At 67.2% G+C, this 54,164-nt stretch carries 56 protein-coding genes and 1 tRNA gene; 22 read left to right on the top strand and 35 right to left on the bottom strand.

The features are described 5' to 3' along the window. Positions 1–83: 83 nt before the first annotated feature. A complete protein-coding gene (locus CHU93_RS11760) occupies positions 84–1,835 on the bottom strand; it encodes a fatty acyl-AMP ligase (RefSeq protein WP_094474278.1) in 1,752 nt (583 codons plus the stop codon). Positions 1,836–1,957: 122 nt separating this feature from the next. Between CHU93_RS11760 and CHU93_RS11755 the strand changes: the two genes are divergently transcribed. After that, entirely contained in the window at positions 1,958–2,512 is a 555-nt protein-coding gene (locus CHU93_RS11755) for a regulatory protein RecX (RefSeq protein WP_094474276.1), read from the top strand. Here the strand turns inward: CHU93_RS11755 and CHU93_RS11750 are convergent. After that, positions 2,497–2,700 (bottom strand): hypothetical protein, encoded by a 204-nt coding sequence (locus CHU93_RS11750; protein ID WP_133064394.1) that lies wholly within the window; start codon positions 2,698–2,700, stop codon positions 2,497–2,499. The two genes, CHU93_RS11755 and CHU93_RS11750, sit on opposite strands and share 16 nt — an antisense overlap. Positions 2,701–2,772: 72 nt before the next feature. Continuing rightward, positions 2,773–5,127 (bottom strand): ATP-dependent Clp protease ATP-binding subunit ClpA, encoded by a 2,355-nt coding sequence (clpA, locus tag CHU93_RS11745; RefSeq protein WP_094474306.1) that lies wholly within the window; start codon positions 5,125–5,127, stop codon positions 2,773–2,775. Between the two features lie 245 nt (positions 5,128–5,372). Here clpA and CHU93_RS11740 point away from each other — a divergent pair, with 245 nt between their 5' ends. Continuing rightward, positions 5,373–6,137: a phosphatase PAP2 family protein gene (locus CHU93_RS11740; protein ID WP_165768717.1), complete on the top strand. Its 765-nt coding sequence runs from the start codon at positions 5,373–5,375 to the stop codon at positions 6,135–6,137. Between the two features lie 13 nt (positions 6,138–6,150). Continuing rightward, positions 6,151–6,921 carry an acid phosphatase gene (locus CHU93_RS11735; RefSeq protein WP_094474270.1) on the top strand — a complete coding sequence of 257 codons (771 nt, stop codon included), beginning with the start codon at positions 6,151–6,153 and terminating at the stop codon, positions 6,919–6,921. Positions 6,922–6,978: 57 nt separating this feature from the next. Here the strand turns inward: CHU93_RS11735 and CHU93_RS11730 are convergent, their stop codons facing one another. The 7 genes from CHU93_RS11730 to CHU93_RS11700 all read right to left on the bottom strand — a co-directional run bounded on the left by CHU93_RS11730 (position 6,979) and on the right by CHU93_RS11700 (position 12,488). After that, complete coding sequence (locus CHU93_RS11730) at positions 6,979–8,205, bottom strand: acyl-CoA dehydrogenase family protein (RefSeq protein WP_094474268.1); 1,227 nt, start codon at positions 8,203–8,205, stop codon at positions 6,979–6,981. Positions 8,206–8,226: 21 nt separating this feature from the next. Continuing rightward, positions 8,227–9,324 carry an acyl-CoA dehydrogenase family protein gene (locus CHU93_RS11725; protein ID WP_094474266.1) on the bottom strand — a complete coding sequence of 366 codons (1,098 nt, stop codon included), beginning with the start codon at positions 9,322–9,324 and terminating at the stop codon, positions 8,227–8,229. Positions 9,325–9,529: 205 nt separating this feature from the next. Beyond that, on the bottom strand, positions 9,530–10,264 hold the full coding sequence (locus CHU93_RS11720) for a sulfotransferase (protein ID WP_243375610.1): 735 nt from the start codon (positions 10,262–10,264) through the stop codon (positions 9,530–9,532). After that, positions 10,261–11,211: an aminotransferase class IV gene (locus CHU93_RS11715; protein WP_094474262.1), complete on the bottom strand. Its 951-nt coding sequence runs from the start codon at positions 11,209–11,211 to the stop codon at positions 10,261–10,263. The genes CHU93_RS11720 and CHU93_RS11715 overlap by 4 nt, the downstream gene beginning before the upstream one ends. Next, positions 11,208–11,438, bottom strand: coding sequence for a DUF1192 family protein (locus CHU93_RS11710; protein ID WP_423825906.1), 231 nt, complete (start codon positions 11,436–11,438; stop codon positions 11,208–11,210). Before CHU93_RS11710 ends, CHU93_RS11715 begins: the two co-directional genes overlap by 4 nt. Before the next feature lie 18 nt (positions 11,439–11,456). Beyond that, on the bottom strand, positions 11,457–11,903 hold the full coding sequence (locus tag CHU93_RS11705) for a DUF417 family protein (protein ID WP_094474258.1): 447 nt from the start codon (positions 11,901–11,903) through the stop codon (positions 11,457–11,459). Positions 11,904–11,981: 78 nt separating this feature from the next. Beyond that, positions 11,982–12,488, bottom strand: a complete 507-nt coding sequence (locus CHU93_RS11700; RefSeq protein WP_165768716.1) for a MarR family winged helix-turn-helix transcriptional regulator — start codon at positions 12,486–12,488, stop codon at positions 11,982–11,984. 72 nt (positions 12,489–12,560) lie between these two features. On the opposite strand from CHU93_RS11700, the gene CHU93_RS11695 reads away from it, so the two are divergent. Further along, complete coding sequence (locus tag CHU93_RS11695) at positions 12,561–13,556, top strand: NAD(P)H-quinone oxidoreductase (protein ID WP_094474254.1); 996 nt, start codon at positions 12,561–12,563, stop codon at positions 13,554–13,556. 60 nt (positions 13,557–13,616) lie between these two features. On the opposite strand, the gene CHU93_RS11690 is transcribed toward CHU93_RS11695, so the two are convergent. Next, positions 13,617–14,837, bottom strand: coding sequence for an aminotransferase class V-fold PLP-dependent enzyme (locus CHU93_RS11690; protein WP_094474252.1), 1,221 nt, complete (start codon positions 14,835–14,837; stop codon positions 13,617–13,619). Positions 14,838–14,955: 118 nt separating this feature from the next. Here CHU93_RS11690 and CHU93_RS11685 point away from each other — a divergent pair, with 118 nt between their 5' ends. Further along, positions 14,956–15,618: a cell cycle transcriptional regulator TrcR gene (locus tag CHU93_RS11685; protein ID WP_243375607.1), complete on the top strand. Its 663-nt coding sequence runs from the start codon at positions 14,956–14,958 to the stop codon at positions 15,616–15,618. A gap of 92 nt (positions 15,619–15,710) precedes the next feature. Here the strand turns inward: CHU93_RS11685 and scpB are convergent, their stop codons facing one another. From scpB to CHU93_RS11655, 6 genes are all read right to left on the bottom strand, one after another. Further along, on the bottom strand, positions 15,711–16,289 hold the full coding sequence (gene scpB, locus CHU93_RS11680) for an SMC-Scp complex subunit ScpB (RefSeq protein ID WP_094474251.1): 579 nt from the start codon (positions 16,287–16,289) through the stop codon (positions 15,711–15,713). After that, the gene (locus CHU93_RS11675) at positions 16,282–17,058 is read right to left on the bottom strand and encodes a segregation and condensation protein A (RefSeq protein WP_094474250.1); all 777 of its coding nucleotides are present in this window, start codon (positions 17,056–17,058) and stop codon (positions 16,282–16,284) included. The genes scpB and CHU93_RS11675 overlap by 8 nt, the downstream gene beginning before the upstream one ends. Then, positions 17,055–18,095: a glycoside hydrolase family 3 N-terminal domain-containing protein gene (locus CHU93_RS11670; protein WP_094474302.1), complete on the bottom strand. Its 1,041-nt coding sequence runs from the start codon at positions 18,093–18,095 to the stop codon at positions 17,055–17,057. Before CHU93_RS11670 ends, CHU93_RS11675 begins: the two co-directional genes overlap by 4 nt. Continuing rightward, positions 18,095–18,973 carry an SPOR domain-containing protein gene (locus CHU93_RS18135; protein ID WP_094474248.1) on the bottom strand — a complete coding sequence of 293 codons (879 nt, stop codon included), beginning with the start codon at positions 18,971–18,973 and terminating at the stop codon, positions 18,095–18,097. Before CHU93_RS18135 ends, CHU93_RS11670 begins: the two co-directional genes overlap by 1 nt. A 1-nt stretch (position 18,974) precedes the next feature. Then, positions 18,975–20,696 carry an arginine--tRNA ligase gene (gene argS / locus CHU93_RS11660; RefSeq protein WP_094474246.1) on the bottom strand — a complete coding sequence of 574 codons (1,722 nt, stop codon included), beginning with the start codon at positions 20,694–20,696 and terminating at the stop codon, positions 18,975–18,977. A 339-nt stretch (positions 20,697–21,035) separates the two neighbouring features. Then, a tRNA-Gly gene (locus tag CHU93_RS11655) sits at positions 21,036–21,110 on the bottom strand. Positions 21,111–21,226: 116 nt separating this feature from the next. On the opposite strand from CHU93_RS11655, the gene CHU93_RS11650 reads away from it, so the two are divergent. From CHU93_RS11650 to CHU93_RS11640, 3 genes are read left to right on the top strand one after another with little or no spacing between them, the layout of a single operon-like run. Next, positions 21,227–22,165: a tetratricopeptide repeat protein gene (locus tag CHU93_RS11650; RefSeq protein ID WP_094474244.1), complete on the top strand. Its 939-nt coding sequence runs from the start codon at positions 21,227–21,229 to the stop codon at positions 22,163–22,165. 7 nt (positions 22,166–22,172) lie between these two features. Beyond that, positions 22,173–22,832, top strand: a complete 660-nt coding sequence (locus CHU93_RS11645; RefSeq protein ID WP_094474242.1) for an LON peptidase substrate-binding domain-containing protein — start codon at positions 22,173–22,175, stop codon at positions 22,830–22,832. Then, positions 22,832–23,023, top strand: coding sequence for a Trm112 family protein (locus CHU93_RS11640; protein ID WP_094474240.1), 192 nt, complete (start codon positions 22,832–22,834; stop codon positions 23,021–23,023). The genes CHU93_RS11645 and CHU93_RS11640 overlap by 1 nt, the downstream gene beginning before the upstream one ends. Before the next feature lie 134 nt (positions 23,024–23,157). Here the strand turns inward: CHU93_RS11640 and CHU93_RS11635 are convergent, their stop codons facing one another. The 4 genes from CHU93_RS11635 to CHU93_RS11620 are packed head-to-tail and all read right to left on the bottom strand — an operon-like array spanning position 23,158 to position 26,776. Then, entirely contained in the window at positions 23,158–24,939 is a 1,782-nt protein-coding gene (locus tag CHU93_RS11635) for a flavin-containing monooxygenase (RefSeq protein ID WP_094474238.1), read from the bottom strand. Positions 24,940–24,996: 57 nt separating this feature from the next. Next, positions 24,997–25,287, bottom strand: a complete 291-nt coding sequence (locus tag CHU93_RS11630) for a type II toxin-antitoxin system RelE/ParE family toxin (protein ID WP_094474237.1) — start codon at positions 25,285–25,287, stop codon at positions 24,997–24,999. Beyond that, the gene (locus tag CHU93_RS11625) at positions 25,274–25,522 is read right to left on the bottom strand and encodes a hypothetical protein (protein WP_133064393.1); all 249 of its coding nucleotides are present in this window, start codon (positions 25,520–25,522) and stop codon (positions 25,274–25,276) included. The genes CHU93_RS11630 and CHU93_RS11625 overlap by 14 nt, the downstream gene beginning before the upstream one ends. Before the next feature lie 27 nt (positions 25,523–25,549). Then, positions 25,550–26,776 carry a UbiH/UbiF/VisC/COQ6 family ubiquinone biosynthesis hydroxylase gene (locus tag CHU93_RS11620; RefSeq protein WP_094474233.1) on the bottom strand — a complete coding sequence of 409 codons (1,227 nt, stop codon included), beginning with the start codon at positions 26,774–26,776 and terminating at the stop codon, positions 25,550–25,552. A 181-nt stretch (positions 26,777–26,957) separates the two neighbouring features. Here CHU93_RS11620 and CHU93_RS11615 point away from each other — a divergent pair, with 181 nt between their 5' ends. Together CHU93_RS11615 and CHU93_RS11610 are read left to right on the top strand one after the other, a co-directional pair. Continuing rightward, positions 26,958–29,360 (top strand): FtsK/SpoIIIE family DNA translocase, encoded by a 2,403-nt coding sequence (locus CHU93_RS11615; RefSeq protein ID WP_094474232.1) that lies wholly within the window; start codon positions 26,958–26,960, stop codon positions 29,358–29,360. 85 nt (positions 29,361–29,445) lie between these two features. Further along, the gene (locus tag CHU93_RS11610) at positions 29,446–30,786 is read left to right on the top strand and encodes an oxygenase MpaB family protein (protein ID WP_094474230.1); all 1,341 of its coding nucleotides are present in this window, start codon (positions 29,446–29,448) and stop codon (positions 30,784–30,786) included. On the opposite strand, the gene CHU93_RS11605 is transcribed toward CHU93_RS11610, so the two are convergent. After that, complete coding sequence (locus tag CHU93_RS11605; protein ID WP_207759271.1) at positions 30,783–31,538, bottom strand: sulfite exporter TauE/SafE family protein; 756 nt, start codon at positions 31,536–31,538, stop codon at positions 30,783–30,785. The two genes, CHU93_RS11610 and CHU93_RS11605, sit on opposite strands and share 4 nt — an antisense overlap. Positions 31,539–31,741: 203 nt before the next feature. On the opposite strand from CHU93_RS11605, the gene lptB reads away from it, so the two are divergent. The 6 genes from lptB to CHU93_RS11575 are packed head-to-tail and all read left to right on the top strand — an operon-like array spanning position 31,742 to position 38,792. Beyond that, positions 31,742–32,509, top strand: a complete 768-nt coding sequence (gene lptB / locus CHU93_RS11600) for an LPS export ABC transporter ATP-binding protein (protein ID WP_094474227.1) — start codon at positions 31,742–31,744, stop codon at positions 32,507–32,509. A 12-nt stretch (positions 32,510–32,521) separates the two neighbouring features. Further along, positions 32,522–34,024, top strand: coding sequence for an RNA polymerase factor sigma-54 (rpoN, locus tag CHU93_RS11595; protein WP_094474225.1), 1,503 nt, complete (start codon positions 32,522–32,524; stop codon positions 34,022–34,024). Between the two features lie 47 nt (positions 34,025–34,071). Further along, positions 34,072–35,427: a M48 family metalloprotease gene (locus CHU93_RS11590; protein WP_086115369.1), complete on the top strand. Its 1,356-nt coding sequence runs from the start codon at positions 34,072–34,074 to the stop codon at positions 35,425–35,427. Between the two features lie 2 nt (positions 35,428–35,429). Continuing rightward, entirely contained in the window at positions 35,430–36,188 is a 759-nt protein-coding gene (locus CHU93_RS11585; RefSeq protein ID WP_243375603.1) for a DsbA family protein, read from the top strand. Next, a complete protein-coding gene (locus CHU93_RS11580; RefSeq protein ID WP_094474224.1) occupies positions 36,188–36,955 on the top strand; it encodes an alpha/beta fold hydrolase in 768 nt (255 codons plus the stop codon). The genes CHU93_RS11585 and CHU93_RS11580 overlap by 1 nt, the downstream gene beginning before the upstream one ends. Before the next feature lie 22 nt (positions 36,956–36,977). Continuing rightward, positions 36,978–38,792, top strand: a complete 1,815-nt coding sequence (locus CHU93_RS11575) for a M2 family metallopeptidase (protein ID WP_094474223.1) — start codon at positions 36,978–36,980, stop codon at positions 38,790–38,792. Positions 38,793–39,075: 283 nt separating this feature from the next. On the opposite strand, the gene CHU93_RS11570 is transcribed toward CHU93_RS11575, so the two are convergent. From CHU93_RS11570 to CHU93_RS11560, 3 genes are all read right to left on the bottom strand, one after another. Further along, complete coding sequence (locus CHU93_RS11570; RefSeq protein WP_094474222.1) at positions 39,076–39,810, bottom strand: M48 family metallopeptidase; 735 nt, start codon at positions 39,808–39,810, stop codon at positions 39,076–39,078. Positions 39,811–39,975: 165 nt separating this feature from the next. After that, the gene (locus tag CHU93_RS11565; protein ID WP_086115372.1) at positions 39,976–40,413 is read right to left on the bottom strand and encodes a YcgN family cysteine cluster protein; all 438 of its coding nucleotides are present in this window, start codon (positions 40,411–40,413) and stop codon (positions 39,976–39,978) included. Next, on the bottom strand, positions 40,403–41,020 hold the full coding sequence (locus CHU93_RS11560; RefSeq protein WP_094474220.1) for an SCO family protein: 618 nt from the start codon (positions 41,018–41,020) through the stop codon (positions 40,403–40,405). Before CHU93_RS11560 ends, CHU93_RS11565 begins: the two co-directional genes overlap by 11 nt. A gap of 80 nt (positions 41,021–41,100) precedes the next feature. On the opposite strand from CHU93_RS11560, the gene CHU93_RS11555 reads away from it, so the two are divergent. The 3 genes from CHU93_RS11555 (at position 41,101) to CHU93_RS11545 (ending at position 43,585) form a co-directional block, all read left to right on the top strand. Then, the gene (locus CHU93_RS11555; RefSeq protein WP_243375600.1) at positions 41,101–41,673 is read left to right on the top strand and encodes an ankyrin repeat domain-containing protein; all 573 of its coding nucleotides are present in this window, start codon (positions 41,101–41,103) and stop codon (positions 41,671–41,673) included. Positions 41,674–41,738: 65 nt separating this feature from the next. Beyond that, complete coding sequence (locus CHU93_RS11550) at positions 41,739–43,037, top strand: ActS/PrrB/RegB family redox-sensitive histidine kinase (protein WP_243375596.1); 1,299 nt, start codon at positions 41,739–41,741, stop codon at positions 43,035–43,037. A 2-nt stretch (positions 43,038–43,039) separates the two neighbouring features. Continuing rightward, positions 43,040–43,585, top strand: coding sequence for an ActR/PrrA/RegA family redox response regulator transcription factor (locus tag CHU93_RS11545; protein WP_094474218.1), 546 nt, complete (start codon positions 43,040–43,042; stop codon positions 43,583–43,585). Positions 43,586–43,591: 6 nt separating this feature from the next. On the opposite strand, the gene CHU93_RS11540 is transcribed toward CHU93_RS11545, so the two are convergent. Genes CHU93_RS11540 through CHU93_RS11495 form a run of 10 tightly spaced genes read right to left on the bottom strand, consistent with a single transcriptional unit; the run spans position 43,592 to position 49,745 of the window. Beyond that, positions 43,592–44,056: an MmcB family DNA repair protein gene (locus CHU93_RS11540; protein WP_094474216.1), complete on the bottom strand. Its 465-nt coding sequence runs from the start codon at positions 44,054–44,056 to the stop codon at positions 43,592–43,594. Between the two features lie 54 nt (positions 44,057–44,110). Next, the gene (locus CHU93_RS11535) at positions 44,111–44,683 is read right to left on the bottom strand and encodes a cell wall hydrolase (protein ID WP_094474214.1); all 573 of its coding nucleotides are present in this window, start codon (positions 44,681–44,683) and stop codon (positions 44,111–44,113) included. A 33-nt stretch (positions 44,684–44,716) separates the two neighbouring features. After that, a complete protein-coding gene (locus tag CHU93_RS11530; protein WP_094474212.1) occupies positions 44,717–45,049 on the bottom strand; it encodes a DUF1491 family protein in 333 nt (110 codons plus the stop codon). Next, positions 45,046–45,540 carry a PTS sugar transporter subunit IIA gene (locus CHU93_RS11525; RefSeq protein WP_094474210.1) on the bottom strand — a complete coding sequence of 165 codons (495 nt, stop codon included), beginning with the start codon at positions 45,538–45,540 and terminating at the stop codon, positions 45,046–45,048. Before CHU93_RS11525 ends, CHU93_RS11530 begins: the two co-directional genes overlap by 4 nt. Before the next feature lie 11 nt (positions 45,541–45,551). Continuing rightward, positions 45,552–46,181: a ribosome hibernation-promoting factor, HPF/YfiA family gene (gene hpf, locus CHU93_RS11520; RefSeq protein WP_094474209.1), complete on the bottom strand. Its 630-nt coding sequence runs from the start codon at positions 46,179–46,181 to the stop codon at positions 45,552–45,554. Between the two features lie 44 nt (positions 46,182–46,225). Next, positions 46,226–46,891: a DNA polymerase III subunit epsilon gene (gene dnaQ, locus CHU93_RS11515; RefSeq protein WP_086115380.1), complete on the bottom strand. Its 666-nt coding sequence runs from the start codon at positions 46,889–46,891 to the stop codon at positions 46,226–46,228. Positions 46,892–46,928: 37 nt separating this feature from the next. Then, the gene (gene coaE / locus CHU93_RS11510) at positions 46,929–47,513 is read right to left on the bottom strand and encodes a dephospho-CoA kinase (RefSeq protein WP_094474207.1); all 585 of its coding nucleotides are present in this window, start codon (positions 47,511–47,513) and stop codon (positions 46,929–46,931) included. After that, the gene (locus tag CHU93_RS11505) at positions 47,510–48,322 is read right to left on the bottom strand and encodes a shikimate dehydrogenase family protein (protein WP_094474205.1); all 813 of its coding nucleotides are present in this window, start codon (positions 48,320–48,322) and stop codon (positions 47,510–47,512) included. Before CHU93_RS11505 ends, coaE begins: the two co-directional genes overlap by 4 nt. Next, positions 48,319–48,915, bottom strand: coding sequence for a Maf family protein (locus CHU93_RS11500; protein WP_207759270.1), 597 nt, complete (start codon positions 48,913–48,915; stop codon positions 48,319–48,321). Before CHU93_RS11500 ends, CHU93_RS11505 begins: the two co-directional genes overlap by 4 nt. Beyond that, a complete protein-coding gene (locus CHU93_RS11495) occupies positions 48,912–49,745 on the bottom strand; it encodes a pyruvate, water dikinase regulatory protein (RefSeq protein WP_094474203.1) in 834 nt (277 codons plus the stop codon). Before CHU93_RS11495 ends, CHU93_RS11500 begins: the two co-directional genes overlap by 4 nt. Before the next feature lie 376 nt (positions 49,746–50,121). Between CHU93_RS11495 and hemE the strand changes: the two genes are divergently transcribed. From hemE to hrpB, 3 genes are read left to right on the top strand one after another with little or no spacing between them, the layout of a single operon-like run. Further along, entirely contained in the window at positions 50,122–51,162 is a 1,041-nt protein-coding gene (gene hemE, locus CHU93_RS11490) for a uroporphyrinogen decarboxylase (protein WP_094474202.1), read from the top strand. Continuing rightward, entirely contained in the window at positions 51,163–51,612 is a 450-nt protein-coding gene (locus CHU93_RS11485) for a CopD family protein (RefSeq protein WP_207759269.1), read from the top strand. Next, the gene (gene hrpB / locus CHU93_RS11480; protein ID WP_094474200.1) at positions 51,612–54,047 is read left to right on the top strand and encodes an ATP-dependent helicase HrpB; all 2,436 of its coding nucleotides are present in this window, start codon (positions 51,612–51,614) and stop codon (positions 54,045–54,047) included. The genes CHU93_RS11485 and hrpB overlap by 1 nt, the downstream gene beginning before the upstream one ends. The last annotated feature ends 117 nt before the right edge of the window (positions 54,048–54,164 follow it).

The following is a 54,164-nucleotide window of genomic DNA, read 5'->3' as shown; positions in this document are numbered from 1 at the left end:
TTGTCGAGGCACCACGCCGGCTGTGGTGCGTGCCTCGACAAGCTCGGCATGAGCGGGTCTGGTCTTGTCCGGGGCGCTGCGCGTCAGGCCGCCACTTCAAACGGCTGAATCTCGCCCGACAGATATTGCAGCCGCGCCTTGGAGCGCGACAGCTTGCCCGACGAGGTGCGCGGCAGGGTGCGCGGCGGCACCAGTTCGACCACGCTGCTCATGCCGGTGATCGCCTTCACCTTGGTGCGGATGGCGTCGCGCAGCTTGATGCGCTCGTCATTGTCGCTGGTGCGGCACTGCACCAGCACCGCCGGCGCTTCCTCGCCCGAGGGGGTGGTGATCGAGAAGGCGGCAATGTCGCCGGCCTTGAAGCCGGGCAGCTGCTCGATCGCCCATTCGATATCCTGCGGCCAGTGATTCTTGCCGTTGATGATGATCATGTCCTTGGCGCGGCCAACGATATAGATCGAACCATCCTTCATATAGGCCATGTCGCCGGTGTCGAGCCAGCCGTCGGGCGACAGCGCCGCCTCGGTGGCTTCAGGATCGCGGAAATATCCGGCCATCACGCCCAGCCCGCGCACGAACACACGGCCGATCTTGCGGTCGGGCAGGACGCGGCCCTTCTCGTCGCGCACCTCGATCGTCATGCCCGGCACGGCCTTGCCGCAATTGACGATGGCGCGATAGCGGGTGGGCAGCCGCTGATCGGCGCGGGCATCGCCCGCCGCGCCCGACAGGGTGCGCTCGTCGATCAGGTCGCAATGGATGCCGTCACCCGGCGGCATGATCGTCACCGCCAGCGTGGCTTCGGCGAGGCCATAGCTGGGCAGGAAGGCGCTGGCCTTGAACCCGGCCGGCGCGAAGGCATCGACAAAGGCCTGCATCACTTCGGGGCGGATCATGTCGGCGCCGTTGCCGGCCACGCGCCAGCGCGACAGGTCATAACGTTCGGCCACCGGGATCGAATGGGAAATGCGGCGGGCGCAAATGTCATAGCCAAAGGTCGGCGAATAGCTGAGCGTCGCATCCTTGTTGCGGCTGATCAGCGTGAGCCACGACAGCGGCCGGCGGGCAAAATCCTCGGTGGCGATATAATCGACCGACAGCTGGTTCGCCATCGGCGACAACATGCAGCCCACCAGGCCCATGTCGTGATACCAGGGCAGCCAGCTCACCACGCGGTCGCCTTCGCCCACCTTCATCATGAAGGCATGGCCGGCCAGATTGGCCAGCAGCGCCTCGTGGGTGACGGCAACGCCGTGCGGGAAACGGGTGGAGCCCGAGGAATATTGCAGATAGGCGATGTCGGTCGGCTTGGCCTGCGGCAGCGCCACCACCGGCGCGTCCGCTGCAAACCATTGCGACCAGTCGTGCGCGGCGCACTTGCCGGCGGCAGCTTCGGCCACCATCGGATAAAGGCCGGTGGGGGAGAGCACCATCACCGGATCACAGCTGTTCAGCTGCACGCGGATCTGATCGACATAGGCATCGCGGCCGCCAAAGCTGGTCGGCAGCGGCAGCGGCACCGGCAGCGCGCCGGCATAGATCGCGCCGAAGAAGGCGGCGGCGAAACCGGCACCGGTTTCGGCGATCAGGGCAATGCGGTCACCCGGCTGCACGCCTTCGGCGATGAAGTGCATGGCATAGCGGCGGGCATCGGCGGCCAGCTCGGCATAGGGATAGACACGGACGAGATCGGCGCGGGCATCGTGGAAGTTGAAGCCCTTTTGCCCCTGCGCGGCATAATCCAGCGCCTCCACCACGGTGCCGAAATCCGATTGGCGCATCGGGCGGCCATCATCGGTCGGGGTAGGGCGCAGCGTTGCAGCCGTGTCAGCCATGGTCTTCTCCCTTGCACCCCGCCCGAAATTCGACCCAAATGGCGGGGGAAATATTCTTGTCCACTCTCCCTCTGGCACGCTGGGGCGTTCAAAATCCGGCCCGATCATGGCAGGAAAGTGGCATGACCGATGAAAGGCGCCCGCAGCCCAAGGCCCCACGCCGGGCCCCACCGCCGCTGAACGAGGCGCAGTTGCGCGAACTGGCGCTGCATTATGCCGCCCGTTTTGCCACCACCAGGGCCCGGCTGCAGCGCTATCTGGCGCGCAAGCTGAAGGAACGCGGCTGGTCCGGCGAGGCCCCGCCCGATGTGCCGGCGCTGATCAACCGGCTGGCGGCGCTGCGCTATGTCGATGATGCCGCCTATGCCGGCATGAAATCGCGCGCCATGGCGGCGCGCGGCCTCGGCCCGCGCCGGGTGGCGGCGCAACTGGCCGCCGATGGGGTGGATGTGGATGATCGCGGCGACGGGCCCGACGAGGCTGAAGCGCTGGCAGTGGCCATCGCCTTTGCCCGGCGCAAGCGGCTGGGGCCGTTCGGGCCGGCGGATGCCGACCGCGCGACGCAGCAGAAGCAATTGGCGGCCATGCTGCGGGCCGGCCATGGCATGGCGGTGGCCCGCCGCGTGCTGGCGGCCGGGTCAACCGATGATCTGGAGGCGGATCAGTTCAGCAGCTGACGGGCGCCGCCGGACCAGCTGATCACCAGGCCCAGCGCCTTGCCCATGATTTCGCCGGTCAGCGCAAAGCGTTGCGGGCGCGGATCGCCGGCATCTTCGAAGGCCAGGGTCAGACGCGGCTCGGCGGCCACAACCGCCGCCACCACCAGCATCACCATGCCCAGCCGTTCGATCACCATGCGTCCCATGGCCCGAGTCCCGCCTTCAACCTTGTCCTGCTGCCGCTCATGCCGCGACGGGCCTGAGCGGCAGATGAACGGTCATGCCTCTTCGGTTGGCGCCGGCAGCGCCTTGGGCGCCCGCCTCGCCTTCAGCTTCTTGATCGCCGGCACTATCTCGAACGACAGATCATCGTCCTTCACGTGCACGCGCACCTCGCCGCCGTTGACCAGCTTGCCGAACAGCAACTCCTCGGCCAGCGGCTGCTTGATCTTCTCCTGGATCAGGCGGCCCATCGGCCGCGCACCATAAAGCCGGTCATAGCCGCGCTGGATCAGCCAGGCCTTGGCCTCTTCGGTGAGGCTGATGTGCACCTCGCGGTCGGCCAGCTGCAGTTCCAGGCCCAGCACGAACTTGTCGATCACCATGGCAACCACGGCCGGCGGCAGATAGCCGAACGGCACGGTGGCATCGAGGCGGTTGCGGAATTCCGGGCTGAACAGCTTCTTGATCGCTTCCTCGTCCTCGCCCACGCGGGTGGTGGCGCCAAAGCCGATGCCTTCGCGCGCCATGTCGGCGGCCCCGGCATTGGTGGTCATGATCAGGATGATGTTGCGGAAATCCACCGTCTTGCCGTGGTGATCGGTCAACTTGCCGTTGTCCATCACCTGCAGCAGGATGTTGAACAGATCGGGGTGGGCCTTCTCGATCTCGTCCAGCAGCAGCACCGAATGCGGCTGCTGATCGACCGCATCGGTCAAGAGGCCGCCCTGGTCAAAGCCGACATAACCGGGAGGCGCACCGATCAGCCGGCTGACCGAATGGCGCTCCATATATTCCGACATGTCGAAACGGGTGAGCGGAATGCCCAGGATGGTCGCCAGCTGCTTGGCCACCTCGGTCTTGCCGACCCCGGTCGGGCCGGAGAAGAGATAGCAGCCGATCGGCTTGTTGGGTTCGCGAAGCCCGGCGCGGGCCAGCTTGATGGCGCTGGCCAGCTTCTCGATGGCGGCATCCTGGCCGAACACCACGCGCTTCAGATCGGCTTCCAGCGTGGCGAGCTGGGCCTTGTCGTCGGTCGAAACGCTCTTCGGCGGGATGCGGGCCATGGTGGCGATCACCGCCTCCACCTCCTTCACGCCGATGGTCTTCTTGCGCTTGTGCTCGGGCAGCAGCATCTGGCTGGCACCGGTCTCGTCGATCACGTCGATGGCCTTGTCGGGCAGCTTGCGATCGTTGATGTAGCGCGCCGAAAGCTCCACCGCCGCCTTGATGGCATCGGGAGTGTATTTCAGCTTGTGATGCTCTTCGTACGACGGGCGCAGGCCCATCAGGATCTTCACCGTGTCCTCGATGCTCGGCTCGTTCACGTCGATCTTCTGGAACCGGCGCAGCAGGGCGCGGTCCTTCTCGAAATGATTGCGGAACTCCTTGTAGGTGGTCGAACCGATGCAGCGGATCGCGCCGGATGACAGCGCCGGCTTCAACAGGTTGGATGCGTCCATCGCGCCGCCGCTGGTGGCGCCGGCACCGATCACCGTGTGGATTTCATCGATGAACAGCACCGCATCGGGCAGCTTTTCCAGTTCGGACACGACATTCTTCAGCCGCTCTTCAAAATCGCCGCGATAGCGGGTGCCGGCCAAGAGCGCGCCCATGTCGAGGCTGTAGATCACCGCGGGCTTCAGCACATCGGGCACCTGGCCCTCGATGATCTTGCGGGCCAGGCCTTCGGCGATCGCCGTCTTGCCCACGCCCGGATCCCCCACATAGAGCGGGTTGTTCTTGGTGCGCCGGCACAGGATCTGGATGGTGCGGTCCACCTCGGCGCTGCGGCCAATCAGCGGATCGACCTTGCCGTTCTTCGCCTTATCGTTGAGGTTGACGGTGAACTGCTTGAGGGCGCTTTCGCTGCCCTTCTTCTCGGTCTTCTCCGCCTTGGCCGGCTTTTCCTCCGGCTCGTCCTTCTCGGCACCGCCGCCGGCCGCACCCTTGGGCGGCTTGGCTTCGGACTGGCCGGACTTGGCGATGCCATGGCTGATGAAGCTGACGGCATCGAGGCGCGTCATGTCCTGCTGCTGCAGGAAGAAGACGGCATGGCTTTCGCGTTCGGAAAACAGCGCGACCAGCACATTGGCGCCGGTCACTTCCTCGCGGCCCGATGATTGCACGTGCAGGATGGCACGCTGCACCACGCGCTGGAAGCCGGCGGTGGGCGACGGATCGATGCTGGCATCGGCCTTCAGCGCGGTCAGCTCGGTATCGAGATAGCGGATCAGCTGGCTCTGCAGCTCTTCCAGATCAACATTGCAGGCCTTCATCACCTGGGCGGCATGCGTGTCGGTGGTGAGCGCCAGCAACAGATGTTCCAGCGTGGCATATTCGTGCGTCCGGCGGGCAGCTTCGGCCAGAGCGTTGTGGAGGGTCTTCTCCAGTTCCCGTGTGAACGAGGGCATCAAATTCTCCGGGGCGCTGTTTCGGGGGGAAATCAGCACCATTGCCGGCCCGGCCAGATGTCGGGCCTTGTCCCCAATGTCTGCCCGGCATGGCCAAACATCAAGGGGCAAACGGCCCAGCTGGCCGCTTTTATAGCTGTGGCATGGTCGCACAGGGGTCGCACAGGGACCGAACAGCCCTTGGCGCTGGCGTGGCCTGCGGTTTTTTCTGGCCAGATGGCCGGCCGCGAAGGCAGAATGAAGCCATGGGGACAATCCGAACATCATCTGCCCGGCTGCTCACCGCCATCGCCGGCCTGGTGCTGGCGGTGCCGGCCAGCGGCCAGGGCCTGGCGCAGAAGGGCGCTGCGCCCTATCTGCCGCAGCCGGCGGTGACCGCCGTTGTCAGGCAGCTGCCGCCGCCACCGGCACCGGGCAGCGCGGCCGAGCGCGAGGATCGCGCCGCCTATGCCGCCGCCGCCAGCGGCATCGGCAGCCGCGACTGGCAGCGCGCCCGGGCCCAGCGCTCGCTGAATCTGCCAGCCTATCGCCAGCAATTGAGCTGCGCCTTTGGCCGCCAGCTCGACGCCAAGCTGACGCCGCATCTGGTCACCCTGCTCAGCCGCAGTGCCCAGGATGCCCGGCGCGCCGTCAACGCCGCCAAGGACAAATTTGCCCGCCCGCGCCCGTTCACCACCGATGGCGGTGAGGCGTGCGATCTGATGGGCAGGCCGGGCAAGCCGGCCGATCCGGATTTTTCCTACCCGTCGGGCCATGGCACCACGGCGGCGCTGTGGGCGCTGGTGCTCGCCGATGTGACACCGGCCCGGGCCAGCGATTTGGACGCGTTCGGCCGCGACACCGGCAATCTGCGGGTGGCCTGCCGGGTGCACTGGCCGTCGGATATCGCGGCCAGCCGCACCCTGGCCGGCCTGTTGCACCGCCAATTGTCGGCCAGCCCGGCCTATCGCGCCGATCTGGCCAAGGCCCGTGCCGAGGCGGCGAGTGCGCCGCCGGCATTTTTCTGCTGATGAAAGGGACGCCATGCGCCTGATCCTGCCCCTGTTGCTCACCGCCAACGCGGCCGCCGCCCAGCCGGCAGCCCCTGCGGCCCCGCCCGCAATGACGGGCAGCGCCGCCCCGGCCGGCTATGTCGAACGCATGCAGCCGCTCAGCATGCTGCGCCTGTTGCCGCCGCCGCCCGCGGCCGGCAGCAGCGAGGCCGAAGCGGATGAATTCGTCTATCGCCAGAGCCGCAAGGGCATCGGCGGCCCCGAATGGCAGCGCGCCATTGGCCAGTTGAGCGTGACCAGCCCGAGCTTCGTCAAGGCGATCAGCTGCGCGCTGGGGGCGCAATTGTCCGCGGAAACCACGCCAGCCACCATGGCCCTGCTGCGCCGCGCCGGCACCGATCTGGGCCGCGCCGTGTTTGCCGCCAAGGAACATTACAAGCGCCAACGCCCGTTCACCACCGATGGCGGCAAGGCCTGTGATCCCGATCATGCCAAGGATGGCGGCAAGCCCCTGGGCTTTGCCTATCCGTCCGGCCATGCCGCGGTGGGCTGGCTGTGGGGCCTGATCCTGTCGGATGCGCGGCCCGCGCGCAGCACCGAGATCCTGAAGTTCGGCAAGTCCACCGGCGATCTGCGCATCGCCTGCCGGGTGCACTGGGCGTCGGACGTGGTGGGCGGGCGGCTGATGGCCACCGCGCTTTACCAGCGCATCGAGGACACGCGCGATTACAAGGCCGATCTGGAAAAGGCCCGCGCCGAATTGAGCCTGGCCCCGGTGCCGGAAGGCTGCCCGGCGACCTGACAGCAAAAGGAGCGCCGGCCGGCTGGCCAGCGCCCCAATTTGTCCCGCCTGTGGCGGTTACGCAGTCACCGCCTGGTTGAACGGCGTGTCCTTGTCCGGCCGCATGTCGCCGGGCAGGCCGAGCACGCGTTCGGCGATGATGTTCCTCAGGATTTCGTCCGTCCCGCCGGCAATGCGCAGACCGGCCGAGCCGAGATAGCTGCCCTGCAGCTTGGCCAATTCGGGATCGGCGTCCGCCCCGGCGACAAAACCATCGCCGCCCGACAGATCCAGCGCGAAGCTGGCCAGATCCTGCATGGTCTTGGCCACCACCACCTTGGAGATGGACTGTTCCGGCCCCGGCACCTGGCCCTTTGACAATGCCGAGAGCGCGCGCATCTGGGTCAGCTTGATGCCCTGATCGTTGATATAGGTCTGGGCGATCTTCTGGCGCACGTCGCTGGCGGCAATCGCCGGGTTGCCATCGGGGGCATCCACGCCGCGCGCCAGCTTCATCAGCGTTTCATAGCCGGGCGCATAGCGCGGCTTTCCGCCGACGGCGAGACGCTCGTGCATCAGCGTGGTCAGCGCCACCTTCCAGCCATCGCCGACAGCGCCGAGCCGGTGCGAATCATGGACGCGCACGCCATCGAAGAACACCTCATTGAAATCGCTGCCGCCCGACATCTGCTTGATGCCCTTCACCGTCACTCCGCTAGCCTTCATGTTCACGATGAACATGGTCAGGCCCTTGTGCTTGGGCAGGCTGGGATCGGTGCGGGTGACCACGATGCCGTAATCGCTGGCGTGGGCAAAGCTGGTCCACACCTTCTGGCCATCGATCACCCATTCATCGCCATCGCGCACCGCCTTGGTGCGGATGCCGGCGAGGTCAGACCCGGCCGCCGGTTCGGAAAACAGCTGGCACCACACCTCCTCGCCCAGCAGCGCTTTCGGCACATAACGCTGGATCACATCGGGCTGGCCGTGGGTGAAGACGGTGGGAATGCACATGCCAAGGCCGATGGAATAGAGGCCCTGCGGCACGTGCCAGCGGCTTTCCTCCTGGCCATAGATGATGCTGTGCATCGGGGTCAGGCCCTGGCCGCCGAACATCTTGGGCCAGGTGATGCCGGTATATCCGGCGGCGTGCTTCTTGGCCTGCCAGGCCTTCGAACGCGCGATGAACTCGGGCAGTTTCCAGCTGTCGGCCGGCGGCTCCCGATATTCGGCGGCGTTCGCTTCCAGCCAGGCGCGCACCGTCGCGCGATATTCGGCTTCCTGCGGGGTGTCGTTGAAATTCATCTTGCCTCTCCCGTAACCCGATCACGCGGCCGCGCGGTTGCGCTGTTCCAGCGCGCGCACCAGCCGTTCCGCCCACCAGCCGCGCGGGCCCAGCGCGGCCACCAGCGCCCGGTTGCGGCGGTAATAAAACTGGCAATCGCTTTCCCAGGTGAACCCGATGCCGCCGTGCAGCTGCACATTCTCCTCGGCACAATAGGCCAGCGCATCGAGGCTGGCGACGCGCGCCGCTGCCGCAGCCTGGCGCAATTCGGCGCCGTTGGTGCCGATCATGGCCAGGCCATGCAGGGCATGGGCGCGGGCCAGTTCCAGCTTGATATACATGTCGGCGCACTTGTGCTTCACCGCCTGATAGCGGCCGATCTTCTGGCCAAAGGCAACGCGGGTCTTGGCATAATCCACCGTCATCGCCATCGCGGCACCGGCGGTGCCAATCGCCTCATAGGCCAGGATCACCGCCGCGCGGTCGAGCCAATCCTGATAATCGCCGACCGTGCCCAGCGCCTCAGCCGGGGTGGCGTTCAGCGTCAGCCGGCCATGGCGGCGGACGAGATCAAGCGTTTCCACCGCCGCCGTGTCGGCCCCGTTCAGATCGACGATGTGCAGCTGCGGGCCATCGGCACCGGCGGCCACCACGATGGCGACATGGGCAACAGCCAGATCGGCGACCGGCTGCTTCACGCCGGTCAGCTTGCCGCCCTTGGCCTCGGTCCGCACATTGGCCGGGTTCACCGCGCCGGACTCGCTCCACGCCACGCAGGCGATGGTCTCGCCGCTGGCGATGCCGGGCAGCCATTTGGCCTGCTGTGCCTCGGTGCCGGCCAGCACCAGCGCTTCGGTGGCGAGCAGGGTGGACACGAGCGGCACATGCGCCAGGCTGCCGCCGGCGGCTTCGGCCAGCTGGGCAACCTCCTCCACCGAAAGGCCGAGGCCGCCATGGGCTTCCGGCACGCGCGCCGCCGTCCAGCCCAGCTCGCTGATCTCCTTCCACAGCGCCGCGTCCATGGCCGGCGCATCGGCCGCCATCGCCTTGCGCGCCGGGCCGGTGCCGGCCTTTTCGGCGAGCAGCTTCTTCGCCTGTTCGCCCAGTTCCTTGGCTTCGTCGGAAAAATCGAAGTTCACGGGTCCACTCCCCAAGTCATGACGCGGCGCAGATTACGCGCGCGTCAGCCTTGGGCAACCTGTCGCTTTTGATTTGAGACACAAGGTCCTCCCCAAACTGGTTTGGGGAGGGGGACCGCCGGCACGGCGGTGGAGGGGCTTGTGCAGTCCCTGCCCCTCCGCCTCGCTCCGCTCGGCACCTCCCCAAACAAGTTTGGGGAGGACCTCAGATGCGATGCGCCGCCATCGCCTCATAATGCGGGCGGCATTCATCGCGCACCCGCGCCGCCTCGCCGTCCAGCACCGGCAGCGGCCCTTCGGCGGCATCAAAGCCGGTGGAGGCCAGCACCCGGCCATACCAGTGCGGCGCCCACACGCCGTCCGTCACCCGCGGCCCCGGCGCCCAGCGCAGCATGGCCGGGTCCCAATCAAGGCCCAGCGCCGCGCACAGCCGGGCCAGCGTGCCGGCCGGATCGCGCAGCACATCGGCCGAATCAACCACCGGCGGCGCCTGGCCCGCCTGGTCGGCCAGCCGTTCGAACCAGTCGCGCTGCCTGGCAAAGCCCAGCCCTTGTGCCGTCACCACCTCCCGCTTGGCGGCATAGCTGGCGATCACCCGTTCCGGCGCGCGGATCAGGAAGGCATGACGAAAGCCCGCAAGGCTGAACAGATCGACCGGCCCGACCATGTGGTGAACCATGTGCTTCTGATACCAGACCGGCCGGTCGCACGCGCCCGACAGCGCGGCGGTCACGCTGTGCCAATCACAGTCCATGGCAGCGATGACCTCGGCCGCCATCGGATGATCATCGCCGGTCTGCTTCAGATAGGCGCCATAATAAGGCTCGTCGCTGACATGGCAGTCGCTGCGGGCGCCAAAGCTGCGCATCATCGCGGTCGACAGGTTGCGCGGGCCCGACCACATGGCAATGCGAAGGGGTTGGGCAATGCGGATGGTCACGGCCGCCCCCGCGCCGCCACATCGGCTTCGATCAGGGCGCGATACAGGCCCTGCAGCCGTTCCACCATCGGCCCGCGCGCCGGGGTCAGCGGCCGGCCATCAATGCTGGTCACCGGCACCACGCCGGCAAAGGTGCCGGTCACAAAGGCCTCATCCGCCGAATAGACATCGGTCAGGCTGAAATTCTTCTCAAACACCGGGATGCCATGATCCTCGCACACGCGGATCACGTTGCCGCGCGTGATGCCGGCCAGGCAATAATCGCCGCTCGATGTCCACACCTCCTGCACGCCGCGCCGGTTGCGCTTCACGATGAAGAAATGCGTGGAATTGCATGTCGCCACAAAGCCGTGTGGATCCAGCATCAACGCCTCGTCCGCCCCGGCTTGCGTCGCCTGGATGCAGGCGGTGATGCAGTTGAGCTTCGAATGGCTGTTCAGCTTCGGGTCCTGCACGTCCGGATAACCGCGCCGCACATGCACGGTGGCAAGGCGGATGCCCTTCTCGATGGTGCTGGGCAGCGGGTCCTTGTGCTCGGCAATGATGACGATGGTGGCCGGTGACACCACCACGCGGGGATCCTGATAGGGGGTGGAGCGCAGGCCGCGCGTCACCATCAGCCTGATATGGCAGGCGGTCATCGCGTTCGCGTCGATGGTGGCGTAAATCCGCCGTTCCAGCTCGTCGCGGCTGATGCCGATGTCCATGAAAATGGCCTTGGCGCCTTCCCACAGCCGGTCGAGATGCTGGTCCAGAAAGGCCACGCGCCCGGCATGGACGCGCAGGCCCTCCCACACACCGTCGCCGAGCATGAAGCCCGAATCAAACACGCTCACCATCGCTTCGGCGCGCGGGCGCAGCACGCCGTTCACGTTGATCAGGATGGTTTCGTTGCGGGCATCGGGCGCATAATCATGCGTGCCCAATGAGGTCTGATGGCCGGTCATGACTTGAACAGACTGTCGGCCGCGGCGCGGAACTTGGCGGCCCCGTCGCGCTTCGCCCTGGCGCGCGCCAGTTCGGCCTCCAGCGCGGCGATGCGCTCATCCAGATCGGCGATGGACAGACGGTCCAGATCCTCCCGCGCCAGATCGGCAAGGAGGTCATGTTTCTTCCTGGGCAGATCATCATCGAACATGCCCGCCACGCTGGCGTGCGGCGGGCATGTCGTCAAGCCGGGGGGACGGCGTGATCAGGCCATGGCAAGCCTGGAACGGGCGGCCGGCAGCGCGGCGCGGCTTTCCAGCGCCGACCACAAGGCAATGGCCAGGAGGCCGATATCCTTCAGGATGAAGCCCTGCAGATCGCCGCCGGCATTGGGCGTGGTGAACAGGAAGCTGAGGGTGCCGAAGAGCGCCACGGCAATCATCAAGCTGCCGATCAGCCCGGCCCGCGCCGACCAGGGCCGCGCCAGCAGCAACAGGGCAGCGGCCACCTCATAGACGCCGATCAGATTGGAAGCGCCCTGCACGCTGAACAGCGCATAGAGCCAGCTGAAGAACGGGCTGTTGGCCATCAGCGGCTGGATGGCGGCGGCTTCGACCGCAGTGAACTTGTAGAGGCCAAAGCCCAGGAAAAACAGGATCAGGGCCCCGCGCAGCAGATGTTCACCGGCGGCAGCATTACGGGTGGTGTTCATGGCACATCTCCAAAAAAGATGCGCCAAGCATATATCTTCCCTGTCGGCTCACCAAATTAAATATGCGTCACGCATATACTATGCGGGCAGCGCCCGCTCCGCCGGGCAGTTGTCACAGCGATCATGGTCACACAGGCGGCACAGGCGCAGCGCGTCGGCCATGCTCTCCACCCGCGCTGCCAGCAGGCGGGCCACCGCCCCGGCCAGCACATCGGTTTCGCCGGGATCGAGCATCGCCACCAGCTGGCGCAGCGGCGCGGTGCGGGCCGCCTGCACCGCCATCGCCCGCGCGCGGCCCGCCGGGGTGAGCTGGAGCTGCACAGCGCGGCGATCCTGCGGCGATGGCTGCCGCTGCATCAGCCCATCGGCGACCAGCCGGTCCACCAGCCGCACCGCACCGGGGTGGGACAGGCCCACCGCCGGCGCTAGTGCCGCGATGCTGAGATCGGGCACATGGCCGGCAAGCACCAGCGCGGCAGCCGCCGGGCCAGGCTCTCCGGCCGCCGTTTCCGCCGCGGCCCGCATGTCGTCGGCAAGGGCAAGCGCCAGTGCGCCCAGCTGGTTGGCCAGATCATCGTTGCTCATGCCAGCGATATATGTGCGCCGCGCATATTCTGCAAGCATTGACCGTCGCTGCCGGGCTGGCATGGTGCAGCCATGACCATTCCCAGCCACATGACCGCCATCGATCCCGCAGCACCCGGAGGGCCGGAGGTGCTGGTGCCGGTTTCGCGCCCCGTGCCTCAGCCCGGCCCCGGCGATGTGCTGGTGAAGGTGGCAGCCGCCGGGGTGAACCGGCCCGATGTGCTGCAGCGGCTGGGCCTGTATCCGATGCAGCCCGGCACGCCGACGATCATGGGGCTGGAAATCGCCGGCACCGTGGTGGCGGTGGGGGAGAATGTCACGCGCTGGCGCCCCGGTGATGCGGTGTGCGCGCTGGTGGCAGGCGGCGGCTATGCCGAATATTGCGTGGCGCCGGCCGAGCAATGTCTGCCGGTGCCGGCCGGCATGGCGATGACCGATGCCGCCGGGCTGCCGGAAACCTGGTTCACCGTCTGGTCCAGCGTGATGGACCGTGGCCATGCAAGGCCGGGGGAAACCTTGCTTGTCCACGGTGGCACCAGCGGCATTGGCATCACTGCCCTGCAACTGGCGCAGGAAATCGGCCTGACCGCGATCGCCACCTGCGGCAGCGATGACAAATGCGCGGCCGCGCTTGCCCATGGGGCCGCGCATGCCATCAATTACCGCACCCAGGATTTCGCCGCCGAGGCGCTGGCGCTGACCGGCGGCAAGGGCGTGGATATCGTGCTGGACATGGTGGGCGGCGATTATCTGCCGAAGAACATCGCCTGCCTGGCCGACGATGGCCGCCACGTCAGCATCGCCTTCCAGCGCGGGCCAACGGCGGAGGTGAACCTGGCCCAAGTGATGCGCAAGCGGCTGGTGCTGACGGGTTCGATGCTGCGGCCACGCACGGTGGCCTTCAAGCAGGCGATTGCCGAAACGCTGGAAGGCGTGATCTGGCCAGCCTTCGCCGCCGGCCGCCTCACGCCGGTGACCGACAGGGTCTTTCCGCTGGCCGAAGCCGCCGACGCGCACCGCCGCATGGAGGCCGGCGCGCATGTGGGCAAGATCGTGCTCAGCCTCTGAACCCCTCTCCCCCAGGGGGAGAGGGAGGGGCCCACCGCCACGCGGTGGGAGGGTGAGGGTTCAGCTGACCATCCCGCGCGGCGCAAAGCGCTCGTCCTGCCATTCCCCGCTGGCCAGCACGGCCTGCAACGCCGCCAGCGCCAGGCCAACATCGGCATAACGGGTGGTGAGCGCCGGAAAGCCGAAGCGCATGGCATCGGGCGGCCGCATGTCACCAACCACGCCGCGGGCGATCAGGGCGGCCATCACGCGGCGGGCCTGGGGATGGCGGATGATGACATGGGCGGCGTGGCGGCCGGCTGGCGGCGCATCCACCGTCACGCCGGGCAGGCCGGCGGCGCCATCGGCAAACAGATGCACCAGCGCGCGCGACTTGGCCTCGGCTTGCGCAAGATCGATGCCGGCAAATGTGGCGACCCCGGCTTCCAGCGCGCGCATGGCCAGGATCGGCGGCGTGCCGGTGAGCAGGCGGCGGGCGCCGGCCGCCGGCGCATAATCCCCGGCAAAATCGAACGGTGCCGCGTGCCCCATCCAGCCGGTGAGCGCCGGCAGCGCCGCATCCCAATGCCGCCGCGCCAGATAGGCAAAGGCCGGGGCGCCGGGCCCACCGTTCAGATATTTGTAGCCACAGCCCACCGCGAAATCAGCACCATCCGCATCCAGCCGCACCACCAGCGCGCCGGCCGAATGCGACAAATCCCACAGGGTGAGCGCGCCGACGGCATGAGCCGCCGCGTTCATCGCCGCCATGTCATGGACATGGCCGGTCACATAATGGGCGTGGGTGAGCAGCAGCAGCGCCACATCATCGTTCAGCGCGGCCAGCAGATCGGCGCGCGGGACGCGTTTCAGGGTGACACCAGCCAGCCGGGCCAGGCCCTGCATCACATAGGCATCGGTGGGGAAATCATCCGCCTCCATCAGGATGGTGCGCCGGCCCGGCCGCAGGCCAAGCGCCGCGCTGGCCAGCTTGAACAGGTTGAGGCTGACCGAATCGCAGGCCACAACGCTGTCCGGCTCTGCGCCGACGATCGGCGCGATGGCCGCGCCCAGCTGCACCGGCAGATCGATCCAGCCGGCATCATTCCAGCTGCGGATCAGCCCATCGCCCCATTCCCCCGCCACGGTTGCCGCCAGCGCATCGGGCAGGGCGGCCGGCAATGGCCCCAGCGAATTGCCGTCCAGATAGACGAGGCCTTCGGGCAGCCGGAACCGGCCACGGGCGTGGGCTAGGGGATCGGCCGCATCAAGGGCGGCAAGCTGTGCGGGCGTGGGCTGCATATCGGCCGCCCTTGCGCCACAGCCCGCCCTCCATTACAAGTCCCCCTGTCCAGCCGTCCCCCCCGGGGCGGCTGTTTCCATTTCCGGGCCCGCGCCCGCCGAACCAGGAGCCACGATCATGGCCGCTGCCAACCTGCCGCTGATGCCCCACGCCACCGCCGCCTGGCTGGTCGACGAAACCGGCCTGACCTTCTCGCAGATCGCCGAATTCTGCGGTCTGCACATCCTGGAAATCCAGGCCATCGCCGATGACACCGCCGCCACCAAGCTGAAGGGCCGCGATCCCATTCGCGCCGGCGAGCTGACCAAGGAAGAGCTGGCCAAGGGCGAGGCGAATCCGGATCATGTGCTGCGCATCGCGCGCCTGCCGGAACAGGCCCGCCGCACTTCGGGCCCGCGCTACACCCCGGTGTCGAAGCGGCAGGACAAGCCGGACGGCATCCTGTGGATCATCAAGAATCACCCGGAAATCACCGATGCGCAGATTTCCAAGCTGATCGGCACCACCAAGACGACGATTGCCGCCATCCGCGACAAGAGCCACTGGAACTATGCCAATCTGCAGGCGCGCGATCCGGTGACGCTGGGCCTGGCCAGCCAGCGCGAGCTGGACGCCATGGTCGCCACCGCCGCCAAGAAGGCCGGCATCGATACCAGCGTGGACCCGGAAAAGGCCGAAGCCCAGCGCGCCGCCCTGATCAACCAGCTGCAGGCCGAACGCCACGCGGTTGGCACCATCCCGACCGAAGCGCTGACGGCGGAAACCCTCTTCAAGAAGTAAGCCCTTGATCCTCCCCCGCTGGGGGAGGTGGCACGCGAAGCGTGACGGAGGGGGCCGGCAAGCACGGCCCTCTCCGGCGGCGCATAAGCTTCCTATTCCTCGCGCCCACCCAGCGGCAGCGGCAGCTCGCGCGGCGGCTCACGATCCAGCAGGCCGGCGGCCTTCAGATCAGCCAGGCCGGGCAGATCGCGCCGTGTGGCGAGGTTGAAATGCGCCAGAAATTCCGGCGTGGTGGCATATTGCAGCGGCCGCCCCGGCGTTTCGCGGCGGCCGGCCGGGCGCACCCAGCCCGCCTCCATCAGCACATCGATGGTGCCGCCCGAGACCGCAACACCGCGAATCTCCTCGATTTCCGGGCGCGTCACCGGCTCGTGATAGGCAATCACCGCCAGCGTCTCGACCGCGGCGCGGGAAAGCTTTTTCACGGTTTCGCGGGACGTGCGCAGATAATGGCCCAGATCAGGCGCGGTCTGGAACTGCCAGCGCCCGCCGCGCTCCACCAGGTTGATCCCGCGCGGGGCATAGGATTCGGCCAGCGCCCGCAAGCTGGGCAGCAGATCGCCGCGCTCGCCGACATGCCGCGTCAGTTCGGCCAGCGTCATCGGCGCTTCGGCGGCAAACAGGATCGCCTCCAGCGCGCGGGTCAGCGCCAGATCGCCAGTTTCATCCATCAGTCCGGGCCTTCAGCAGGATGGGGGCAAAGGCAGCGCCCTGGCTCAGGGTCGCCTTGCCTTGCCGGGTCAGTTCCAGCGCGGCGACAAAGCTGGATGCCAGCACCGACCGGGCATAGGATTCGTCCACCAGATCGCTGGGCAGGAAGCGGGACAGCTCGGTCCAATCGAGGCTGCGGCCCAAGAGATGCTCCAGCCGCTCCATCGCCTCATCCAGCGCCATCACCGGCCGCCGCCGCACCACATGCACCGATTTCGTCCGCCGCGCGGTGATGGCGCCATAGGCGGTGATCAGCTCGTAATAGCTGCAGTCATACACCGCGCGCCGTTCCTCGGCCAAACCTTCCGGGTTGGGCCGGCGGAACATGTCCCAGCCCAGCTGCGGGCGGGCCAGCAGCTTTTGCCCGGCCTCGCGCATCGCCTCCAGCCGCTGCAGCTGGAACTGCAGCTTCAGCGCCATCTCGGCCGGATCGGGCTCGGCCTCCGGGTCCTTGGGCAGCAGCAGCAGGCTTTTGAGGTACGCCAGCCAGGCCGCCATGACGAGGTAATCGGCGGCCAACTCCAGGCTCAGCGCCTTGGCCTCCCGGATGAAGTCCAGATATTGATCGACCAGCGCCAGGATCGAAATCTGCGCCAGATCAACCTTTTGCGCCCGCGCCAGGGTGAGCAGCAGGTCAAGCGGGCCTTCCCAGCTGCCCAGCTGCAGGATCAGCGTGCCCGGCGCCACGGCGGCGCGCACGGGCTCGCTGAAATCCTCCGCCTCGCTCATGCAAGCGCCAGCAGCGCATCGCGCGCGGCGGCCCATTCGGCCACCGGCGTGTCATCCCCGCTGCCCATCCAGGCCATGGCGGCGGCCAACCGCGCGGCAGCCGCCGCCCCCATCACCGGCGCGGCTTCGACAATCGAGCGCATCTCGGCGAAATCGCCCGAACAATGCAGGGCGATATCACAACCGGCATCGATGCTGGCCAGCGCCCGGGCGCCGAAATCGGCCAGCGCGTTGCTGCCCAGCGGATAGCCGCCCGATTGCGGATTGCCCAGCGCGTGCATGCCCAGATCGTCCGACATCAACAGCCCGCCAAAGCCGATATCCTGCCGGATGAAATCGATCACCGCCGGTGACAGCGTTGCGCAGCGCTCCGCATCCAGCGCGGTGTAGGTGATGTGCGCCGTCATCGCCATCGGCGCGTTCGCCAGCCGGCGGAAGGGGATGAAATCCCGCTCCAGCTCTTCGCGGCTGGTCGTCACAACCGGCAGTTCCAGATGGCTGTCCGCCCGGGCGCGGCCATGGCCGGGGATATGCTTCACCACCCCGCAGATGCCGCCGGCCTGAAAGCCATCCAGCACCGCCTTGCCCAGCGCGGCGACCACCAGCGGCTCGGTGCCGAAGCTGCGGTCGCCGATGATGTCGTGGCCGCCGGGGTCGCGCACGTCGAGCAGCGGCAGGCAATCGACATTGATGCCCAGATCCCGGAGCAGCGCCGCCAGCGCCAGCGCGTTCAGCCGGCACGCCTCGATCGCAGTGATCGGCGCCTTGTCATACAGGCGGCCAAACACCTCACCGGGCGGAAATTCCGGCCAGTGCGGCGGCCGCAGCCGCGCCACCCGGCCGCCTTCCTGATCGATCAGGATCGGCACATCGCGCCCGGCCAGATCGCGCAGCGACGCGGTGAGCGCCCGCACCTGGTCGGGCGTGTCGATGTTGCGCTTGAACAATATGTAGCCGGCCGGGTCCGCCGCCTTGAACAGTGCCACCTCATCGGCCGACAGCGTCAGGCCAGTCAGGCCGAAAAACACCGGCTGCATCATTTCTTCACCACTTCACACGCGCCCTTGGCCGCGAGGATGGCCTTGCACGCCTTGTCGGCATCGGCCGCCTGGCCGCGCACGCGCCACAGCGTCTTGCCGGCGCTGTTGGTCAATTTCTGCACGCTCTTGCCGGTCAGCCCGGCCTTGCCGGCCACCCGCGCCCATTCCTCGTCGGCCTTGGCCTCGCTGGAAAAGGCCCCGATCTGCACGGTCACCGCACCCGTGGCCGGCTTGGCGGCGGCAGGCGGCGGCACGGCCGGCTTGGGCGGCGCGGCCGCCGGTTTGGTCGGCACCGGCACCACCGGCTTCACCACAACCGGCGCGGGCTTTGCCGCCGGCGGGGCAGCCGGTTTCGCCACCGGCGCGGCCGGCCGGGCCCCGGCGGGCGGCAGCATCTGCACCTGCACCGGCTGCCCGGCGGGCGCCGCAGCCGGCGAAGCGGCAGGCGGCTGGGCCAGCGGCGGGGCCGATGGCGGCGGGGCGGGGCCGGTTTCGGGCGGCAACAGGTCACGCGGGCGGCCGATCGGCTCTTCCGGCACGGCGCTCATGTCGATCACGCTGCCCAGATCCTGGCCGCGCACTGCCTCGTGAATCACCTCGCCGTCGCCTTCCACCTCCATGCCGGCACGGTCGGCCGGCGGCACCTTCCACGGACCGGGATCGGCTTCGATCAACGGGGCCTGGTCGGGCTCCATATAGCCTTCGCTGCTGCCATTGTCCTTGCGGCCGAGCAGCATCAGCAGCGCCACCGCCGCCACCGCGCCCAGCGCCAGCACGGCAATCGCGATGTTCAGCCAGCCGCGTTTCGGCGCCGGCCCGGCGTTCAGCGGGGCGGCCTCCGCCAGCCAGGGGGCATCCTCATCGCGATTCGCCATCTCAGTGCAGCTCCTCGGCAGCGGCAACACCAATCACGCCAAGGCCGGTGCGGATCACCTGGCCCACCGCCCGCGCCATCGCCAGCCGCGCCGCCGTCAGGTCCGGCCGCTCGGCCAGCACGAAGCGTTTGGCGGGATCATCATTGCCGGCATTCCACTGGCTGTGGAAGGCGGCGGCCAGATCGCCCAGCCAGAAGGCGATGCGGTGCGGTTCGCGCGCCTCGGCCGCCTGCTCGACCAGCCGCGGGAAGGTCGCCGCCAGCTTCACCACCGCCAGCTCATCGCCGTCCAGCAGCGCCAGGTCGGGTGCCGGCAGGGCGATGCCCGCTTCGGCCACCTTGCGGCCCAGGCTAGCGATGCGGGCATGGGCATATTGGACATAGAAGACCGGGTTGTCGCGGCTCTGCTCCACCACCTTGGCGAAATCGAAATCCATCAGCGATTCGGGCCGCTTGGTCAGCATGACAAAGCGCACCACATCCTTGCCAACTTCCTCCACCACCTCGCCCAGCGTCACGAAGGTGCCGGCCCGCTTTGACATTTTCACCGGCTCGCCGGCGCGCAGCAGCTTCACCAGATTGACGATCTTGATGTCGAGCGGAACCTTGCCGTCCGACAGCGCCTTCACCGCCGCCGTCATGCGCTTCACATAGCCGGCATGATCGGCGCCAAAGATGTTGACCAGCGCATCGAAACCCCGGGTAAGCTTGTCCCAGTGATAGGCGACATCGCCGGCAAAATAGGTCCAGCTGCCGTTCGATTTCATCATCGGCCGGTCCTGATCGTCGCCGAAATCGGTCGAGCGGAACAGGGTCTGCGGGCGCGGCTCCCAATCGTCGGCGGCCTCGCCCTTGGGCTTTTCCAGCACGCCTTCGTAAATCAGGCCCTTGCCCTTCAGCGTGTCGAGCGCCTCGCCCACCCTGGCGCCCAGCGACGCTTCCGAGAAGAACATATCCTGCTCGATGCCCAGCAGGGCAAGATCGGCGCGGATACGCTCCATCATCAGGGCAACGGTGCGGGTGCGGAACAGCGCCAGCCATTCGGATTCGGGCGCGTTCACATAGGCATCGCCGAATTCGGCGGCAAAGGCCTGGCCCACCGGCACCAGATAATCGCCCGGATAAAGACCTTCAGGAATTTCAATGGTTTCGCCCAGCGCCTCGCGATAGCGCAGATGGGCAGAGCGGGCGAGCGTATCGACCTGGCCGCCGGCATCGTTGATATAATATTCGCGTGTCACATCCCAGCCGGCAAAGGCCAGCAGCCCGGCCAGCGCATCGCCCACCACCGCGCCGCGGCAATGGCCCATGTGCATCGGCCCGGTGGGATTGGCCGAGACATATTCGACGTTGATGCGCTTGCCGGCACCCGCCGTGCTGCGGCCATAATCGGCCCCGGCGCCCAGCATCGCGTTGATCTGATCATGCCACACGCTGTCGGCCAGCTTCAGGTTGATGAAGCCTGGCCCCGCCACATCGGCCGCCAGGATCACCGGCGCACTGCGCAGCTCCGCCGCCAGCGCTTCGGCCAAGGCGCGCGGGTTGGTGCCCGCCGGCTTGGCCAGCACCATGGCGGCATTGGTGGCCAGATCGCCATGCGACGCATCACGCGGCGGCTCCACCGCGACATTGGCAAACGACAGGCCATCGGGCAGCGTTCCAGCCGCCACCAGACGGCCGAGCGCGGCGTGGACGGTGGTGGTGAAATGGGCAAACAGGTTCACGGGCAGGGGCGCAATCTTCGCTGGATACAGATTTGCCGTTCCCTAACGCGGGCAGGGGGCGGCGTCCATGGGGGTGACGATCTTCCCCCTCTGGGGGAGGTGGGGCGACAAGCGACGGAGGAGGCCGTGCGTGGGCTTCACAGCACGAGCCAAGCCGCCACGGCCGGCGGCAGAGCCGCCGAGTCCGTTTCAGGGGGACACGAAAAGGAAGGAAGGGCGCGGCAAAGCCGCGCCGTCAGACGACACAAAAAAGGCGGCTCGAAAGCCGCCTGTTTTGGTCGCTGGCCGGTCTTGCCGGAGTCGGCAAACAGCTTCGCTGTTTGCACGCCCGGCAGCGACTGGAGCGGGTGAAGAGATTCGAACTCTCGACTTCAACCTTGGCAAGGTTGCGCTCTACCCCTGAGCTACACCCGCTCACCCGTCGCCGGGAAGCGCGCCTCTAGCACCGGCCTTCGCGGACTTGCAAGCCCCTTTTTTCCAGATATCTGCGCCCAAGCGCCGTCTTGGCAAACCACCCCTGCCGCCCCCATATGGCAACCACGTCATCCAACCGGAGCATCCTCTTGGCCAGCATTCCCAATCCGGCCGCCGAAAAGGCCAGCATCGAAGCCTTCCGCCGCGACGTGATCGAGGCGTCGAAGGGCGCGCTGGTGCTGGTGGATTTCTGGGCGGAATGGTGCGGCCCGTGCAAGACGCTGGGCCCCCTCATTGAAAAGGTCGTCGCCGCCCGCGCCCCCAAGGTGAAGCTGGTCAAGATCGATGTCGACAAGAACCAGATGCTGGCCGCGCAGTTCCGCATCCAGTCCATCCCCACCGTCTATGCCTTTCTGGATGGCCGCCCGGTCGATGGCTTCCAGGGCGCGCTGGGCGAACGCGAGCTGACCGCCTTTGTCGACCGGTTACTGGCCGGCGTGCCCGCCAGCGAGGACGAGGCCGCGCTGGAGGAACAGATCGCCGCCCTGATCGGTGCCGCCGCCGAAGCCACCGCCGCCGGCGCGCATGATGATGCCGCCGCCATGCTGGGCGCGCTGGTGCAGGAACTGCCGGAGCGCGAGGATCTGGCCGGCCATTATGCCCTGGCGCTGATCGCCGCCGGCAAGCTGGAAGGTGCCGCCGCCGCGCTCGCCGCCGTGCCCGAAACCTCGAAGGACGAGGTGGTGGCCCGCGCCCGCGCCGCCCTCGCGCTCGCCGCCGATGCGCCGGCCGATGACGAACTCGCCCCGCTGATGCAGGCAGTGGAGGCTGATCCGGCCAATCACGAGGCCCGCTTCGAGCTGGCCAGCGCGCTGGCCGCCCGCGGTGACCGCGATGCCGCCGCCGATCATCTGCTCGCCATCATCAAGGCCGATCGCACCTGGAACGAGGGCGCGGCGCGCGAGAAGCTGCTGAAGATGTTCGAGGCGGTGGGCCTGGCCGATCCGTGGAGCGTCAAGACCCGCGCGCTCTTGCGCGCCATCTGGTTCGCTTGAGTCCGGGATGAGCGAGAGCGAAGCCTTTGAACCGCTGCCGGCCGCGGTGCCGGTCTTCCCCTTGACCGGCGCGGTGCTGTTCCCGCGCGGCGTGCTCCCGCTCAACATCTTCGAACCGCGCTATCTCGCCATGGTCAAGGACGCCATGGCCGCCACCGGCGCCGCGCACCGCATCATCGGCATTATCCAGCCGAAAGGCGGTGGCAAGAATGGTGCGCCGCTGGCGCTCTACAAGGTGGGGTGCCTGGGGCGCATCACCGAATATCGCGAAACCGATGATGGCCGTATCCTGATCGCGCTGGTCGGCGTCAGCCGCTTCCGGGTCGGGGCCGAGCTGGAGCGGGACACGCTCTACCGCCAAGTGATGACCGATTATCACGGCTTTGCCGATGATCGCCACGAACCTGCTGCGCTCGATCCCGCCACTCGCGCCGGCCTTGAAGAGGCGTTGCGCCCCTATCTCGACGCGCGCGGCCTGTCCGCCGATTGGGACGCGGTGCAAAGCGCCGATGACGAGGCGCTGGTGACGACGCTGGCCAGCGTGCTGCCGTTCGAACCGGCGGAAAAACAGGCGCTGCTGGAAACCATCACGCTCGCCGAACGCGCCCAGACGCTGGCCACGCTGATGAGCTTTGCTGCCTCCAGCGGACCCACAGGATTGCAATGATGAGCAGCAGCGCGCTTGATCCCCGGCTGCTGGCCATCCTGGTCTGCCCCGTCACCCGCCAGCCGCTGCGCTATGACGCCAAGGCCCAGGAACTGGTCAACGACACCGCCGGCCTCGCCTACCCCATCCGCGACGGGGTGCCGATTCTGCTGGCCGACGAAGCCCGCGAATTTCTGCCGCCCACCGGGTGATCATGCCTGATCCTCCCCCTCTGGGGGAGGTGCCGACCGCAGGGAGGCGGAGGGGGCGCGCACGCCGACACATTTGAGCCCCCTCCGCCCTGCGGGCACCTCCCCCAGAGGGGGAGGATCCGAAGGTTGCGGGGTCAGCCGAACCGCAGCCCCTTGAACTGGCCGTCGCTGCGCCAGCCCTTCATGTAACTGAAGAACGCATTCGGTCCGGCCGGATAGCCGACAGCATATCGGGCCCGATCATCCATCGGCTGGCCTTCGTTGTTGTAATAGCCGGGCGTGCAATCCGGATTGTTGATCATCATGCCGGGCCCCTGCAGCAGCAGCTGCACCCAGGCGGCCTGGGCGTCTGCGTCCGCCTCAACGGTGGCAAGGCCGGCGTCGGTCATGTGGCGCACGATGCTGGCCACCGTGCTGCCGGTTTCCATCCAGTTGTGCGGCACATTCACGATGAAATTCGCGGCCTGCGCAAACTGGATCAGGAACAGGTTGGGGAAACCGGCGCTGTTCAGCCCGTGCAGCGTCTGCATGCCGTCGGCCCAGGCCTGCGACAGCGTCTGCCCGCCGATGCCCACCGGGTCAAAGCCGGCGCGCTCTTCGGTTGGGGTGCCCACTTCAAACCCGGTCGAATGGATGATGCAGTCCACCGCATGATGCTGGCCGCCGGCCCAGATGCCGGTTTCATCGATGCGTCCCACCCCCTGGCCATCGGTGTGGACCAGCGTCACCGTCGGCCGGTTGAACGCCTGCAGATATTGATCGTGGAAGCACGGCCGCTTGCACAGTTGGCGGTACCAGGCCTGCAGTGCCTCGCCGGTCTGGCGGTCCTCCACCACCGTCACCGCCCGCTCGCGGATCTCGCTCATCTTCTCATGATCGGCCATTTCCCAGACCTTCATGATATTGTCCGGAGTCCATTCGGTGGGCGGCAGCTGCATGACCCGGGCGCGGATGCGGCGCGACAGGTCGGTCCAGCCGTCCTGCACCCAATCCTCGGCCGCGCCGCCCATGCCGACATTGGCTGCGAAATTCTCCAGCCAGCGCGTCTGCCAGCCCGGCGTGGCGATGGACTGGAACCAGTCGGGATCGATCGGCGCGTTGGCGCGCACGTCCACACTGGAGGGCGTGCGCTGGAACACGAACAATTCGCCGGAATCGCGCGCCAGGTGCGGCACGCACTGCACGGCGGTCGCCCCGGTGCCGATGATCGCGACCCGCTTGTTCGCCAACCTGTCCATCGGCGCGCCCTCGGCCGAACCGCCGGTATAGCCATAATCCCAGCGGCTGGTGTGGAACTGGTGGCCCTTGAACGTCTCGATGCCCGGGATGCCCGGCAGCTTGGGCACGTTCAGCGGCCCGGTGCCGACGCCGACAAAATCGGCGGTGAACTTGTCCCCCCGATCCGTCTCGATCAGCCAGACCTTGCGCGCTTCATCCCAACTCAGCCGCTCGACCTCGGTGTGGAACAGCGCCTTGTCATAGAGGTTGAACGTGCGCGCGATCTTCTTCGCCTGCGCCAGGATCTCGGGGGCATGGGCATATTTCTCGGTCGGCACATGCCCGGTTTCCTCGAGCAGCGGCATGTAGATGATCGAGGCCGTGTCACACTGCGCGCCCGGATAGCGGTTCCAATACCAGGTGCCGCCGACATCGCCGCCGGCCTCGATGATGCGCACATCGGTGATGCCGGCCTGGGCCAGCCGCGCCCCGGTACACAGCCCTGCAAAGCCGCCGCCCACCATGGCAAAGCGCACATGGTCGGTCACCGGCGCCCGCTCAGCGCGCGGCGTGTAGGGATCGTCCAGCATGTGCGGAAAATGCGTCGCCACCCGCACATATTGCGCGTTGCCCTCGGGCCGCAGCCGCTTGTCCCGCTCAAGCCGATATTTCTCGAGGAGTGCGTCGCGGTCGATCATGGCCACCAGCCTGTGGCCGGTCCTCCGTTTCGGCAACACTGGAAAGTCACAGGCCGGTCAGAGATGCCGGGCCGGGTCCATGCGCTGATGCAGGATACGCAACACGCGAACGACATCATCTTCGAGGCGATACAGGGCAATATGGCTGCCGGCACTCAGCTTGCGGAGGCCATCCTGGCGACCCGGCAGCAGCGGCGCCGACTCGGGAAACTGCTCCAGCCGCTTCAACGCCACCACAAGGCCTTGCGCATAGGCTTCGGCAACCTCGAAACCAAAGCGCTCCGCACCGGCATCGATCATGCCATCAAGATCGGCCCGCGCGCTTTGGGTAAGGTCAAGAACGGCCATGCCGGCGGCGTGCTTCAGCCATGATCTCGTTAAGGGTTATGCCGCAGGAACCGCTTGCTTCACCTTCGGCAATGGCGGCTTCAAAGGCGTCGCGCCTGGCGGCCGCTTCGCGTTCGCGAGCCACAAGCGCGGCCACCACCGCTGCGCGCGACGGACCATGTCCGGCAGCGACCAGCGCATCAAGATCGGCCGCAACCGCCGCCGGCACCTGGATGGTTTCAACCACGCTCGCCATGATCTGCATATGCCACAGCGGGCGGGATCACACCAGTTCACCCTTCAACAGCGCCGGCAGCTTGCCGGTCTCACCGCGCGCCTGGTTCATGAAGAATCGCTTCAATGACGGCAGCCGTTCCACCGCCGACAGGCCGATGCGCCGCACCCGGCTGGGCACCCGGCCGGGAATGGCGAACAGGCGGTTCAGATTGTCGGTCACCGCGCACACCAGGCTGTTGTCAAACATCCGCCATGCCGAAACCTGGGCCAGCACATCCGGGCTGCCCAGATCAAGGCCGGAGCGGGCGGCGTTGGTGATCACCTCGGCCGCCGCCGCCACATCGCGGAAGCCCATGTTGAGGCCCTGGCCGGCAATCGGGTGGATGCCGTGCGCCGCATCGCCGAGCAGCAGCAAGCGGTCATCGGTGTAGCGCGCGGCGTGGTGGAAACCCAAAGGCCACACCGTCTGCGGCGCGATCACCTCGATCTCGCCCATGGTGCCGTCGCAGCGGGCGGCAATCTCGGCGGCGAGCGCCTTCGGCCCCAGCTTCTTCACGGCGGCCATATGCTTGCCGTCCACCGTCCACACGATGGCGGTGCGCGGCCGGCCATCATCGGTGTCGGTCATCGGCAGCAGCGCCAGCGGCCCTTCCGGGTAAAACAGCTCACACGCCACATTGCCGTGCGGCACACTGTGGGCGACCATGGTGATCAGCGCGGCATGCGGATATTGCCACTGGGCAATCGGAATGCCCGCCGCATCGCGCGTTGCCGAACGCCGGCCGTCACAGGCCACCACCAGCGCGCTGCGGAACACCCGGCCATCAGCCAGCGTCAGCGTCGCGGCATGCTCGCCGCGTTCCAGCCCTGCCACCGTCACCGGCGCCAGCAACTGCACATTGGGCTCGGCCCGTACCGCGCGCAGCAGGCCGATGCGCAGCATGCGGTTTTCCAGCATGGTGCCCAGCGGATCATTGCCCTCGCCGGCATCGAAATGCAGGAACTGCGGGTGGGTGCCATCGGTCACCCTGATCTCGCGGATCGGGCAGCCATGGGCATCCAATATGTCGCCCAGGCCCAGCGCTCGCAGCATCCGGCCCGATGCACTGGCAATGGCGCTCGCCCGCCCGTCAAAAGCCGGCAGCGTGGTTGAATCCAGATCCTGCGCATCAACCACGATGCTCGTCACATCGCCCTTGGCCAGGGCCAGCGCCAGCGTGGCGCCCACCAGGCCGCCACCAATGATGATCACATCGGCATCATGAGTCTGCATGAATACGGCTTTAGACCACAGCGGGCCTTCCCCCAAGCGGGACATGATGTCATCCGCAATGAACCGGGTGCAACCTTGACCAGAAGCCCGGCTTGATTCACACTTTGTTCGCTTTGTCCGGTCGGATTCGCCAGCCATCACCGGGCAGCACTGCTGGTTATCTCCGAAAGGCACCGCACTCATGGCTTCCAGGGCGTCTGCCGCCCCTCCTGCCCGCCGCAGCCCCGCCCCCGCGGGCCGGCTGGCGGCCGGATCGGCCCTGCTCACCCGCGCCCGCGTGGCGGCGGCGCTGGCGCTGCGCACCGCCATCCGGCTGTTGAGCGGCGGCCTGGTGGCAGCGGCGGGCATTGCCCTCGGCATCGCCGTCCTCAGCTATTCGCCGCGCGATCCGTCGTTCAACACCGCCACGGCGCGGGTGGCCGGCAATGCGCTGGGTGATGTCGGCGCCCATCTCGCCGATGTGCTGCTGCAACTGGCCGGCTGGCCGATGCTGCTGCTGGTGCCGGCCATCGTCATCGCCGGCTGGCGTGTCGCCACCGAAGCGGCCGTGCCGGTGCTGCGCATGGCGGGCGGCACGCTGGTGGGCGTGCTGTGCGTGGCCGGCGCCGCCGGTGGCTTTGATCTGCCGGCGCTGGGTGCCCCGGCCGGCCCCGGCGGCCTGATCGGCCATGGCCTTGCCGGCACTGCCAGCGCACTGGAAACCCTGCCGGGCTTTGACAGCGTGCCCGCCGGCGCGGTGCTGGCGCTGCTGCTGCTGCCGCTGGGGCTGGCGCTGATCGCCTGGGGCACCGGGATCAGCCGCGATGGCTTTGCCGATGGCATGGCCACCCTGCGCGGCCTGTGGCCTGGCCAGACGGACGACCATGATGATGGCAGCCTGCCCTTGCCGCAGGCGCCCACCGCCGGCCTTGGCCGCCGCCGCCGCACCGCCGAGGCGGAGGATGACGCCGTCGAAGAGATTGTGCTCCCTGGCCCCACCGTGGTGGAACCGGTGGCCACGCCCGTCGCCGGCAAGCGCGTGCAGAAGGCGAAACAGCAATCGCTCGATCTGGGTGATGCCGCCATCCTGCCCGGCCTTGATCTGCTGCGCCCGCCGCCATCGGCGCCGCGCGCCCGAATCGATGCCGCCGCGCTGGAACAAAATGCCCGGCTGCTCGAAGGTGTGCTCGAAGATTTCGGCGTGCGCGGCCGCATCGGCGAAGTGCGCCCCGGCCCGGTTGTCACCATGTATGAACTGGAACCGGCGCCGGGCATCAAGGCCAGCCGGGTGATCGGCCTGGCCGACGACATCGCCCGCTCCATGTCCGCCCTGTCCGCCCGTGTCGCGGTGGTGCCGGGCCGCAACGTCATCGGCATCGAACTGCCGAACCAGACGCGCGAAACCGTGTCGCTTTCGGAACTTCTGGCCAGCGCCAGTTTCGACAGCCGCAATGTCACCCTGCCGCTGGTGCTGGGCAAGGATATCGCTGGCGAGCCGGTGGTGGCCGATCTCGCGCCGATGCCGCACCTGTTGATCGCCGGCACCACCGGTTCGGGCAAGTCCGTCGGCCTCAACGCCATGATCCTGTCGCTCCTGTATCGCATGACGCCGGCCGAATGCCGGCTGATCATGATCGATCCCAAGATGCTGGAGCTGAAGATGTATGACGGGATCCCGCATCTGCTGGCCCCCGTCGTCGTCGATCCGCCCAAGGCCATCCGCGCGCTGAAATGGGCGGTGGAGCAGATGGAGGACCGCTATCGCAAGATGAGCGAGCTGAACGTCCGCTCCCTCGCCAGCTTCAACCAGAAGGTGCGCGACGCCAAGGCGGCGGGCAAACCGTTCATCCGCCGCGTGCAGACCGGCTGGGATCCGGAAACCGAACTGCCGATCATCGAGGAGGAGCTGCTGGATTTCGAACCGCTGCCGCTGGTGGTGGTGGTGGTGGACGAGCTGGCCGATCTGATGATGACGGCCGGCAAGGAAGTGGAATTCCTGATCCAGCGGCTGGCGCAAAAGGCCCGCGCCGCCGGCATCCACCTGATCATGGCGACGCAGCGCCCGTCGGTGGACGTGATCACCGGCGTCATCAAGGCCAATCTGCCCACCCGCATCAGCTTCCAAGTCACCAGCAAGATCGATTCGCGCACCATCCTGGGCGAACCCGGCGCCGAACAATTGCTGGGCAAGGGCGACATGCTGTGGATGGCCGGCGGCAAGCTGGTGCGCGTGCACGGCCCCTTCGTCTCGGACGACGAGGTGGAGGCCGTGGCCGATTTCTGGCGTGCCCAGGGCGAGCCCGATTATGTCGAGGCCGTCACCGAGGAGCCGCCCGATCTCGACGGGCAGCTGGATCTGGCCAATGCCGGCCTGTCGGGCGGCGGCGGCCGCGGCGACGACGAAGCCGACAGCTATGCCCAGGCCATCGACGTGATTGCCCGGCATCAAAAGGCCAGCACCAGCTTCCTGCAGCGCCATCTGCGCATCGGCTACAACAACGCCGCGAGGCTTATCGAGCGCATGGAGCAGGACGGTTTCGTCTCCCGCCCCGACCATGTCGGCCGCCGCGAGGTGCTGATCGACGAGAATGGCCAGCGGCGGTGAGCCCCGCGTCTTATGAGCCTGAGCCGCCGCCGCTACAGCTGAACCGCCGGTGGGGGAGCGCCGGCGCGAGGCGGGAGCAGCGGGGATGAGCATCACCCCAGACCATCAGGCCATCTGGGCGGCCGTGCGGGCGCAGCGCGAAGCGGAGCCGGCGCTGTGGGGCGATTTCGATTTCGACGCCCCGGCAGAGCGTTTCACCACCGACCCCGACGCGCCCTCCACCATCCCGCCGGCCCATGCCCACAAGCGGGCGCGAATCCTTGCCAATGATGATCTGGTCGAACGCTTGCGCGCCTATGCGATGATGGGCGATCCGCCGGCCGATGCCTATGCCGCGCTGATGGCCACCGCCAAGTTCCGCACCCTGATCGACCTGCTGGAAGCCGCCTGTAACAAGGGGATTGACGCGGTGCCGGATGCACCGCCGGAACTGGCCGCCTTCATCGCTGACATGGAACAGACGCCCGACTGGCTTGACATGGCGCTGGTGGAACGCGGCGCCAGGCTGGAGCGCAACGGCACCGCGCACATCGCGCCCTTTGCCGTGCGCGGCGCCTTCATCGCCACCTTCATGAACGAATATGCCGCGCTGCCGATGGCGCTCACCGGCACGCTGTCTGACCATGCCGCCGCGCGGCGGGTGAAGGAAACCGCCAATTTCTTCGCCGTCACCACCCTGCCCGGCGCGCTGGAACGCTTTGGCCCTGGCTTCAAGGCGGCAGCGCTGGTGCGGCTGATGCACTCGATGGTGCGCTACAACATTGCCCGCCGCCCGCAGCTGTGGGACCGGGCCAAATATGGCTTCCCCATCCCGCAGGTGGATCAGATGCCGGCCGGCCTCATCAACATCTTCCTGCTCTCCTATCGCCTCATCGCCGAAGGCCGCACCCAGTTCACGCCCGACGAACGTGCCATTGTCGAATTCGCCCGCTATCGCTGCCGCCTTCTCGGCCTGCCCGAAGCGCTGCTGCCAACGACACCGCAAGCCATTGTGGACATCATGAACGTGCGGGCCGCCACGCTGCGCGCCGGCTTTGACGATCGCACCTGCGGCAGCCTGGTGCGCGCCACCATGGCCGCCCGGCTGTGGGAGGGCGATGGCCTCGCCATTCGGCTGTTCCGCCGGGTGGAAATCAGCTTCAGCCGGGTGTTTTTCCTCAAGAATTTCATGAACAATGATCGCGCTGCCGCTGCGGCCGTGGGGGTGCGGATCACCGCGGGCGATCTGGCGCTGGCCGGCCTGGCCGGGCTGTGGATCGCCGCCACCATGACCGCCTATCGCCTCGCGGCCCGTATCCCCGGCCTGTCAGCGCTGGCCGACCAGCGGCTGATCCGCAAGATCGGCGGCCTGCTCAAGCATTATGGCCACGCCGAGTTCGTGGTGTATGAACAGCGCCCGGCCAACGCCCAGCCGGCCGCCGCCTAGGCGCGCAGGAACAGGCCCACGGTCAGCCCCAGGCCGATCAGGATCACCGCGATCTTCAGCGCCTTCTCCGGCACCACCGCCAGTGCCCGCGCGCCAACATAACTGCCCGCCATGGCACCGATCCCCACCACCAGCGCATGCGCCCAGGCCACATTGCCGGTGAGCGCGAACAGGATGGCCGCCGTGGTGTTGGAAAGGGACACCAGCACATTCTTGGTGCCGCCGGCATTGCGCACCGGCAAGCCGGCAATGGTCAGGCTGGCGAGCGTGAGGATGCCGGCACCGCCGCCGAAAAAACCGGAATAAAGCGCGATCAACGACTGGCTGGTGACCGTGACCCAGGCGGGCGGCGGCGGCCGATCAGCCGATTTTTTCGGCCCGAACGCCCCCCAGGCAAACACCATGGTGGCCAGCAGCACCAGCCACGGCACCATGGCGGCAAAGATGCGCGTTGGCGTGGCATTGAGCAGCGCCGCCCCGGCCACACCGCCCACCAGCGCGATCGCCGCCAGCGCCGTGAAGCTCAACCGTTCGGCCCCGGCCACCAGCTTGCGCCCGGCAATGCCGGTGGTGATCTGGCCGGGAAACAGCGCCAAGGTGGAGGTGATGTTGGCCAGCTTGGGATCAAGCCCGGCGGCAATCAGCGCCGGCAGCGTGATGAAACTGCCACCGCCGGCCAAGGCATTCTGCGCCCCGGCCCACAGCCCGGCGCCGGCCAGAAGTGCCAGCATTGCGGGTTCGGGAAAGTTCATCACAATATGTCACCCGTTTCTGGCCTGCGGTCACCGGCGACCGGGATGCGGTCACCGCGTGTGCTGGTGCGGTCACCGAACTGCGCCGAATTGGCACGTTTTTCCATGTTTTTTCACAATGCAACGCCTTGGCGGTGACCGCAAATACGGGTAGCAAGATTCCCATGCAACTATCGCGCCAGTTGCGGGAGTGTTGAAGCAAGATGAGCACCACGCAGACCCTGCCCCGCACCGACACTGGCGCCACAACCCGTGGCCTGTCGGTGGACGGCATTGGCAAGCGCTATGACAAGCGGGTGGTGCTGCGCGATGTCTCGCTGTCGGTCAGGCGCGGCGAAGTCGTTGGTTTGCTTGGACCAAATGGCGCCGGCAAGACGACCTGCTTCTATTCGATCATGGGCCTCGCCATGCCGGATTCGGGCCGCATCCTGCTCGATGGCCACGATATCACCGGCCTGCCCATGTATCGCCGGGCTGCTCTGGGTCTGGGCTATCTCCCTCAGGAAACAAGCATTTTCCGCGGGATGACGGTGGAACAAAACATCATGGCCGTGCTGGAAGTGACCGAACCCGATGCCGCCGCCCGCGCCGCCCGCCTGGAAGAATTGTTGAGCGAATTCAACATTACCCGCCTGCGCGCCGCCCCGGCCATGGCGCTTTCCGGCGGCGAACGGCGCCGCGCCGAAATCGCCCGGGCGCTGGCCGCCAACCCCTCCATCATGCTGCTGGACGAGCCGTTCGCCGGCATCGACCCCATCTCCATCGCCGATATCCGCGCCCTGGTCGTTCAGCTGCGCGCCCGTGACATCGGCGTGCTGATCACCGATCACAACGTCCGCGAAACCCTTGAAATCGTTAACCGCGCCTGCATCATCTATGATGGCCGCGTGCTGTTCGAAGGCACGCCGGAAGCGCTGGTGGCGGATGAAACCGTGCGCCGCGTCTATCTGGGCGAGGATTTCAGCCTGTGATGGGGGGCTGATATGGGCCTGGGGCCCCGCCTCGAAATCAGGCAGTCCCAACAGCTGGTGATGACGCCCCAGCTGCAGCTGGCGATCAAGCTTCTCACCGTCACCAATGTCGAGCTAGAAGGCTGGATTGGCGAGGAACTTGAACGAAATCCACTACTTGCCAGCGGGGGAGAGGCCGAACCCGCCGAACCGGTGGCGCAATCCAGCATCGACGACAGCCGCGAGCCGCTGCCAGCACCGGTGGAGGCCAGCAGCGCCGGGCTTGAACAATTGCTGCGTGAGGGGGTCCCGTCCGGCGACGGCACGCCACTGGAAGCCGATTACACCGGCGAACGCTTCCACCACGACTGCGTCAGCGACCAGCCGGCCGACTGGAGCGAACGGCCCGGGAGCGGCGGTGACGAGGAAGGCTTTGATTTTGATCGGGTGGCCAGTGCTGGCCAGACGCTTGCCGAGATTCTGGAACAACAGGCCGCCAGCCGGTTTGACGGGATGGAGCTCGCCATCGCCCGCTTCATCATCAATGGGCTGGATGAGTGCGGCTATCTGGTGGAGCCGGTGGACGAGATCGCCGACCGGCTCGATATCAGCCCCGCCGCCGTGGAGGCGGTGCTCGCTGAGGTCCAGATGTTTGACCCGGTTGGCGTGGCGGCGCGCACCTTGTCGGAATGCCTGATCGCCCAGGCCCGCGCCGCTGACCGCTGCGACCCGGCCATGCACAAGTTGTTGAGCAATCTTGATCTTGTTGCCCGCGGTGACATGAACGGCCTGATGCGGCTGACCCGGTTGGACCGGGAGGATATCGTGGACATGATCCGCGAGCTGAAATCCTATGACCCCAAGCCGGGCCTGCGCTACAGCGGCGAGCCGGCAACACCGGTGGTGCCCGATGTGTTCGTGACACGCGGTGCCGACGGCGCCTGGCAGATCAGCCTGAACCAGGCCACCCTGCCCCGCCTGATCGTCGATCGCGATTATCATGCCGAGCTGGCGAGCGGGGCCGACAAGGCCACCAACAGCTTCCTCGACGAATGTGTGTCGAGCGCCAACTGGCTGCTCAAGGCATTGGACCAACGCGCAAAAACCATCGTGAAGGTTGCCACCGAAATCGTGAAGCTGCAGCAGGGCTTCTTTGAAAACGGTGTCAGCCATCTGAAGCCGCTGACACTGAAGACCGTCGCGGATCTGGTGGAAATGCATGAATCGACCGTGAGCCGGGTGACCAGCAACAAATATCTGCTGTGCGAACGCGGCCAGTTCGAATTGAAGTATTTCTTCACCTCAGGCGTTGCCAGCGGCGATGGCGAGGCCGCTTCGGCGCTGGCCGTGAAGGACCGCATCGCCAGGCTGATCGCGGCTGAAGGCGATGATGTTCTGTCAGACGACAAGCTGGTCGAACTGCTGCAGGGCGAGGGCTTTGACATCGCCCGGCGCACGGTCGCCAAATATCGCGAGGCGCTGGGCCTGGGATCATCTGTCCAGCGGCGGCGGGCACGGGCAATGCGCGCGGCGTAAGGTGCCGCTTCACCCAGGGTTAAAGCATGATAAGACAGGGGCGATCCATGTTGCCCCGCGCTGTTCTTGCCCTGTTGGCCCTGGTGCTGCTGGCCCTGCCCCGGCCGGCGGCGGCACAATCCATCCTGCGGGATGCGGAAACCGAAGCCTTCCTGCGCGATATCAGCCGCGACATGGTGGTGGCCGCCGGGCTCGACCCCCGCAATGTGCAGTTCGTGCTGGTGGGCGATCCCAGCATCAACGCCTTTGTGACGGGTGGGCAGAATGTGTTCATCCATTCCGGCCTGTTCATCGCGGCCGACAATGTGAACGAGCTGCAGGGCGTGATCGCCCACGAACTGGGCCATATCACCGGCGGCCATGCCGTGCGCTTTGGCGAGGGGGCCACGCCGGCAACACGGATCTCGTTGCTCAGCCTGCTAGGCGCGGCGGCTGCTGTGGCGGCCGGCGCGGGTGAGGCTGGCATGGCCATATTGGGCCTGGGGCAGACGGCGGCGCTGGCCAAGTTCCTGAGTTTCACCCGCGATCAGGAAAGCCGTGCGGACCAGGCTGGCGCCAGTTTCCTGTCAAAGGCGGGACTTTCTGGCCGGGGGTCCATCGCCTTTTTCCGCAAGCTGCAGGGGGAGGAGTATCGGCTCGCCATTCCGCAGAACAACGAATATGCCCGGACCCACCCGCTTTCCAGCACGCGCATCAACAACCTGCTGGCGGTGTATGAGCGCGACAAGGCCTGGGACGCCCCAACCGACAAGGGTCTGCAAAGCCGGTTCGAACGGATCAAGGGCAAGCTGAGCGGTTATGTGGAGGAGCCGCGCATTGTCATGCAGCGCTATCCCGAAGGCACCAACACCGCACCGGCCCTTTATGCCCGGGCCTATGCCTGGCACCGGTCAGGCTTTCCGGACCAGGCCATGACCGAGGCGGCAAAGCTGGTCGCGCTGGCCCCGAACGATCCCTATTTCCTTGAGCTGCAGGGCCAAATCCTGCTGGAATCAGGCAAGGTGTCGGAATCGCTGCCGGTGTTGCGGCGAGCCGCGATCTTCGCCCCGAACGAGCCGATGATCCTCACGCTTCTGGGCCACGCGCTTGTCACCAGCGAAGACAAGCTGCTGCAGGCGGAAGCCGAACCATTGCTGCGCCGGGCGGTGAGCCTGGACCGGGAAAACCCCTTCACCTGGTATCAGCTGGGGGTGATCTATGACCGCAGGGGCGACAAGCCGCGCGCCGCGCTGGCCGCGGCCGAGCGGTTCAGCCTGGAGGGCAACGCCATGGGGGCGATGATGAACGCCCGCATGGCCCATGCCGGCTTGCGGCCCGGCACCCCTGACTATATCCGGGCGGACGACATCATGCTGGTGGCTGGCGATGCCCTTGACCAGCAGCGGCGCAGGAAGAAGAGGTGAACATGGCCAGTTTCTGGAGCCGGCGGTTGAGCATGGCGACCGCCCTGGCGGTGGGGCTGGCCGGGGCCGGTGTGGGCGCCGGCACCGCCGTTGCCGCGGCCGGACAATCGGGCCAGCCGGCCAACCGCGCCGAGATCGAGGCCATTGTTCGCGACTATATCCTGAACCATCCGGAGATCATTCCCGAAGCGGTTGCCCGACTGGAGCAGGCCGAGGCGAGAAAGGCGCTGGCGGCCAATCGCGAAGCCATCGAAACGCCTTTCCCTGGTGCGGTGGCGGGCAATCCGAAGGGCGATGTGAAGCTGGTGGTGTTCTTTGATTATGCCTGCCCTTATTGTCGCCAGGGCCATGCCGATGTGCAGAAGCTGGTGAGCGAAGACAGCCGGTTGACCGTGATCTACCGCGATTTTCCGGTGCTTTCACCGGCCAGCAGCGAGGCCGCGATGGCCAGCCTGTCGGCCGCCACCCAGGGCGGTTATGCCAAGTTTCACAATGCCATGTTCGAAAGCCCCGGCCGGGTGAGCCTGGCGCGCACCATGGGCATCGTGAAAGGCGTTGGCCTGTCGGAAGACAAGGTGGCCGGCGATCTGAAAAACCCTGCCCTGCGCGCCGAGCTGGACCGCAACCTGGCGCTGGGCCGGGCGCTGGGGCTGACCGGCACGCCCAGTTATATCATCGGCAACCGCATCCTGTCGGGCGCGGTGGGTTATGACCAGCTGAAGGCCGCCGTGGCCAGCGCCCGGGCCGAGAAGGGCCGTTGATGACCTCGCGCCAGTTGCGCGGTTTCGGCGGCGCCGCCCTCCACGTGGCCGAGCTGGGTGAGGGCCGGCCGATCATCCTGCTGCACGGGCTGTTCTCATCCGGCGAGATGAACTGGCGCCGTTATGGTGCGGCGGCCGAGATTGCCGGCGCCGGGTACCGCGTGATCATGCCGGATTTCCGCGCCCACGGCCTGAGCGCGGCGCCGCATGACGCGGCTGCCTATCCGCCCGATGTGCTGGCGATGGATATCGAGGCTCTGATCGGCCAGCTGGGCCTGACCGATTTCGACATTGGCGGCTATTCGATGGGCGCCCGCACGCTGGTGCGGTTGCTGGCCAGAGCAAAGGAATCTGGGGGCCTGAAACCGGGCAAGGCGATCATTTCCGGCATGGGGCTGGAAGGGTTGATCGGCGGCACCGCGCGAGCGGATTTCTTCAAGCGGGTGGTCGCCCGGCCCGATGGTTGGCCCGCCGGCAGCCCGGAGGCCTTTGCCGCCGCGTTCATGAAGCAGAACAAGGTGGATGGTATCGCCGTGGGCCATCTGCTGGACAGCTTTGTGTCAACGCCGCTGGAGGTGCTGCGCGGGCTGGACACGCGCTGTCTGGTGCTGTGCGGCCGCAGCGACCAGGACAATGGATCGGCACCGGCGTTGGCGCTGGAACTGCCCAATGCGGCGCTGGTGGAGATTGACGGCAACCATATGAGCGCGGTGACCAAGCCGGATTTCGGCACCGCCATTGCGGCCTGGCTGGGCCACCCGTTGTAACGAAAAATTTGGGGGACGATCGATGAAGAGTTCGCATCTGGCACTGGCCGTGGCCCTGTTGCTGCCCACGGCGGCGCAGGCCGCCGAACCCGATGTGGCGGAGGCCAAGGCCTTTGTTGCCAGCGCCGAGGCGCAGCTTTCGGCCTATGCCGACCGGGCGCAGCGGGTGGCCTGGGTGAACGCCACCCACATCACCGACGACACCGATGCCATGGCGGCCGAAGCCGGGGCCGAAGGCACGTTGCTGCAGGTGAAGCTGGCCAAGGAGGCGGCGCGGTTCAACAGCGTGACCGGGCTGGATGCGGACACGGCGCGCAAGCTGTTCCTGCTGCGCCAGGCCATCGTGCTGCCCGCGCCTGAGACGCCGGGTGCCGCCAAGGAACTGGCCGAAATCGCCACCCGCCTGCAGAGCACATACGGCAAGGGCAAGGGCACGGCGCGCGGCAAGGACACCGTGGGCAATGACCTGGAAGCGCTGATGGGCACGGAGCGTGACCCCAAGGTGCTGCAGGAAATGTGGGAAAGCTGGCACAAGGTGGGCACGCCGATGGCGGCCGATTATGCCCGGCTGGTCGAGATCGCCAATGCCGGCGCCAAGGAACTGGGCTTTGCCGACACCGGTGCCATGTGGCGGGCCGGATACGACATGCCGGCCGCGGATTTCGAAAAGCTGATCGACCGGCTGCTGGCCGAGGTGATGCCGCTCTATGTCGATCTCCACTGCTACACCCGCGCCAAGCTGAACCAGAAATATGGCGATGCGGTGCAGCCGAAGACCGGGCCGATCCGGGCCGATCTGCTGGGCAACATGTGGGCGCAGGAATGGGCCAGCATCTATGATGTGGTGGCGCCGGCCGGGGCCGGCGAGGTTGGCTATGACATTGGCGATCTGCTCACCGCCAAGAAGGCCGGCCCCATCGAGATGGTGAAATATGGCGAGAATTTCTATTCCTCGCTGGGCTTTGCACCGTTGCCGGGCACGTTCTGGACGCGCAGCCAGTTCACCAAGCCGGCGGACCGCGAGGTGGTGTGCCACGCATCGGCCTGGGACATCGACAACAAGGATGATCTGCGCATCAAGATGTGCATCAAGGTGAATGCCACGGATTTCGTGACCATCCACCACGAGCTGGGCCACAATTATTACCAGCGCGCCTACAAGGCGCAGCCGTTCCTGTATCTGAACAGCGCCAACGATGGCTTCCACGAGGCGATTGGCGACTGGGCGGCCCTGAACGTCACGCCGGAATATCTGGTGAAGGTGGGCCTGCTGGATCCGGCCAAGGTGCCCGATGCCAGCCGCGACGTAGGCCTCCTGCTGCGCCAGGCGATGGAAAAGGTGCCGGGCATGCCGTGGACCGCACTGGTGGACAAATGGCGCTGGGGCGTGTTTGCCGGCACCACCAAGCCGGCCGATTACAACAAGGCCTGGATCGATCTGCGCTTGAAATATCAGGGCATCATTCCGCCGGGCGAACGGCCGGCGGACGCCTTTGATCCGGGTGCCAAATATCACATCCCCGGCAACACGCCCTATGCCCGCTATTTCCTGGCCCGCATCCTGCAGTTCCAGTTTTATGAGGCCGCCTGTGCCCAAGCCGGCTGGACCGGGCCGTTGCACCGCTGTTCGGTGTTTGGCGACAAGGCGGTGGGCACCAGGCTGAACGCCATGCTGGAAATGGGCATGTCAAAGCCGTGGCCGGAGGCGCTGGCCGCCTTCACTGGCACCAGGGAGATGAGCGGCAAGGCCATGCTGGCCTATTTCGCGCCGCTGCACGCCTGGTTGAAGCAGCAGAACAAGGGCCAGAAATGCGGCTGGGGCACCGCCAAATCCTGATCCTCTGATGAGAAGGAGCGCCCCGCCGGTTTTGACACAATTGACGATTCTTGCGGGATTCAGCGTTGTTTTTGCTCAATTCGCCGCGCCAGATGCGACACAAGTAACACATCTCGCGGGTGTGAGACGGCTGGCGGTTCCGTACGCCTGAGCCGTCGACCATGGCATGATGACAGGCTTTGCCCGTGTAGGACAGGGTTAGAGCGGGCGGTGCCTCGACAAGCTCGCCCTTCGGCGGGCTCAGGATGAGCGGGTTTGGGACTCGACCGGATTTCAATCGGGTCTAGAACGGGCGGCCGACCCAGTGGAGGGCGGCGCCGTGGCGGGCGAGCCAGCGGCGGGCATCCTGGGCGCGCGGATCGAGCGCGCGGTTGAGGGCGTGGAAGGCCGGCGAGTGATTGGGGTGGACAAGGTGGGCGGCCTCGTGCGCGGCGATGGCGTGGCGCACGAAGGCCGGCGCCAGGATCAGCCGCCAGCTGTAGGCGATGCGCGCGCCTTCCGGCCGATTCCAGCCGGCGCAGCTGCCCCAGCGGGTGGCGGGATCACCCACGGAGACACGGGCCACCGTGCGGCCCAATTGATCGGCAAAGCGCTGCGTCGCGGCCTCCAGATCGGCCTTGGCCCGCGCCTTCAGCCAGCGTTCCAGCCTGGGGCCAAGCGATTCCGCCGGCCCGCCCAGCCGCAGCCGGTCGGCCAGCAGGGCCGGCGTGCGCGGGTGGCCGGCCTGCCAATCGATCAGCACCGGGGCGCCATCGATGGGGATGATGAAGCCCGGCGCGAACGGGATCGGGCGCGGCCAGGTCGCCACTTTGGCGGCAAGCCAGTCGTGGTGGGATTTCAGCAGCGCCAGCGCCGCCGCCTCCCCACCGCGCGGCGGCAGGCTGATTTCGATCGCGCCCGAGACACTGTTGGCCTTCAGCCGCACCATGCGGGCGGTGGTGCGGCGGGTGGCGACCAGCGGCACACGGCGGCCGGCGATCTCCAGCACGTCGGGCAGGGTGGGGCGCAGGCGCAGCATGGAGTGCGAACTAGCCTCGATTGCGTTTTGGTGGAATCCCAAACCCGCTCATCCTGAGCCCGCCGAAGGGCGAGCTTGTCGAGGCAGGTTCCCAGGGCGGTGCGTGCCTCGACAAGCTCGGCATGAGCGGTTCAGTCCAGGGGCGATGGAACCCAGGGCGGCCCTTCAGAGCGGCTTGTCGATGATATGGTCTTCCAGATCACCGACCTGATCTTCGCGGACCACGCGGCCGGCAACCGATTGGCCGGCGCGGTGGATGGCGTCGCGATCGCCGCTGATCAGATGGTGCCACGGCGCCAGGCCCTGGCCGCGATGGACGCGCAGATAGGAACAACTGTCGGGCAGCCAGTCGATCTCGTCCAGCCGGTGCGGGGTGAGGCGCACGCATTCCGGCACCAGCGCCTTCCTGTTGCGATAATCCGAACAGCGGGCGGTGGCGGTGTCGAGCAGCCGGCAGCAGACATTGGTGGGGAAAATCTCCCCCGTCTCCTCGTCCTCCAGCTTGTGCACGCAGCATTTGCCGCAGCCGTCACAGATGCTTTCCCACTGCTCGCGGCTCATCCGCTGCAGCGGGATCACCTCCCAGAAGGGTTTAGCGGACATGGGTGGCCAGCATTTGCGTGATGGCTTCGGCGGTCAGGCCCTGATGCGGCAGGAAGCCGATGGGTTTGCCATCCGGACCATAGAGATAGACCATGGCGCTGTGGTCCATCAGATAATTTTCCGGATCGCCGGTCTCCATCCGCTTGGCATAGACGCCATAGGCCCTGGCAACCGCAGCAATCTGGTCTGGCGTGCCGGTGAGGCCGACAAGGCGGGGGTGAAAGGCGGCGACAAAGGGCTTCAATGCGGCCGGCGTGTCCCGCTGGGGATCGATGGTGATGAAGATCGGTGCCACCCTGGCGCCCCGGGCGGCATCGCTGGCTTCAAAGGCCTTCAGACCACGGCCCAGCAGCGCCAGATCGGTGGGGCAGACATCGGGGCAGAAGCCATAGCCGAAATAGATCAGGCGATAGCGGCCGGCAAAATCGGCCTCGCGCACGCTTTGGCCGTTCTGATCGGTGAGGGTGAAGGGCCCGCCCAGGCTGGCCCCGGCCAGATTGCCCTGGGGTGCGGGTGGGGCGGCAAAGCGCATCCAGCCGAGCAGGCCGGCGATCGCCACCGCGATGGCCAGCACCAGCCACAGGCGCAGATTCTTGCCTCTGTTCATTGGCGGCTCAACTGGCTATTCGCTATCATCAGGACTGGCATAAGGCGAAAGGCGGGCGCTTGTCGATGAAAAGGCAGTTGATGGCCGCAATGCTGATGCTGGCGCTGGCCAGCCCGGCGGCGGCACAGTTTTCCGACAGTTACAATTTCATCAAGGCGGTGAAGGAACGCGACGTCAACAAGGCGATCGAGCTGGCGGACAAGCCGGGCACCACCATTGTCAACGTGCGCGATGCCGACAGCGGCGATGCCGCGATCCATATTGTCGCCAAGCGCGCCGATCTGGGCTGGCTGGGCCTGTTGTATCAGAAGGGTGCCAATCTGAATCTGAAGGATCGCGATGGCAACACGCCGCTGATCCTGGCCAGCATCAGCCGCTGGTCGGAAGGGATGGCGACCTTGATCCGGTTGAAGGCGCAGGTGAATGCCCAGAACCGGCTGGGCGAGACCGCGTTGTTGAAAGCCGTGCAGGCGCGCGACACCGATGGCACCAAATTGCTGATCGATGCCGGCGCCAACCCGGACATTGCCGACAACAGCGGCATTTCGGCCCGCAATGCCGCCGAACGTGATCCGCGCGCAGGCGCCATCGCCAAGCTGTTGAAGGATGTGCCGGTGAAGACGCCCAGCAAGATGCAGGGGCCCAGCCTGTAGCGGCACGGGCCAGACCGACTGGAACCATGCGCCGCATGGGCATGACCTGTTTGAGGGACTAGGCGATGGCGATGGAACGGCCATCGATTGCGGCAGCGGCGTTTGATCGCCCCAGTGTGCGGGTGCGCACGCTGGCCAATATCCGCTGGATCGCGATTTTCGGCCAGTTCATCACCCTGCTGGTGGTGGGGCTGTGGTTCGAATTCCCGCTGCCGTGGGGATCGCTGCTGGCCGCGGTTGGCGCGTCGATGATCCTGAACATCGGGCTTTCGACCCTGTATGAGCGCACCGACCGGATGACCGGCCGGGAATTGAGCCTGCATCTGGCCTTTGATCTGATCCAGGCCGGGGTGCTGCTGTTCCTCACCGGTGGTTTGGCCAATCCCTTTGCGCTGTTGCTGATCGTGCCGGTGACAATTGCCGCCACATTGCTGCGCGCGCGCGACATGGGGCCATTGGTGGCGCTGGCCTGCGGCGTGCTGATGGTGGTGTGGCTGTGGGCGCAGCCGCTGCCCTGGGCGGGCCCACCGCCGGAATTTCCGCTGGTTTACCGCTTTGGCATGCTGATCGCCTATGCGCTCGCCATCGGGTTTCTGGCGGTCTATCTGTGGATGGTTTCGGCCGAGGCGCGTGATCGCGCCCGCGCCCTGGTGGCCACCGAGGCGGCGTTGACCCGCGAAGCCCGCATGAATGCGCTGGGCAGCCTGGCGGCGGCGGCCGCGCACGAACTGGGCGGGCCGCTGGGTTCGATCAGCCTGATTGCCCACAGCCTGGAAGAGCAGTTGGGCGATGATCCGGATTTTGGCGATGATATCCGCCTGCTGGGCGAGGAGGCCAAGCGCAGCCGCCGCATCATGAAGGAGCTTTCGACGCGGGCCGAGGCGGAGGACCCGTTTGCGGTGCTGACGCTGGATCTGCTGTTGCACGAGGTGGCGCAGAGCGTGAAGCCGACCCGGGTGCCAGTGAAGGTGATGGCGGACCCACCGCAGCCGCTGGTGCAGCGGTCCCCGGAACTGCTGCACGCGCTGAACAATCTGGTGTCGAACGCGGTGCGCCATGCCGGCACCGAGGTGCGGATGGAAAGCATCGTGACGCCGTCGGAAATCCGCATCGCCGTGCTGGATGACGGCTTTGGCTTTCCGCCCGATCTGCTGCCACGGCTGGGCGAGCCGATGCTGGGGCCGTCGCGATCGAAATCGGATTCAACCGGGCTGGGCGTGTTCATCGCCACCACCCTGATCGAACGCACTGGTGGCCGGCTGGCCTTTTCCAACCGGCCCGAGGGCGGGGCGCGCGTGGACGTGCGCTGGCCAAGGGAAGTATTTGAGGTTAATGAGCCTGTTCAGGGGCAAGAGGAGTATTGACGATGGCAACCGAGCCTGAAGCCGAAGGCCGCCCGCTGCTGCTGGTGGATGATGATGCTCCGTTCCGCCAACGCCTGTCGGTGCTGCTGGCGCGCAAGGGCTTTGCGGTCACATCGGTGGGCAGCATTTCGGAAGCCCGGGTGGAAGCCGCCCGGCTGAAGCCCAGCCATGCGGTGGTGGACATGCGGCTGGAAGATGGCAACGGTCTCGACCTCGTCGCCGAGATGCGCGCGATGAGCCCGGATGTGCGCATCGTGATGCTGACCGGCTATGGCAATCTGGCCACGGCGGTGGCGGCGGTGAAGGCTGGCGCCATCGATTATCTGGCCAAGCCGGCCGACCCGGAAGACATTGTGCGCGCGCTGTCGGCCGATGGTGGCACCCGCCCGGAAGCGCCGCCGGAGCCGATGTCGGCCGACCGGGTGCGCTGGGAGCATATCCAGCGCGTGTATGAACTGTGTGACCGCAACGTGTCGGAAACCGCGCGCCGGTTGAAGATGCTCCGCCGCACGCTGCAGCGCATCCTGGCCAAGCGGTCCCCGAAATAGTCGGGCTCAATCGATCCCGAAGGCCAGGCTTTCGGGATCGGTGAGCGCCAGCCAGCGCTGCGCCCCGCGCCGGGCGAGATTGAGGGTGATGGCCTTGCGTCGGCTGGCGTTGAGCGGGCGCCAGGGGGCATCCCGCACGCCTTCCGCATCGAAGCGATCCGCGATGATCAGGCCGGTCTCCTCCGGCCGGAACGCCGGGGTGTGCAGATCATCCAGGGGCAGGCCGGCGGGGACGGCCCAGAAATAGCGGTCGCAATGGTCGAGATAGTCGGTCCATTTGCGGTCGCCGCGCAGATCGGCGAGGCTGACCTTGATTTCAACCAGCGTCAGCCGGCCGGCGGCATCGACGCCCAAAATGTCGGCGCGGCGGCCGCCAGACAGCGGCACCTCGGCCAACGGGGCGACCCCGGCGCGCAGCAGCCAGCGGCAGGTGCCACGCAACACATCAGCAGCGCTGAGATGATGGGCCATGCCGCCATCGTGGCGGAACGCATGGGGAACGGCAAGCCCTGGCGGGCCAGTGCTTCAGCGATAGAAGACGTGGTTGCCGATGCGGGCGACGCGGGTCAGGCGCCAGCGCGGGTTGAGGCGGGCGGCGTGGAAGCTGTGGGCGCCTTCGGCCATGTCGTGCCAGAGGCCCTGCATGGCGATGCGGGCCACGGCGAGCGCGGTGGTGAAGGTGGCGGTGCCACGCTGCACCTTGGCGGCGATGAAGTTGAACTGGCGCGGGGCCTTGATGACGCCGCACACACCCTTGCCCCAGCGGCCGGACTGGGCGCGGTTGACGACGGCCTGAGCGACGGCGAGTTGGCCTTCCAGCGCCTCACCCCGGCTTTCGAACCAGACGGCGGTGGCGAGGCAATCCAGCTCCGCATCCGTGGCGGCCGGGGCGGTCGAGACCATCTGCACCAGATTGGCGAGGCCGGAAGCGCCGGGAACCGGCTGGCCAGCGGCAGCGGCGACCACGCGGTCATCCTCACCGGGCAGGATCGGCAGGCTGGTTTCGGCCAGCGCCGGGGCGGCAACGGCCATCAGCATGGCCGCCGCGATCAACCGCGCCGCCTGGCTTTTGATGTTCCGGATCGCCCCTGCAACCATGGCAAGGGTTACAGCGTAGCTGGGGGTTGGCAATCAACCGGGCGACAGGATTTGCGCGACGAGTTGAGCCGCCTGCGGGATATCCAGTTCGATCACCCACAAATCCGGGTCGCGCCGGCGCGCCCGTTCGATCCAGCCGGGCACGGCATCGCCGCTGGCCATCACCACCATTTCATAGCCGGCGGCGCCCAGCACCGGGGCCAGCAGCTCTTCGTTGCCGCCGCTGCGGGCGACCACGGCAATGGCGCCAGCTTCGGCATCGCCGCGCGCCAGCACGGCGCCAAAGCCGCCCTGGGCCGCGACTTGGCGCAACAGCCAATCAACCCGCAGCCGGCTGACCAGCCGCGGCAGTTCTGCCTCGCTCATGCAGTGGCTTTGGCTGAAACGCGGGTGTCGCCGGTGATGATGGCGCGGATGGCGGCGGCATCGGCGGCGGCACGGATGGCCGGCAGCGTGGCGGGATCGCGCAGCGTGCGGCTGATCCGGGCCAGCGCCTTCAGATGATCGCTGCCCGCTGTTTCGGGGGAGAGCAGCAGCACCACGACATCAACCTGTTCGCGGTCGCTGGATTGCCAGTCGATCGGCTGCGGCAGGCGGGCCAGCGCCGCCTGGCACTGATCAAGCCCGGCCAGCCTTGCGTGCGGAATGGCGACGCCGCCGCCAAAGCTGGTCGAACCCAGCGCCTCGCGGGTGCGCAATGCCTCGTTGACGATGATCGCGGGGATGCCGAGTTCGGCCTCGGCATGGCGGGCCAGCGCCATCAGCACGGCATCACGGGAAAACGCCGCCAGGCCGGGGATGATCCCGTTGGCGAGCAGCAGGCCGGCAAAACCGGCAGACTGGGCGGCGCTTCCCATGATGGTTCCGGTCAGCCGGCCATGACGGCGCGGCGCGGCGCTCCGGCCACCTGGGCCCGGGGCTCGACCCAGCCGATGGTGCCATCCTCGCGGCGATAGACCATGTTGTGATCGCCGGTCGCGCTGTTGACGAACAACAGGGCGGTGGTGTTCCTGAGATCGAGCATCATCACCGCATCGCCAACGCTGGCGGTGGGAATATCCACCCGGGTTTCAGCGATGATCAGCGGGGCATCACCGGCCGGCTCCACATCGTCGGGCGCGGCAGCGAAGATCTTGTATTCGGCATTGTCGAGCGGCGGCAGTTCCGCCACTTCCGGCGCGCTGCGGCCGGCGGCGGGGGAATGCCGATCCTTCAGGCGGCGCATGTAGCGCCGCAGCTGCTTGTCGATGCGATCGGCGGCGCCATCGAAGGCGACATGCGCATCGGCGGCGCGCGCCGAGCCCTTCAGGATCAGATCGGCCATCACGTGCATGACGATGTCGCATGCGAAATGCCCATAAGGCGCCGGCCCGAGCGTGACATGGGCGGACAGGGCGCGGGGGAAATATTTCGCCACCATCGCGCCAAGCCGTTCGTGCACATGTTCGCCAAAGGCGGCCCCGGTATCGACCTGGTGCCCTGAAATGCGGATATCCATGCCTTGATTCTCCTTGAGCGCTGTTGACCAGCGACTACTGCCGGTCACGACAGCCAGAGCGGGTCTTTCAGGCCGGCCACAAAGGTGGCGTGGGCTGCCAGCTCCTCCGCGCTGGCATGGTGAACACGTGGCGCCAGACTCACCCGCTCATATTCAGTCTCTTCCTGTGCGGCCCCGGTGGCAAGGTCGAATCCGATCTGCCGGCCTCCGGTCAACTCGATATAGACACGGGCCAGCAGCTCGGCATCGAGCAGCGCGCCGTGCTTGGTGCGGGCCGAAAGATCAATGCCATAGCGGGTGCACAGCGCATCCAGCGTGTGCTTGGCGCCGGGGTTGGCCTTGCGGCTGATCTCCAGCGTGTCGATGGCGCGGCTGATCGGGATAATCGGCATTCCGGCGCGCTTCAGTTCCCAGTTCAGGAACTCCATGTCGAAGGCGGCATTGTGCGCCACCAGCGGTGCATCGCCGATGAAGGCGAGGAAATCATCGATCACCTGTTCGAAGATCGGCTGGCCGGTGAGAAAGTCGCTCGACAGGCCGTGCACCCGCTCGGCATCCTTGGGCATCGGCCGCTGCGGATCGAGATAGGTGTGGAAGGTCCGCCCCGTGATGGTGCGGTTGATCATTTCCACCGCGCCGATTTCGACGATGCGGTGGCCATCACCGGGCATGATGCCGGTGGTTTCAGTGTCCCAGACAATTTCGCGCATGGACCCCATGTAATGCAAAGGGGCCGAAGGGCAAGCGCTAGAGGCTGTTGACCAATGATTTCACCGCCGTCCAGGTCTCGCGGCGGCCGCGGCCGGTTTCGATAACCACATCGGCAAGCGCGCGTTTCTCGCGGTCAGGCATCTGGCCTTTCAGGATGCCGGCGAATTTTTCGCGCGTCATGCCCGGCCGGGCCAGCACACGGGCACGCTGCACGCGATAGGGGGCAGAGACGACGACGGTCAGATGGCAGCGCCGCCAGCCGCCCTTTTCAAACAGCAGCGGCACGTCGAGCACGATGGCGGGCTTGAGCCGGTGTGCGCCCAGAAAGCTGCTCTGCGCTTCGGCGACCAGCGGGTGCAAGATCTGTTCAAGCTGGCGGAGCTTGGCATGATCGCCAAACACCGCCGCGCCGAGCTTCTCGCGGTGCAGGCCGCCTGCATGGGTGGTGCCGGGGAACAGCGCCTCGATGGCAGCGAGCGCCCGGCCGCAGGGGCCCTGCAGGCGCCGCACCTCGGCATCGGCGTCGAACACCGGCACGCCCAGCGTGCGGAACATGGCCGCCACCGTGGACTTGCCCATGCCGATCGAGCCGGTGAGGCCGATGATGGTGGTGCGGCTCATCGCGTCAGCAGCTCCTTCAGATCGGCATCATGGTCACGCGGTGCTTCGGCGCCAAAGAACAGCCGGAAGGCCTCCGCTGCCTGGCCAATCAGCATGGCCAACCCATCGATGGTGGCAAGGCCACGGGCGCGGGCGGCGGCGAGCAGCGGGGTTTCGAGCGGGACATAGACGGCATCGAACACGGTTGCATCGGCCGGCAATGTCGCCAGATCGAGATCGAGCGGCGGCTGGCCGGTCATGCCAAGGCTGGTGGCATTGAACAACAGGCCGATATCGCCGGGCAGCACGGCGTCCATCGCCAGCACGCCGCCAGGCAGGCCGCTGGCGGCCAGCAGTTCGGCGGCGGCCGAGGCATTGCGGGCGATGATCCACAGCGCGCTGGCCCCACCGATGCGTGCTGCGGCCGCCCCGGCCCGGGCGGCGCCGCCACTGCCGATCATCAGCATCGGCCGCCCGGCCATGGCGTTGGCGGCCGGGCCGGTGATGCCGGCAACATCGCTGTTGTGGCCGGTCAAGCGGCCATCGGGGCCCACGGTAATCGTGTTGACCGCACCCACGGCGGCAGCGGCCGGCGCGATGGCATCAAGATGGGGCATCACCGCCAGCTTGTGCGGGATGGTGACATTGACGCCGCGCAGGCCCATCGCCGGCAGCGCAGTGAGGAACGCACCCAACCGCTCCGGCGCGACCGGGAAGCGGCTGTAATCGCCGTCGAGGCCAAGCTTGCCCAGCCAGAAGCGGTGGATCAGCGGCGACTTGGAATGCGTGATGGGCCAGCCGATGACGCCGGCGACAGCGGGTTCGATCATGACGGCAGCATGCCCCGCACACGCAGATAGTCCAGCACGGCCAGCAGCGGCAGGCCGCGGATGACGAACTGATCGCCATCAATGCGGCTGAACAGCTGCGCGCCCAGCCCCTCGATGCGGTAACAGCCGACGCAGCCGAGCACGGCATCGCCTTCGGCATCAAGATAGCGGGTGATGAAGGCGTCAGAGAGGGTGCGCATCTTCAGCCGCGCCGCGCCACCCTGGCGCCACACCGGCTTGCCGGCTTCACAGATGACCGCGGCCGAAATCAGCCGGTGGGTGGTGCCGGCCAGCTGCCGCAGTTGGGCTTCGGCGCGCGGCCGGGTTTCGGGCTTGTTGACCAGGCTGCCGTCAGCCGTGACGACCACGCTGTCTGCCCCCAGCACCAGGGCGCCGGGATGCTGGCGGCTGATCTTCAAGGCCTTCACCTCGGCCAGTGCATCGGCGATGCGTTCGGGGCTGGCCTGCTCGGCAATCAGGCCGGCGGTGATGCCCTCTTCATCGACATGCGCCGGCAAGGCTTCGTGGGGCACGCCGGCGGCGCTGAGCATGGCGCGGCGCGCGGCCGACTGGCTGGCGAGGACAAGCATCATGAGGCGCGCTCGATCCGGGCCTGGTGCAGGTTGATGATGGCCGCCGCCGTTTCCTCGATGCTGCGGCGCGAGACATCGATGACCGGGATATCGTGATCGGCAAACAGCCGGCGGGCAAAGGCCAGTTCGGCATCGATGCGTTCGGCGTCGACATAATCGGTGTCTGGCGTCTGCCCCAGGGTGAGCAGTCGGTTGCGGCGGATCTGCACCAGCCGGTCGGTGGCGGTGGTGAGGCCGACGAGCAGCGGGCCGCGGATCTGCCAGACGTGGGCCGGGGGCGGCGATTGCGGCACCAGCGGGATATTGGCCGTCTTGTAACCGCGGTTGGCCAGATAGATGGAGGTGGGGGTTTTCGACGTGCGCGACACGCCGAGCAGGACGATGTCTGCCTCTTCCAGATCCTCGACGCCGGCCTGGGCGCCATCATCATGCACCATCGTGTAGTTGATGGCGTCAACACGGCGGAAATAGGCTTCGTCCATCACATGCTGGCGGCCCGGGCGGCGGGTTGCGGCCTGGCCCAGAAGTTCGGACAGGGCGGAAATGGTGGGATCGAGCGGCGAGACCATCGGCAGGCCAAGTGTGGCGCAGCGCTGTTCCAGCCGGTCACGCACAGCGCCATCAACCAGCGTGTAGATCACGAGGCCGGGCTTTTTCGCCACTTCGGTGATGATCCGGTCAAGATGGCCTTCGCTGCGCACCATCGGCCAGAAATGCTTCACGGCTTCTGCGCCTTCGAATCGCGCCAGGCTGGCCTTGGCCACCGATTCCAGCGTTTCACCGGTGGAATCGCTGATCAGGTGCAGGTGCAGGGTCTCGCCACTGGTCATGCGGCAGCCCCGGACCGGCAGGGTCGCACAAAAACCGGTGGCATGACTCTGTGGATAAGCATCAGGGCAAAGCGTTAATGCCGGTGTGGACATGGGAGCAAGCGGCTTTTCGCCGGTATCGCCCCCGGCCCGCACCCGGAGTCACACCCAGAGGCAAGAATCCACAGGGGGGGTGTGGATAATGGGGACAACGGCCACGACTCGCCGGATTCCGGCAGAATCTTGCCGCCGCCGGCTGTGGATGGATGCGGGCACGAACTTTGATCCCCAAGATTCACGCCGCCACTATCATCTGCAACCTTTCATATAGTTTTTTCGATATTGGCTGTGTGTCTCCACTCTTGACCGGCGATGCGCCTTGCCGCCAAGGGGAGCGATGGCCGAAGAGACCCACATTGACCCGCCGCTGCTCGCCGTTCTGAAGGGTGAGCGCCGTGATCCGCCGCCCGTCTGGCTGATGCGCCAGGCTGGCCGCTACCTGCCGGAATATCGCGCCCTGCGCGCCGAAAAGGGCGGGTTTCTGGAGCTGGTCTATGACAGCGACGCGGCTGCCGAGATCACCATCCAGCCGCTGCGCCGCTTTGGCATGGATGGCGCCATCCTGTTTTCCGACATCCTGATCGTCCCGCACGCCATGGGCCAGGGCCTGACCTTTGGTCCCGGCGAAGGCCCGCAGCTGACCCCGGCGCTGAGCGATGGCGATTTCTCGATGCTGGAGCCCAACCCGCTGCACTTCGCGAAAATCTATGAAACCGTGGCCAAGGTGCGCAAGGCCATCGATCCCAAGGAGACGATGCTGGGCTTTGCCGGCAGCCCCTGGACCATCGCCACCTATATGGTGGCCGGCCATGGCAGCAAGGACCAGGCCGAAACCCGCCGCCTCGCCTACAAGGACCCCGCTCGCTTCCAGGCGCTAATCGACAAGATCGTGGCGGTGACGGTGGATTATCTGTCGGGCCAGATCGAGGCGGGCGCGCAGGCCATCCAGCTGTTTGACAGCTGGGCCGGCACGTTGAGCCCGGCGCAGTTCGAACGCTGGGTGATCGCGCCCAACGCCGATATCGTTGGCCGGCTAATGGTGCGCCATCCGGATGTGCCGATTATCGGTTTCCCCAAGGGCGCCGGCGCCAAGCTGGCGGCCTATGCCGCCGAAACCGGTGTCGATGCCGTGGGCCTGGATGAAACGGTCGATCCGGCCTGGGCCGATGCCATGCTGCCGCCGGGCATGCCGGTGCAGGGCAATCTTGATCCGCTGGCGTTGATCGCCGGCGGCGAGGCGCTGGAGCAGGCGGTGACGCGCATCCGCCACGCGCTGTCGGGCCGGCCGCACATCTTCAACCTGGGCCATGGGATCTTGCAGGACACGCCCATCGCCCATGTCGAGCATTTGTTCGATCTGCTGCGCAGGCCGCTGTAAGTGATCGATTTCGGCGTCGGCTGGTTGGGGGAGGCCTATCTCTGGGTCAAGGCCCTCCATGTCGCCTTCGTGATCTTCTGGATGGCCGGGCTGTTCATGATCCCGCGCTTCCTCGTCTATTGGCATCCGGTGGCGCCGGGTGCACCCGAAGCGCTGTTGTGGGATGAGCGCTGCCGCCGCTTGCGCCGCATCATCCTGTCACCCGCGATGGTGGTGAGCTGGGCGGCCGGGTTGGGTCTGGCCTTCCATCTCGGCTGGCCGCTGTGGCTGGTCACCAAGTTCGTGTTTGTGCTGGGTCTCACCTGGTTCCACCACTGGACGGTGGCCATGGTGAGGCGCTTTGCCGCCGGCGAGCGGCCGGTGAGCGAGAAGGGCCTGCGACTGGCCAATGAAATCCCGTCGCTGGTGACACTGGCGGTGGCGGTGCTGGTGATCGTCAAGCCGTTCTGATGCTGCCGGTTCTGGCCGTGTTGGCCGAGGTGCAGGCCGCCCTGGCCGCCAACCGGCCATTGGCCCTGATTGCCCCGCCCGGTGCGGGCAAGACAACGGCGCTGCCGCCCGCCCTGTTGGGGGAAGATTGGGCGCAGGCCGGCAAGATCATCCTCCTCTCCCCACGCCGACTGGCCGCCCGCGCCGCAGCCGAGCGCATGGCCGAGCAGCTGGGCGAGCCGGTGGGCCGCAGCATCGGTTATCGCACGCGTCTGGACAGCCGGACATCGGCCGCGACCCGCATCGAGGTGGTGACCGAAGGCATTTTCACGCGGATGCTGGTGGCCGATCCCGAACTGCCCGGTGTGGCCGGCGTGTTGTTCGACGAAGTGCACGAGCGCAGCCTGGAAAGCGATTTCGCCCTCGCGCTGACACTGGAGGCACGCGAAGCATTGCGGCCCGATCTGCGGCTGGCGCTGATGTCGGCCACGCTGGATGGCGGGGGCTTTGCCGGCATCATCCCCGATCTGGCCATGGTGGAATCGGCTGGGCGCATGTTTCCAGTCGAGCACCGGCACATCGGTCGTGATCCGGCGCTGCGGCTGGAGGATGCGATGGCCAGTGCCATCCGCAAGGCGGCGGCGGAGGAAGCGGGATCGATCCTGGCCTTTCTGCCCGGCGTTGCCGAGATCGAGCGGACCGCCGAGCGGCTGGAGGGGCGGCTGCCGCCGGATGTGACGCTGTTCCGCCTGCACGGTGCGCGCGAGGGCGCGGACCAGCGCGCCGCCATCGCCCCGGCGCCGGCCGGCACCCGCAAGATCGTGCTGGCGACCAGCATCGCCGAAACCAGCATCACCATCGATGGCGTGCGGGTGGTGGTGGATTCAGGGCTTGCGCGGCGGCCGCAGCTCGATCGTGCCGTGGGCTTGCAGCGGCTGGTGACGGTGCGGGCCAGCCAGGCGGCGGTGACCCAGCGCGCCGGCCGTGCCGGCCGCACGGCGCCGGGTGTGGCCATCCGCCTGTGGGAGGCGGCCGAAACAGCCGGGCGTGCGCCCTTTGATCCGCCGGAGATTGTGGAGGCGGATCTTGCCGGGCTGGTGCTGGAATGCGCGCGCTGGGGGGTGGCCGATCCGGCACAGCTGAAATGGCGCGATCCGCCGCCTGCGGCCGCCGTTGCCGATGCGCGCGCCCGGCTGCTGGCCCTGGGTGCGATCAGCGCGGATGGCCGGGTGACAGCGCATGGCGAAGCGATGGCGGCGCTGCCCCTGCCGCCGGCGCAGGCCCATATGCTGATTGCGGCGGCCGGGCAGGGCCTGGGCCTGTTGGCGGCGCGCATCGCCGTGCTGATGGGCGAGCGCGGGCTGGGTGGGCGCAGCGTTGATGTGGAGCAGCGGCTGCGCGGCTGGGGGCGCGAGGGCGGCCAGCGGGCAGAGGCGGCGCGCAAATTGGCTGCACGCTGGGCGAAGGCCGTGGGCGCGCATGAGACGGAGGCGCCGCCGGAGCGGGCCGGCGAGGCGCTGGCCTTGGGCTATCCCGACCGGGTGGCGAAGCGGCGCGGCGAGGCCTTTCTGATGGCCAATGGCCGGGCGGTTGCGGTGCCCCAGGAATCGCCACTGGCGCGGGAGAGCTGGATTGTGGTCGCCGATGCCAGTGGGAGTGCGGCGGGTGCGCGGCTGCTGCTGGTCGCCAGCCTGCACGGCGATGTCGAGCGGCAGCTGGCCGACCGCATCGAAAGCCGGCCGGTGTTTGGTTTTGATCCGGCCACCACCGGGGTGACGGCCGAGACCCAGCGCCGCTTGGGTGCCATCGTGCTGGCCCGCCAGCCGGTGGAACGGCCGGACGCGGCGCGGGTGAAGCAGGTGTTGCTGGCCGCCGTGGCGGAGCGCGGGCTGGGCCTGCTTCCCTGGGGTGACGCGGCCGGCATGCTGCGCGCCCGGTTGGCCTTTGCTGCGCAGCAAGGGCTGGCGCTGCCGGCCAGTGATGATGCCGCACTGCTCGCCAGTCTGGACGATTGGCTGGCCCCGATCATGGGCCGGCGCCTGTCGGACATTGGTGACGCACAGCTGGTGGATGCATTGCTGAACCGACTGGACTGGCCGCAGCGTCAGGCGCTGGACCGGTTCGCGCCGCAGCGCTTGGAAACCCCGGGGGGCAGCAGCCATGCCATTGATTACACGGCCGATGGCGGCCCGGCGGTGGACGTGCGCTGCCAGGCGCTGTTTGGCCTGGCGCGCCACCCAATGGTGGCGGATGGCCGCGTGCCCATCACCTTGCGCCTCACCTCCCCGGCCGGGCGGCCGATCCAGGTGACCAAGGATCTGCCCGGATTCTGGGCCGGCAGCTGGGCCGAGGTGCGCAAGGAGCTGAAGGGCCGATACCCGAAGCATCCCTGGCCGGACAATCCGCTGGAAGCGCCGCCAACCTTGCGCGCCAAGCGGCCGGGGCAGGCAGGATAGCGGGGTGGCAGCTACGGCAAGGGGTTGGAGATCGGCCGCGCGCTGGCGACGTCGTGACACAGTGAAAGCGCCTCTGTAACCCGGATTATTCACCGGCCGGGTGATTTCGGGTTGGCG

Origin of the sequence: Sandarakinorhabdus cyanobacteriorum, from assembly GCF_002251755.1 — a bacterium.
GTDB lineage: Bacteria > Pseudomonadota > Alphaproteobacteria > Sphingomonadales > Sphingomonadaceae > Sandarakinorhabdus > Sandarakinorhabdus cyanobacteriorum.
The sequence above is the reverse complement of the archived record's forward strand: the minus strand, read 5'-3'. Positions and strand labels throughout refer to the sequence as shown.

Coding starts and splice junctions, on each gene's coding strand:
- CHU93_RS11760 (WP_094474278.1), bottom strand. CDS start 1,835: ATGGCTGACACGGCTGCAACGCTGCGCCCTACCCCGACCGATGATGGC.
- CHU93_RS11755 (WP_094474276.1), top strand. CDS start 1,958: ATGACCGATGAAAGGCGCCCGCAGCCCAAGGCCCCACGCCGGGCCCCA.
- CHU93_RS11750 (WP_133064394.1), bottom strand. CDS start 2,700: ATGGGACGCATGGTGATCGAACGGCTGGGCATGGTGATGCTGGTGGTG.
- clpA (WP_094474306.1), bottom strand. CDS start 5,127: ATGCCCTCGTTCACACGGGAACTGGAGAAGACCCTCCACAACGCTCTG.
- CHU93_RS11740 (WP_165768717.1), top strand. CDS start 5,373: ATGGGGACAATCCGAACATCATCTGCCCGGCTGCTCACCGCCATCGCC.
- CHU93_RS11735 (WP_094474270.1), top strand. CDS start 6,151: ATGCGCCTGATCCTGCCCCTGTTGCTCACCGCCAACGCGGCCGCCGCC.
- CHU93_RS11730 (WP_094474268.1), bottom strand. CDS start 8,205: ATGAATTTCAACGACACCCCGCAGGAAGCCGAATATCGCGCGACGGTG.
- CHU93_RS11715 (WP_094474262.1), bottom strand. CDS start 11,211: ATGACCGGCCATCAGACCTCATTGGGCACGCATGATTATGCGCCCGAT.
- CHU93_RS11705 (WP_094474258.1), bottom strand. CDS start 11,903: ATGAACACCACCCGTAATGCTGCCGCCGGTGAACATCTGCTGCGCGGG.
- CHU93_RS11700 (WP_165768716.1), bottom strand. CDS start 12,488: ATGAGCAACGATGATCTGGCCAACCAGCTGGGCGCACTGGCGCTTGCC.
- CHU93_RS11695 (WP_094474254.1), top strand. CDS start 12,561: ATGACCATTCCCAGCCACATGACCGCCATCGATCCCGCAGCACCCGGA.
- CHU93_RS11690 (WP_094474252.1), bottom strand. CDS start 14,837: ATGCAGCCCACGCCCGCACAGCTTGCCGCCCTTGATGCGGCCGATCCC.
- CHU93_RS11685 (WP_243375607.1), top strand. CDS start 14,956: ATGGCCGCTGCCAACCTGCCGCTGATGCCCCACGCCACCGCCGCCTGG.
- scpB (WP_094474251.1), bottom strand. CDS start 16,289: ATGGATGAAACTGGCGATCTGGCGCTGACCCGCGCGCTGGAGGCGATC.
- CHU93_RS11675 (WP_094474250.1), bottom strand. CDS start 17,058: ATGAGCGAGGCGGAGGATTTCAGCGAGCCCGTGCGCGCCGCCGTGGCG.
- CHU93_RS11670 (WP_094474302.1), bottom strand. CDS start 18,095: ATGCAGCCGGTGTTTTTCGGCCTGACTGGCCTGACGCTGTCGGCCGAT.
- CHU93_RS18135 (WP_094474248.1), bottom strand. CDS start 18,973: ATGGCGAATCGCGATGAGGATGCCCCCTGGCTGGCGGAGGCCGCCCCG.
- CHU93_RS11650 (WP_094474244.1), top strand. CDS start 21,227: ATGGCAACCACGTCATCCAACCGGAGCATCCTCTTGGCCAGCATTCCC.
- CHU93_RS11645 (WP_094474242.1), top strand. CDS start 22,173: ATGAGCGAGAGCGAAGCCTTTGAACCGCTGCCGGCCGCGGTGCCGGTC.
- CHU93_RS11640 (WP_094474240.1), top strand. CDS start 22,832: ATGAGCAGCAGCGCGCTTGATCCCCGGCTGCTGGCCATCCTGGTCTGC.
- CHU93_RS11635 (WP_094474238.1), bottom strand. CDS start 24,939: ATGATCGACCGCGACGCACTCCTCGAGAAATATCGGCTTGAGCGGGAC.
- CHU93_RS11630 (WP_094474237.1), bottom strand. CDS start 25,287: ATGGCCGTTCTTGACCTTACCCAAAGCGCGCGGGCCGATCTTGATGGC.
- CHU93_RS11625 (WP_133064393.1), bottom strand. CDS start 25,522: ATGGCGAGCGTGGTTGAAACCATCCAGGTGCCGGCGGCGGTTGCGGCC.
- CHU93_RS11620 (WP_094474233.1), bottom strand. CDS start 26,776: ATGCAGACTCATGATGCCGATGTGATCATCATTGGTGGCGGCCTGGTG.
- CHU93_RS11615 (WP_094474232.1), top strand. CDS start 26,958: ATGGCTTCCAGGGCGTCTGCCGCCCCTCCTGCCCGCCGCAGCCCCGCC.
- CHU93_RS11610 (WP_094474230.1), top strand. CDS start 29,446: ATGAGCATCACCCCAGACCATCAGGCCATCTGGGCGGCCGTGCGGGCG.
- CHU93_RS11605 (WP_207759271.1), bottom strand. CDS start 31,538: ATGAACTTTCCCGAACCCGCAATGCTGGCACTTCTGGCCGGCGCCGGG.
- lptB (WP_094474227.1), top strand. CDS start 31,742: ATGAGCACCACGCAGACCCTGCCCCGCACCGACACTGGCGCCACAACC.
- rpoN (WP_094474225.1), top strand. CDS start 32,522: ATGGGCCTGGGGCCCCGCCTCGAAATCAGGCAGTCCCAACAGCTGGTG.
- CHU93_RS11590 (WP_086115369.1), top strand. CDS start 34,072: ATGTTGCCCCGCGCTGTTCTTGCCCTGTTGGCCCTGGTGCTGCTGGCC.
- CHU93_RS11585 (WP_243375603.1), top strand. CDS start 35,430: ATGGCCAGTTTCTGGAGCCGGCGGTTGAGCATGGCGACCGCCCTGGCG.
- CHU93_RS11580 (WP_094474224.1), top strand. CDS start 36,188: ATGACCTCGCGCCAGTTGCGCGGTTTCGGCGGCGCCGCCCTCCACGTG.
- CHU93_RS11575 (WP_094474223.1), top strand. CDS start 36,978: ATGAAGAGTTCGCATCTGGCACTGGCCGTGGCCCTGTTGCTGCCCACG.
- CHU93_RS11570 (WP_094474222.1), bottom strand. CDS start 39,810: ATGCTGCGCCTGCGCCCCACCCTGCCCGACGTGCTGGAGATCGCCGGC.
- CHU93_RS11565 (WP_086115372.1), bottom strand. CDS start 40,413: ATGTCCGCTAAACCCTTCTGGGAGGTGATCCCGCTGCAGCGGATGAGC.
- CHU93_RS11560 (WP_094474220.1), bottom strand. CDS start 41,020: ATGAACAGAGGCAAGAATCTGCGCCTGTGGCTGGTGCTGGCCATCGCG.
- CHU93_RS11555 (WP_243375600.1), top strand. CDS start 41,101: ATGGCCGCAATGCTGATGCTGGCGCTGGCCAGCCCGGCGGCGGCACAG.
- CHU93_RS11550 (WP_243375596.1), top strand. CDS start 41,739: ATGGCGATGGAACGGCCATCGATTGCGGCAGCGGCGTTTGATCGCCCC.
- CHU93_RS11545 (WP_094474218.1), top strand. CDS start 43,040: ATGGCAACCGAGCCTGAAGCCGAAGGCCGCCCGCTGCTGCTGGTGGAT.
- CHU93_RS11540 (WP_094474216.1), bottom strand. CDS start 44,056: ATGGCCCATCATCTCAGCGCTGCTGATGTGTTGCGTGGCACCTGCCGC.
- CHU93_RS11535 (WP_094474214.1), bottom strand. CDS start 44,683: ATGGTTGCAGGGGCGATCCGGAACATCAAAAGCCAGGCGGCGCGGTTG.
- CHU93_RS11530 (WP_094474212.1), bottom strand. CDS start 45,049: ATGAGCGAGGCAGAACTGCCGCGGCTGGTCAGCCGGCTGCGGGTTGAT.
- CHU93_RS11525 (WP_094474210.1), bottom strand. CDS start 45,540: ATGGGAAGCGCCGCCCAGTCTGCCGGTTTTGCCGGCCTGCTGCTCGCC.
- hpf (WP_094474209.1), bottom strand. CDS start 46,181: ATGGATATCCGCATTTCAGGGCACCAGGTCGATACCGGGGCCGCCTTT.
- dnaQ (WP_086115380.1), bottom strand. CDS start 46,891: ATGCGCGAAATTGTCTGGGACACTGAAACCACCGGCATCATGCCCGGT.
- coaE (WP_094474207.1), bottom strand. CDS start 47,513: ATGAGCCGCACCACCATCATCGGCCTCACCGGCTCGATCGGCATGGGC.
- CHU93_RS11505 (WP_094474205.1), bottom strand. CDS start 48,322: ATGATCGAACCCGCTGTCGCCGGCGTCATCGGCTGGCCCATCACGCAT.
- CHU93_RS11500 (WP_207759270.1), bottom strand. CDS start 48,915: ATGATGCTTGTCCTCGCCAGCCAGTCGGCCGCGCGCCGCGCCATGCTC.
- CHU93_RS11495 (WP_094474203.1), bottom strand. CDS start 49,745: ATGACCAGTGGCGAGACCCTGCACCTGCACCTGATCAGCGATTCCACC.
- hemE (WP_094474202.1), top strand. CDS start 50,122: ATGGCCGAAGAGACCCACATTGACCCGCCGCTGCTCGCCGTTCTGAAG.
- hrpB (WP_094474200.1), top strand. CDS start 51,612: ATGCTGCCGGTTCTGGCCGTGTTGGCCGAGGTGCAGGCCGCCCTGGCC.